General features: G+C 64.3%; 56 protein-coding genes, 1 tRNA gene, 1 other RNA gene, 1 pseudogene and 1 riboswitch (2 of these 60 running past the window's edge). Of the genes and pseudogenes, 26 read left to right on the top strand and 33 right to left on the bottom strand.

The window, feature by feature from the left end:
- The 6 genes from rho to argS all read right to left on the bottom strand — a co-directional run.
- A protein-coding gene (gene rho / locus QFZ30_RS06125) for a transcription termination factor Rho (RefSeq protein WP_307074439.1) crosses the window boundary here: on the bottom strand, positions 1-93 show its beginning. Its footprint begins 2,124 nt before the window's first position; 93 of the gene's 2,217 nt are visible here — the first part of the coding sequence; its start codon is at positions 91-93; the stop codon falls past the left edge of the window.
- 298 nt (positions 94-391) lie between these two features.
- Positions 392-1,366 carry a homoserine kinase gene (gene thrB, locus QFZ30_RS06120; RefSeq protein ID WP_307074437.1) on the bottom strand — a complete coding sequence of 325 codons (975 nt, stop codon included), beginning with the start codon at positions 1,364-1,366 and terminating at the stop codon, positions 392-394.
- Between the two features lie 5 nt (positions 1,367-1,371).
- Positions 1,372-2,475: a threonine synthase gene (gene thrC / locus QFZ30_RS06115; protein WP_307074435.1), complete on the bottom strand. Its 1,104-nt coding sequence runs from the start codon at positions 2,473-2,475 to the stop codon at positions 1,372-1,374.
- A complete protein-coding gene (locus QFZ30_RS06110; protein ID WP_307074432.1) occupies positions 2,476-3,792 on the bottom strand; it encodes a homoserine dehydrogenase in 1,317 nt (438 codons plus the stop codon).
- The gene (lysA, locus tag QFZ30_RS06105; protein WP_307074430.1) at positions 3,793-5,286 is read right to left on the bottom strand and encodes a diaminopimelate decarboxylase; all 1,494 of its coding nucleotides are present in this window, start codon (positions 5,284-5,286) and stop codon (positions 3,793-3,795) included.
- A gap of 5 nt (positions 5,287-5,291) precedes the next feature.
- Complete coding sequence (gene argS, locus QFZ30_RS06100) at positions 5,292-6,941, bottom strand: arginine--tRNA ligase (RefSeq protein ID WP_307074428.1); 1,650 nt, start codon at positions 6,939-6,941, stop codon at positions 5,292-5,294.
- Between the two features lie 170 nt (positions 6,942-7,111).
- Between argS and QFZ30_RS06095 the strand changes: the two genes are divergently transcribed.
- From QFZ30_RS06095 to QFZ30_RS06080, 4 genes are all read left to right on the top strand, one after another.
- On the top strand, positions 7,112-7,576 hold the full coding sequence (locus tag QFZ30_RS06095) for an FMN-binding protein (RefSeq protein WP_307074426.1): 465 nt from the start codon (positions 7,112-7,114) through the stop codon (positions 7,574-7,576).
- Between the two features lie 3 nt (positions 7,577-7,579).
- Positions 7,580-8,452 (top strand): FAD:protein FMN transferase, encoded by an 873-nt coding sequence (locus QFZ30_RS06090; protein WP_307074424.1) that lies wholly within the window; start codon positions 7,580-7,582, stop codon positions 8,450-8,452.
- Entirely contained in the window at positions 8,449-10,017 is a 1,569-nt protein-coding gene (locus QFZ30_RS06085; protein WP_307074423.1) for a ferredoxin--NADP reductase, read from the top strand. The genes QFZ30_RS06090 and QFZ30_RS06085 overlap by 4 nt, the downstream gene beginning before the upstream one ends.
- Positions 10,018-10,111: 94 nt before the next feature.
- Positions 10,112-10,184 (top strand) — tRNA-Arg (locus QFZ30_RS06080).
- Positions 10,185-10,325: 141 nt separating this feature from the next.
- Here the strand turns inward: QFZ30_RS06080 and QFZ30_RS06075 are convergent.
- From QFZ30_RS06075 to QFZ30_RS06065, 3 genes and pseudogenes are all read right to left on the bottom strand, one after another.
- A pseudogene (locus QFZ30_RS06075) lies at positions 10,326-11,474 on the bottom strand (DUF222 domain-containing protein); the annotation flags it as partial.
- A 45-nt stretch (positions 11,475-11,519) separates the two neighbouring features.
- Positions 11,520-12,827 (bottom strand): IS256 family transposase, encoded by a 1,308-nt coding sequence (locus QFZ30_RS06070; protein ID WP_307079951.1) that lies wholly within the window; start codon positions 12,825-12,827, stop codon positions 11,520-11,522.
- A 113-nt stretch (positions 12,828-12,940) separates the two neighbouring features.
- Positions 12,941-13,210, bottom strand: a complete 270-nt coding sequence (locus QFZ30_RS06065) for a hypothetical protein (RefSeq protein WP_307074421.1) — start codon at positions 13,208-13,210, stop codon at positions 12,941-12,943.
- 295 nt (positions 13,211-13,505) lie between these two features.
- On the opposite strand from QFZ30_RS06065, the gene QFZ30_RS06060 reads away from it, so the two are divergent.
- Together QFZ30_RS06060 and QFZ30_RS06055 are read left to right on the top strand one after the other, a co-directional pair.
- Positions 13,506-14,549: a M4 family metallopeptidase gene (locus QFZ30_RS06060; RefSeq protein WP_307074419.1), complete on the top strand. Its 1,044-nt coding sequence runs from the start codon at positions 13,506-13,508 to the stop codon at positions 14,547-14,549.
- Between the two features lie 61 nt (positions 14,550-14,610).
- Entirely contained in the window at positions 14,611-14,940 is a 330-nt protein-coding gene (locus QFZ30_RS06055; protein WP_307074417.1) for a protealysin inhibitor emfourin, read from the top strand.
- Here QFZ30_RS06055 and QFZ30_RS06050 read toward each other — a convergent pair.
- Positions 14,937-15,905 (bottom strand): GlxA family transcriptional regulator, encoded by a 969-nt coding sequence (locus QFZ30_RS06050; RefSeq protein WP_307074415.1) that lies wholly within the window; start codon positions 15,903-15,905, stop codon positions 14,937-14,939. The genes QFZ30_RS06055 and QFZ30_RS06050 overlap by 4 nt on opposite strands.
- 81 nt (positions 15,906-15,986) lie before the next feature.
- On the opposite strand from QFZ30_RS06050, the gene QFZ30_RS06045 reads away from it, so the two are divergent.
- Both QFZ30_RS06045 and hrpA read left to right on the top strand, forming a co-directional pair.
- Positions 15,987-16,154: a hypothetical protein gene (locus QFZ30_RS06045; protein WP_307074414.1), complete on the top strand. Its 168-nt coding sequence runs from the start codon at positions 15,987-15,989 to the stop codon at positions 16,152-16,154.
- A gap of 80 nt (positions 16,155-16,234) precedes the next feature.
- Positions 16,235-20,212 (top strand): ATP-dependent RNA helicase HrpA, encoded by a 3,978-nt coding sequence (hrpA, locus tag QFZ30_RS06040; RefSeq protein ID WP_307074412.1) that lies wholly within the window; start codon positions 16,235-16,237, stop codon positions 20,210-20,212.
- An 11-nt stretch (positions 20,213-20,223) separates the two neighbouring features.
- Here hrpA and QFZ30_RS06035 read toward each other — a convergent pair whose 3' ends face one another.
- Genes QFZ30_RS06035 through QFZ30_RS06025 form a run of 3 tightly spaced genes read right to left on the bottom strand, consistent with a single transcriptional unit; the run spans position 20,224 to position 22,736 of the window.
- Positions 20,224-20,652, bottom strand: coding sequence for an HIT family protein (locus QFZ30_RS06035; RefSeq protein ID WP_307074410.1), 429 nt, complete (start codon positions 20,650-20,652; stop codon positions 20,224-20,226).
- Complete coding sequence (locus QFZ30_RS06030) at positions 20,649-21,821, bottom strand: NAD(P)-dependent alcohol dehydrogenase (RefSeq protein ID WP_307074408.1); 1,173 nt, start codon at positions 21,819-21,821, stop codon at positions 20,649-20,651. Before QFZ30_RS06030 ends, QFZ30_RS06035 begins: the two co-directional genes overlap by 4 nt.
- Before the next feature lie 60 nt (positions 21,822-21,881).
- Entirely contained in the window at positions 21,882-22,736 is an 855-nt protein-coding gene (locus tag QFZ30_RS06025) for a sulfurtransferase (protein ID WP_307080081.1), read from the bottom strand.
- Between the two features lie 80 nt (positions 22,737-22,816).
- On the opposite strand from QFZ30_RS06025, the gene QFZ30_RS06020 reads away from it, so the two are divergent.
- On the top strand, positions 22,817-23,899 hold the full coding sequence (locus QFZ30_RS06020) for a PLP-dependent cysteine synthase family protein (protein WP_307074406.1): 1,083 nt from the start codon (positions 22,817-22,819) through the stop codon (positions 23,897-23,899).
- Between the two features lie 5 nt (positions 23,900-23,904).
- Here the strand turns inward: QFZ30_RS06020 and QFZ30_RS06015 are convergent, their stop codons facing one another.
- The gene (locus QFZ30_RS06015; protein WP_307074404.1) at positions 23,905-24,561 is read right to left on the bottom strand and encodes an MBL fold metallo-hydrolase; all 657 of its coding nucleotides are present in this window, start codon (positions 24,559-24,561) and stop codon (positions 23,905-23,907) included.
- 110 nt (positions 24,562-24,671) lie between these two features.
- Between QFZ30_RS06015 and QFZ30_RS06010 the strand changes: the two genes are divergently transcribed.
- Positions 24,672-25,139, top strand: a complete 468-nt coding sequence (locus QFZ30_RS06010) for a Fur family transcriptional regulator (RefSeq protein WP_307074402.1) — start codon at positions 24,672-24,674, stop codon at positions 25,137-25,139.
- A 33-nt stretch (positions 25,140-25,172) separates the two neighbouring features.
- On the opposite strand, the gene QFZ30_RS06005 is transcribed toward QFZ30_RS06010, so the two are convergent.
- From QFZ30_RS06005 to QFZ30_RS05985, 5 genes are all read right to left on the bottom strand, one after another.
- Positions 25,173-26,048 carry a metal ABC transporter permease gene (locus tag QFZ30_RS06005; protein WP_307074399.1) on the bottom strand — a complete coding sequence of 292 codons (876 nt, stop codon included), beginning with the start codon at positions 26,046-26,048 and terminating at the stop codon, positions 25,173-25,175.
- Entirely contained in the window at positions 26,048-26,863 is an 816-nt protein-coding gene (locus QFZ30_RS06000) for a metal ABC transporter ATP-binding protein (protein ID WP_307074397.1), read from the bottom strand. Before QFZ30_RS06000 ends, QFZ30_RS06005 begins: the two co-directional genes overlap by 1 nt.
- Positions 26,860-27,858 carry a metal ABC transporter solute-binding protein, Zn/Mn family gene (locus QFZ30_RS05995; RefSeq protein ID WP_307074395.1) on the bottom strand — a complete coding sequence of 333 codons (999 nt, stop codon included), beginning with the start codon at positions 27,856-27,858 and terminating at the stop codon, positions 26,860-26,862. The genes QFZ30_RS06000 and QFZ30_RS05995 overlap by 4 nt, the downstream gene beginning before the upstream one ends.
- Before the next feature lie 134 nt (positions 27,859-27,992).
- Positions 27,993-29,063, bottom strand: coding sequence for a hemolysin family protein (locus QFZ30_RS05990; RefSeq protein ID WP_307074393.1), 1,071 nt, complete (start codon positions 29,061-29,063; stop codon positions 27,993-27,995).
- Complete coding sequence (locus QFZ30_RS05985) at positions 29,060-30,394, bottom strand: hemolysin family protein (protein WP_307074391.1); 1,335 nt, start codon at positions 30,392-30,394, stop codon at positions 29,060-29,062. The genes QFZ30_RS05990 and QFZ30_RS05985 overlap by 4 nt, the downstream gene beginning before the upstream one ends.
- A 508-nt stretch (positions 30,395-30,902) precedes the next feature.
- Between QFZ30_RS05985 and QFZ30_RS05980 the strand changes: the two genes are divergently transcribed.
- The 5 genes from QFZ30_RS05980 (at position 30,903) to QFZ30_RS21955 (ending at position 37,267) form a co-directional block, all read left to right on the top strand.
- On the top strand, positions 30,903-34,712 hold the full coding sequence (locus tag QFZ30_RS05980; RefSeq protein WP_307074388.1) for a multifunctional oxoglutarate decarboxylase/oxoglutarate dehydrogenase thiamine pyrophosphate-binding subunit/dihydrolipoyllysine-residue succinyltransferase subunit: 3,810 nt from the start codon (positions 30,903-30,905) through the stop codon (positions 34,710-34,712).
- A 163-nt stretch (positions 34,713-34,875) separates the two neighbouring features.
- The gene (locus QFZ30_RS05975) at positions 34,876-35,475 is read left to right on the top strand and encodes a GDSL-type esterase/lipase family protein (RefSeq protein WP_307074386.1); all 600 of its coding nucleotides are present in this window, start codon (positions 34,876-34,878) and stop codon (positions 35,473-35,475) included.
- 98 nt (positions 35,476-35,573) lie between these two features.
- Positions 35,574-36,431: a DUF4097 family beta strand repeat-containing protein gene (locus tag QFZ30_RS05970; protein WP_307074384.1), complete on the top strand. Its 858-nt coding sequence runs from the start codon at positions 35,574-35,576 to the stop codon at positions 36,429-36,431.
- Positions 36,431-37,045 (top strand): PadR family transcriptional regulator, encoded by a 615-nt coding sequence (locus QFZ30_RS05965; protein ID WP_307080079.1) that lies wholly within the window; start codon positions 36,431-36,433, stop codon positions 37,043-37,045. The genes QFZ30_RS05970 and QFZ30_RS05965 overlap by 1 nt, the downstream gene beginning before the upstream one ends.
- Before the next feature lie 147 nt (positions 37,046-37,192).
- On the top strand, positions 37,193-37,267 hold the full coding sequence (locus QFZ30_RS21955) for a 50S ribosomal protein bL37 (RefSeq protein WP_369299106.1): 75 nt from the start codon (positions 37,193-37,195) through the stop codon (positions 37,265-37,267).
- A 135-nt stretch (positions 37,268-37,402) separates the two neighbouring features.
- On the opposite strand, the gene rsrA is transcribed toward QFZ30_RS21955, so the two are convergent.
- Positions 37,403-37,663, bottom strand: coding sequence for a mycothiol system anti-sigma-R factor (gene rsrA / locus QFZ30_RS05960; protein ID WP_307074382.1), 261 nt, complete (start codon positions 37,661-37,663; stop codon positions 37,403-37,405).
- Entirely contained in the window at positions 37,660-38,466 is an 807-nt protein-coding gene (locus tag QFZ30_RS05955; protein WP_307074380.1) for a sigma-70 family RNA polymerase sigma factor, read from the bottom strand. Before QFZ30_RS05955 ends, rsrA begins: the two co-directional genes overlap by 4 nt.
- A gap of 284 nt (positions 38,467-38,750) precedes the next feature.
- Here QFZ30_RS05955 and QFZ30_RS05950 point away from each other — a divergent pair, with 284 nt between their 5' ends.
- The 11 genes from QFZ30_RS05950 (at position 38,751) to QFZ30_RS05900 (ending at position 47,515) form a co-directional block, all read left to right on the top strand.
- Positions 38,751-39,299, top strand: a complete 549-nt coding sequence (locus QFZ30_RS05950; RefSeq protein ID WP_307074377.1) for a DoxX family protein — start codon at positions 38,751-38,753, stop codon at positions 39,297-39,299.
- Positions 39,300-39,305: 6 nt separating this feature from the next.
- Positions 39,306-40,700, top strand: coding sequence for a 3-phosphoshikimate 1-carboxyvinyltransferase (gene aroA / locus QFZ30_RS05945; protein ID WP_307074376.1), 1,395 nt, complete (start codon positions 39,306-39,308; stop codon positions 40,698-40,700).
- Positions 40,684-41,799, top strand: coding sequence for a ribosome small subunit-dependent GTPase A (gene rsgA / locus QFZ30_RS05940; protein WP_307074374.1), 1,116 nt, complete (start codon positions 40,684-40,686; stop codon positions 41,797-41,799). Before aroA ends, rsgA begins: the two co-directional genes overlap by 17 nt.
- Before the next feature lie 109 nt (positions 41,800-41,908).
- The gene (gene hisN / locus QFZ30_RS05935) at positions 41,909-42,721 is read left to right on the top strand and encodes a histidinol-phosphatase (RefSeq protein WP_307074372.1); all 813 of its coding nucleotides are present in this window, start codon (positions 41,909-41,911) and stop codon (positions 42,719-42,721) included.
- A gap of 157 nt (positions 42,722-42,878) precedes the next feature.
- Positions 42,879-42,992, top strand: a riboswitch (SAM riboswitch).
- Positions 42,993-43,027: 35 nt separating this feature from the next.
- Complete coding sequence (locus QFZ30_RS05930; protein ID WP_373462816.1) at positions 43,028-44,446, top strand: aminotransferase class V-fold PLP-dependent enzyme; 1,419 nt, start codon at positions 43,028-43,030, stop codon at positions 44,444-44,446.
- A gap of 85 nt (positions 44,447-44,531) precedes the next feature.
- A complete protein-coding gene (locus QFZ30_RS05925; RefSeq protein ID WP_307074370.1) occupies positions 44,532-45,290 on the top strand; it encodes a class I SAM-dependent methyltransferase in 759 nt (252 codons plus the stop codon).
- Between the two features lie 31 nt (positions 45,291-45,321).
- Entirely contained in the window at positions 45,322-46,035 is a 714-nt protein-coding gene (locus tag QFZ30_RS05920; protein ID WP_307074368.1) for a metal-dependent transcriptional regulator, read from the top strand.
- Positions 46,036-46,455, top strand: coding sequence for a fluoride efflux transporter FluC (locus QFZ30_RS05915; protein WP_307074366.1), 420 nt, complete (start codon positions 46,036-46,038; stop codon positions 46,453-46,455).
- Positions 46,455-46,850, top strand: coding sequence for a FluC/FEX family fluoride channel (locus tag QFZ30_RS05910; protein ID WP_307080075.1), 396 nt, complete (start codon positions 46,455-46,457; stop codon positions 46,848-46,850). Before QFZ30_RS05915 ends, QFZ30_RS05910 begins: the two co-directional genes overlap by 1 nt.
- Before the next feature lie 80 nt (positions 46,851-46,930).
- Complete coding sequence (locus QFZ30_RS05905; protein WP_307074363.1) at positions 46,931-47,299, top strand: hypothetical protein; 369 nt, start codon at positions 46,931-46,933, stop codon at positions 47,297-47,299.
- A gap of 81 nt (positions 47,300-47,380) precedes the next feature.
- Positions 47,381-47,515, top strand: coding sequence for a hypothetical protein (locus QFZ30_RS05900; RefSeq protein WP_307074362.1), 135 nt, complete (start codon positions 47,381-47,383; stop codon positions 47,513-47,515).
- 8 nt (positions 47,516-47,523) lie between these two features.
- Here QFZ30_RS05900 and QFZ30_RS05895 read toward each other — a convergent pair whose 3' ends face one another.
- The 12 genes from QFZ30_RS05895 to QFZ30_RS05840 form a co-directional block, all read right to left on the bottom strand.
- Complete coding sequence (locus QFZ30_RS05895; protein WP_307074360.1) at positions 47,524-48,504, bottom strand: S1C family serine protease; 981 nt, start codon at positions 48,502-48,504, stop codon at positions 47,524-47,526.
- A gap of 210 nt (positions 48,505-48,714) precedes the next feature.
- Positions 48,715-49,083, bottom strand: a transfer-messenger RNA (tmRNA) gene (gene ssrA, locus QFZ30_RS05890).
- 92 nt (positions 49,084-49,175) lie between these two features.
- Positions 49,176-49,646, bottom strand: coding sequence for an SsrA-binding protein SmpB (gene smpB / locus QFZ30_RS05885; RefSeq protein WP_267275605.1), 471 nt, complete (start codon positions 49,644-49,646; stop codon positions 49,176-49,178).
- A gap of 87 nt (positions 49,647-49,733) precedes the next feature.
- A complete protein-coding gene (locus QFZ30_RS05880) occupies positions 49,734-51,140 on the bottom strand; it encodes a M23 family metallopeptidase (RefSeq protein WP_307074357.1) in 1,407 nt (468 codons plus the stop codon).
- Positions 51,141-51,167: 27 nt separating this feature from the next.
- Positions 51,168-52,082, bottom strand: coding sequence for a permease-like cell division protein FtsX (gene ftsX, locus QFZ30_RS05875; RefSeq protein ID WP_307074355.1), 915 nt, complete (start codon positions 52,080-52,082; stop codon positions 51,168-51,170).
- The gene (gene ftsE / locus QFZ30_RS05870) at positions 52,079-52,873 is read right to left on the bottom strand and encodes a cell division ATP-binding protein FtsE (RefSeq protein ID WP_307074353.1); all 795 of its coding nucleotides are present in this window, start codon (positions 52,871-52,873) and stop codon (positions 52,079-52,081) included. Before ftsE ends, ftsX begins: the two co-directional genes overlap by 4 nt.
- Before the next feature lie 177 nt (positions 52,874-53,050).
- Positions 53,051-54,166, bottom strand: a complete 1,116-nt coding sequence (gene prfB, locus QFZ30_RS05865; RefSeq protein WP_307074351.1) for a peptide chain release factor 2 — start codon at positions 54,164-54,166, stop codon at positions 53,051-53,053.
- Positions 54,167-54,221: 55 nt separating this feature from the next.
- Positions 54,222-54,668, bottom strand: a complete 447-nt coding sequence (locus QFZ30_RS05860; RefSeq protein WP_307074348.1) for a pilus assembly protein TadG-related protein — start codon at positions 54,666-54,668, stop codon at positions 54,222-54,224.
- Positions 54,665-55,057: a hypothetical protein gene (locus QFZ30_RS05855; protein WP_307074346.1), complete on the bottom strand. Its 393-nt coding sequence runs from the start codon at positions 55,055-55,057 to the stop codon at positions 54,665-54,667. The genes QFZ30_RS05860 and QFZ30_RS05855 overlap by 4 nt, the downstream gene beginning before the upstream one ends.
- A gap of 118 nt (positions 55,058-55,175) precedes the next feature.
- Complete coding sequence (locus QFZ30_RS05850; protein ID WP_307074344.1) at positions 55,176-55,595, bottom strand: TadE family protein; 420 nt, start codon at positions 55,593-55,595, stop codon at positions 55,176-55,178.
- A gap of 3 nt (positions 55,596-55,598) precedes the next feature.
- Entirely contained in the window at positions 55,599-55,865 is a 267-nt protein-coding gene (locus tag QFZ30_RS05845) for a hypothetical protein (protein WP_307074342.1), read from the bottom strand.
- Positions 55,866-55,982: 117 nt separating this feature from the next.
- Positions 55,983-56,223, bottom strand: partial view of a type II secretion system F family protein gene (locus QFZ30_RS05840; RefSeq protein ID WP_307074340.1) — the end only. 629 nt of this gene lie beyond the right edge of the window; only the last 241 of its 870 coding nucleotides appear in the window; its start codon lies beyond the right edge, outside the window — the gene reads right to left on this strand; it ends in the stop codon at positions 55,983-55,985.

The following is a 56,223-nucleotide window of genomic DNA, read 5'->3' as shown; positions in this document are numbered from 1 at the left end:
AAGGCCGCTGCTCTTGGCGGGTGCGGCCGTTGACGATCCGGCAGCAGAAGATGATAGTTCCACAGCTGAAGACAGCTCAGTGGTTTCGGTCACGAAGGATCCTTCCCCCTCGACGGCGTCCAGACTGGGAGCTGGACGCGATGATTTGATCTGGGCTGCAGTTCAGATCTGCAGCCGGGATTTTTCGGCCTTGCCGGTTGGATTTCGGCCAGCAGGGCCGGATACTGATTCACCCACGCTCCGATAATGGCGGAGCGCCGGACTGACGGTTCAGGGGCAGATAGTGAATGCTGCAGATTCCTGCGACAGACCAAGCAGGTGGCACCGGAAAATATTGCGCAGTAGGAGATCAATTAACAACTGAATGCAGTTGCAGATCAGATAGGCGGGATTACCGCCGGTGCAACTCCACCTTAGCACCTTCGACGTCCACTGCCAGCTTCATCACACGCCAGTCGATATCAGGCGTGTTTGCCGCGGTGAACGCTTCGATGAAACCGACCACTTCGGCGGCTTCAGCTTCGCCGTTGGCCAATATCAGCACCGTGGGTCCGGCTCCGGAGACAACCGCAGCCAGTCCGGCCTTGCGCAGTGCCGCGATGAGGGCGGCACTGGGGCGCATGGCCTCGGCGCGGTAGCTCTGGTGGAGGTAGTCCTCAGTCCCCGCGTGCAGGAATTCCGGTTTTTGCGTCAGCGCGTGGATCAGCAGGGCAGCGCGGCCGGAGTTCATGGCCGCTGCATGGTGGCCCACCGATGCCGGGAGCAGAGCCCGGGCAGCCTCGGTGGACAGCTCGAAATCGGGAACCGCCACCACAGGGACCACCGACTCCGCCACGGTTGCACACGTACTGCTGTACCGGTCACTGTCCTGCCAGGACAGCGCCAGTCCGCCGAAAATCGCAGGTGCAACATTGTCCGGATGCCCTTCCAGCTCACTGGTGAGCTGAAGAATCCAGTCGCGGTCACGCCGGCCCTCCAGTGGCACCAGCGCATTGGCCGCGGAGACGGCAGCCACCACGGCGCAGGCGGAGGAGCCCAGCCCGCGGCCGTGGGGGTTGACGTTTTCCGCCGTTATTTTCAGGCCGCCGTGGCGGTAACCGAGCCGGTCGAAAGCGGCTTCCATCGCCTGGACCACCAAATGGCTGGCATCCTGCGGGAGTGTGTCCGCCCCCTCGCCGCTGAGCTCGAAAAGGAGTTGATCCGTCTCAAGGCTCTCCACGGTCAGGGTGTCATGCAGCGCCAGGGCCAGGCCCAGGCTGTCATATCCCGGGCCGAGGTTGGCGCTGGTTGCCGGAACCCGGACGGTGACTTGTTGTCCGGCCTCAATGAGCGGCAGCCCAACGGTGGTTTGCGGGGTGGTGTCCACGGTTATTATTCTTCCAGTCCCAATTCGGCCGCAACCGTCACAACGTCGTTGGAGACCTTGACCGGCTGCACCTCGCTGCCGTCTTCGGTGCGCAGGGCCCACTGTGGATCCTTGAGGCCGTGGCCGGTGACGGTGATGACGATCGTTTTGCCTGCGGGAACCTCTCCCGCGGCGTGCTTCTTGAGCAGACCGGCCACGCCGGCGGCGGACCCTGGCTCCACGAAGACACCTTCGCGGGCAGACAGCCAGCGGTGCGCGTCCAGGATTTCCTCATCCGTCACGGCGTCGATCAGGCCGCCGGATTCGTCGCGGGCAGCGATGGCACCGTCCCAGGACGCGGGGTTGCCGATCCGGATGGCGGTGGCGATGGTGTCCGGCTCGGTGATGGGGTGGCCCGCCACGAAGGGGGCCGCGCCGGCGGCCTGGAAGCCCCACATCACGGGGGTCTTAGTGGAAACGGCGGGCAACGTGCCGGCAGTCTCCGATTCGAACGGCGCCGAGTACTCCTTGTAGCCCTTCCAGTACGCGGTGATGTTGCCGGCATTGCCCACCGGGAGCACATGGATGTCCGGGGCGTCGCCCAGTGAATCCACTATCTCGAAGGCGCCGGTCTTCTGGCCCTGGATGCGTGCCGGGTTGACAGAGTTGACCAGGAAAACCGGGTAGGACTCCCCCAGCTTCCGTGCGATGTCCAGGCAGTTGTCGAAGTTGCCGTCCACCTGGAGCAGGGTGGCCCCGTGCGCGATCGCCTGGCTGAGCTTGCCCATGGAGATCTTGCCTTCGGGGACCAGGACCGCGCACTTTAGCCCGGCCGCCGTCGCGTAGGCTGCGGCGGAGGCTGACGTATTGCCGGTGGAGGCACACACTACGGCCTTGGCACCTGAGGCAACGGCGGCCGTCATGGCCATGGTCATCCCGCGGTCCTTGAACGAGCCCGTGGGGTTCATTCCCTCGACCTTCAGGTACACGGCGGAACCTGTCAGTTCGGAAAGCTTCTGCGCGTGGACCAGCGGCGTACCGCCCTCGCCCAAGGTGATGACCCTGGTGGATTCCGTCACGGGCAGACGGTCAGCGTATTCGCGGATGACGCCGCGCCATTGGTGAGCCACTTAGACTCCTTCTACCCGCAGAACGGATGTAACTGAATTGATGACGTCCAGGCCCTTGACGGCCTCGACGGTGGCCGCGAGCGCGGCCTCTGACGCACGGTGGGTGACGATCCGAAGTTCGGCCGATTCCACGTTGGACGCCGTATCCGTGTGAATGGTCTGGCGCATGATTTCAATGGACACGCCGTGCTCGGCAAAGAGCTGCGCGATCCGGGCCAGGACGCCGGGCTGGTCCGCAACATCGAGTCCGATGTAGTAGCTGGTGGTGGCGGCCTCGATGCCCAGCGCCGGAACGTGCCCGGTGGTGGTCTCGGTGCGTCCGGGACCACCCAGCACAATGCGGCGGGCTGCCGAGACGAGGTCGCCAAGGACGGCAGACGCCGTCGGGGTTCCTCCGGCGCCCTGGCCGTAGAACATGAGCTCTCCGGCGTTTTCCGCCTCGATGAAGACCGCGTTGAAGGCCCCGTGCACCGCGGCCAGCGGGTGTTCGCGGGGAAGCAGGGTGGGGTGCACACGCACTGACACGCCGTCGTTGCCGTCGGCGTCGGTGAGCTTCTCGGCGATGGCCAGCAGCTTGATGACAAATCCGGCGTCCTTGGCCGCGGCGATGTCCGCTGCGCTCACGGACGAGATGCCTTCGCAATACACGTTCTCCAGCGCAAAGCGGGTGTGGAAGGACAGCGAGGCGAGGATGGTGGCCTTGGCGGCGGCGTCATGGCCTTCGACGTCGGCGGTGGGGTCCGCTTCCGCGTAACCGAGCCGCTGGGCCTCGGCGAGGGCGTCGGCGAACTGCGCCCCCGTGGTGTCCATCTGGTCCAGGATGAAGTTGGTGGTCCCGTTCACGATGCCCAGGACCTTGGTGATGCGGTCGCCGGCGAGGCTGTCGCGGATGGGCCGCAGGATGGGGATGGCGCCCGCAACAGCTGCCTCGTAGGACAGCTGCACGCCGGCTTTGTCGGCCTCTTCATAGAGCGTGGGACCGTCCTGTGCCAGCAGCGCCTTGTTGCCGGTGACAACGCAGGCGCCGTTGCGGAGCGCGGTGACAATCAGGGAGCGGGCGGGCTCGATCCCGCCCATCAGCTCGATCACCAGGTCGGCGTCCTTGACCAGGGTGTCGGCGTCGGTGGTGAACAGTTCCTGGGGCAGGTCCACATCGCGGCGGGCGTTGACATTGCGGACGGCAATGCCGCTCAGCTGCAGCCGTGCGCCGGTCCTTGCGGCCAGGGCGTCGGCGTCCTCAATGAGAATCCGCGCAACCTGGGCCCCAACGTTGCCACAGCCCAGCAGGGCTACTTTCAGGGTTCGCATTTCCGTCATTCAGACTCCCATGTCGCGGTTGAGCAAATCTTCTTCGGTTTCCCCGCGGACAATCAGCCGGGCAGATCCGTCGCGCACCGCGACAATGCCCGGCCGGGCCAGATAGTTGTAGTTGCTCGACAGGGCCCAGCAGTAGGCGCCGGTACCCGGTACAGCAAGCAGATCACCGGCTGCCACGTCCTCGGGCAGATATACATCTCTAACAACTATGTCGCCGCTCTCGCAATGTTTGCCCACCACGCGGGACAGCTGCGGAGCCGCCGCCGAGGTCCGGGAGGCGAGAATGGCCGAATAATCCGCGTCGTAGAGCACCGGGCGGGCGTTATCGCTCATGCCGCCGTCCACCGACACATAGCGGCGAGGATGCGTAACGTTTTTTCCACCCTGATCCGGTGTTCCGGCCGTGTCTCCGGTTTCCGCGGCCGGCGCGTCAACCCGGACAGTCTTCAGGGTGCCCACTTCGTACAGGGTGAAAGTGGTGCTGCCCACAATGGCACGTCCCGGCTCAATGGAAATCCGGGGAGCCGTGATGCCCAGCTCGGCACACGTGGAACGCACGACGGCGGCCATCGCCTGCGCGATCTCTGCTGCGGGGCGGGGGGTGTCCACCGGGGTGTAGGCGATGCCGTAGCCGCCGCCCAGGTCCAGTTCGGGCATCACAATGGAGTACTTTTCCTGCATGGCAGCAAGGAAGCGAAGGAGCTTCTCAGCGGCAAGGGCAAAACCGTCCGGCTCGAAGATCTGGGAACCGATGTGGCAGTGCACTCCCAGCAGTTCGATGCTGGAATGGCTTGTGGCCGCCGCCACGGCCTCCTCGGCTGCGGAGAGACCGGCCTGGTCGGTGGAGTCCCCCGCCATGGAGAGGCCGAATTTCTGGTCCTCATGGGCGGTGGCGATGAACTCGTGGGTGTGGGCGTGGACGCCGGGGGTCAGCCGCAGCATGACCTTGGCTTTTTCGCCGCGGCCGGAGGCGATCTTGGCAACGCGCTCCAGTTCGTCCAAGCTGTCCACCACGATGCGGCCAAGCTCCATGTCCAGGGCACGGTTAATTTCTGCGTCCGACTTGTTGTTGCCGTGCAGCGCCACCCGTGAACCATCGATGCCCGCGCGCGCGGCCACGGCGAGTTCGCCGCCGGACGCGGTGTCCAGGCGCAGGCCTTCTTCCTTTACCCACTTCACCACCGCGGTGCACAGGAAGGATTTACCGGCGTAGTAGACGTCCACTCCCCCGCAGATATCAGCGAAAGCTGCATCAAAAGCGTCCTTGAAGGAACGCGCCCGTGCCCGGAAGTCGGCCTCGTCCATCACAAACAGCGGGGTGCCGAACTGTTCCTTCAACGCGCTGACGGTCAACCCGTTAACGGCGAGGACGCCGTCGATGTCCCGTTGAACGCCTTGGGCCCACATGGGCTCGTGGAGCGCGTTCAGGTCGTCGGGAACGGCGAGCCACCCGGGGGCAAGAGGGGAAGCGGTATCCGCGTCCTGTACTGACATCGGGTTCACATCCGTTCCGGCGCGGAAACGCCAAGGAGGTCCAGGCCGTTGGCCAGCACCTGGCTGGTGGCGTCGTTGAGCCACAGCCGCGTGCGGTTGACGTCGGTGACCGGCTCATCGCCCTGCGGGGCAACGCGGCAGGCGTCGTACCAGCGGTGGTAGGCGCCAGCGATCACCTCAAGGTGGCGGGCCACGCGGTGCGGTTCGCGCAGTTCCGCGGCTTTGGCCACAATCGACGGATAGCTTCCCAGATAGGAGAGCAGTTCGTTTTCCGTGGCGTGGTCGAGCAAGGAGGCATCAAAGGCGCTGCGGTCCACACCGGCAGCCACTGCGTTCCGGGCTGTGCCGCGGGACCTTGCATGGGCGTACTGGACGTAGAAAACGGGGTTCTCGTTGCTGTGCTTCTTGAGCAGGTCTGGATCGAGGGTCAGCGGGGAATCTGCCGGGAACCGGGCCAGGGAGTACCGGACGGCGTCCTTGCCCAGCCAGTCGATCAGGTCCTTGAGCTCGATGATGTTGCCTGCACGCTTGGACAGCTTTGCTCCGTTCACGGAGACCAACTGGCCGATCAGGACCTCGATGTTCACGTCGGGATCATCACCAGCGCAGGCCGCGATGGCCTTGAGACGGTTGATGTAGCCGTGGTGATCGGCGCCCAGGAGATAGATCTTCTCGGTGAAGCCGCGGTCCTTCTTGGACAGGTAGTAGGCGGCGTCAGCAGCGAAGTACGTAGGCTCGCCGTTGGCACGGATCATCACCCGGTCCTTGTCGTCCCCGAAGTCCGTGGTGCGCAGCCAGACAGCACCGCCGTCGTCGAACACGTGGCCCTGCTCGCGAAGGCGGGAAACGGCATTTTCGATCGCGCCGGCGTCGTGCAGTTCCTGTTCGGAGAAGTACACGTCAAACTCAACGCCGAAGTCGGCGAGGGTGGACTTGATGTCCTTCATCTGAGCCTTGTAGGCGGCGGCGCGGATGACGGGAATGGCGGCCACCTCGGTGAGTTCACGGATGTCCGGGTGCTCGGTGAGGACCTCGTGGCCCAGGTCCGCAATGTACTGGCCCGGGTAACCGCCGTCAGGTACCGCCCGGCCGTGGAGCCTGGAGTACACAGAGTTGGCAAAGACATTCATCTGCGAACCGGCGTCGTTGATGTAGTACTCGGCGGTGACCTTCGCGCCGGAAGCGCGCAGTACGCGGGCGATCGCATCTCCCAGGGCAGCCCAGCGGGTATGGCCGATATGCAGCGGGCCGGTGGGGTTGGCTGAGACAAACTCCATATTGACCACATGGCCTGCAAGCACGGAGGTGGTGCCATACTCCGGTCCCGCTTCCACGATGGCTTTTGCCAGTGCACCGGCCGCCGCGGCGTCCACGGAGATGTTGAGGAAGCCGGGACCGGCAATGTCCACGGCAGAAACGCCGTCGATGGACTTCAGCCGTGCGCTCAGGATCGTGGCGAATTCACGGGGGTTGGTGCCGGCCTGTTTGGCGAGCTGGAGGGCAATGTTGGTGGCCCAGTCGCCGTGGTCCCTGTTCTTTGGCCGCTCCACGCGCACCTCATCAGGCAGGGCTGATGCTGAGAGGGCGATTTCGCCTGCGGCAACGGCCTCTTTCAGGCAGGCGGATATGGCGAGGGAGAGTTCTTCGGGAGTCACGCCTCTAGCCTACCGGCGCCCGCCACATGGAGGAATTTGGGCTCGATCCGTGGATATTCCGGCCGCTTCCCATCACAGGAATTGCTGGGCCTCGGCACAGAATGAACCATTAGTCTGATTCCAACGTTGAGAACAGCGTATGCACCCCCGCCAACGAAACGAGCCCCTATATGAGACCGTCAGTCCGCAAGAGTGTTTTCGCCGGGATCGCCGGCATGTCCCTGATAGGCACCGTGGCCGGCTGCGCGCCGTCTGCCACGCAGAGCACACCAACAGCATCAACTGGCAGCAGCTCCGTCACGCCGACCGGCACTGCGTCCTCCCTGGCCAGCAGTGGTTCCGGCTACAAGGACGGCACCTACAGCGCCGATGGCACCTATGTTTCGCCCAACGGGACGGAAACTGTGGGTGTCGAACTGACGCTCGCCTCGGGCACGGTCAGCGCTGTCAAGATCACCGAGCACCCGTCCAATCCGAACACGCGCAAATTCCAGGGTGAATTCTCCGGCGGCATCGCTGCCCAGGTTGTCGGTAAGAGCATCGACGAACTTAAGGTGTCCAAGGTTGCAGGGTCATCCCTCACCAGCGGCGGATTCAACCAGGCAGTGGAAAAGATCAAGTCGGAGGCCAAGTAGGCAGTGCCGCACACGCAGTGGGAGGATTTCAGTTTTGACGGCATCGGCACGCATTGGGTCGTCTCCACGCCCGGGCCGCTGGATGCTTCCTTGCGTGTGCGGCTACTGGCCGTCGTGGAGCGGTACGACGGCGACTGGTCACGCTTCCGGAACGACTCCACGGTCAGTGCCATGTCCCGGAAGCCCGGGCGCTATGAGCTGCCCGTCGAGGCCGTAGCCCTCGGCGACCTCTACCGTTCGCTCTACGGGATCACTAAGGGTGCCATGACCCCGTTGATCGGGGGCAGCCTTGAACGGCTGGGCTACGACGCAGCGTATTCCCTGCGGCCGGCCGGCGAGGCACTGCCGGCACCGCGCTGGGAGGACGTCCTGTCATGGGATGGCAGTGTGCTGACTACGTCCGCTCCGCTGGTCCTGGACATCGGCGCGGCCGGCAAGGGCCTGCTGGTGGACCTCTTGGCCGCGGAGCTCAGGTCCTGTGGCGTGGACACATTCCTCATCGATGCCAGCGGAGATCTGCTGAACAACGGTCCGGAACCGGTCATCGTGGCCCTGGAGCATCCTTACGACCCCGCCAAGGCCATCGGCACGGTGCCGCTGACTGCCGGCGCCTTGTGCGCGTCAGCATCAAACCGGCGGGCCTGGGGTGACGGCCTGCACCATGTGCTGGACGGCACCACGGGGCGCCCGGTCAGGACAGCGGTGGCCACATGGGCCATGGCAGACAGCACGCTGCTGGCCGATGCCCTGGCCACCGCACTGTTTTTTGTCCCGGGCATGGACCTGGAACAGACCTTCGACTTTTCCTGGCTGACGGTCTTTTCCGACGGAAGTGCTGCCTATTCCGCAGGATTTGAAGGGACACTGTTCACATGAACCCCGTTGATGCACCGAAAACCCGTGCTTCCCTGACCCCCGCCGCGCGGCTGGACACCGTGCTCGGCCGGTTCACGATGTACCGTCTCATCCTCCTGGTGCTGGCCACGCTGGCTGCCTACAGCATCCTGCTCAATGCTCTCGGCTGGCTGACGTTCGGTATTCCGCAGATGCTGGTCCATCTGCTGCTGTGCCTGGGCCTGACGTATGCCTCCAACCGGGCCTTGGCGGCCGTGTTTCGCGTCCGCCCGCACTCCGAATCGTCGCTGATTACCGGCCTGCTCCTGTATTTCCTGTTCTGGCCGACGTTTGTTGATCTGGAGATGTGGGGTGTGGCGTTGGCGTGCGTGCTGGCCTCGGCGTCCAAATACGCTCTTGCTTGGCGCGGGCGCCACATCTTCAACCCTGCCGCCGCGGGCGCCTTTGTGACCGGCCTGACGGGGCTTAATATCGCTACGTGGTGGGCAGCCACTCCTGCCATGCTCTGGCTGCTGGTCCCCGGTGTCCTCGTGGTTCTCTACCGCACTCGGAAATTTCTGATGGCAGCCGCTTTCACGGTGGTGGCCACGGCGATTGTCTTCGTCGAACTGCTGCAGGCCGGCATGACGCCGGGTATGGGCCTGTGGCAGCCGCTGGCGCAGCGCCCCCTACTGTTTTTTGTTGGGTTTATGCTGACCGAACCGCTCACGCTGCCGCCGCGCCGGTGGCAGCAGCTGGTATTCGCAGCAGTGGTCGGGGTGCTGTTCGCCGTCCCGTATAACTTCGGGTTTGTGGCCAACTCGCCCGAACTGGCCCTGCTGGTGGGCAATCTGCTGGCGTTCCTGGTGGGCCAGCGTGGCGGATTGAGGCTGCGATTCACAGGTACCCGTGCGTTGACCCCCACCACCACCGAGTTCGCTTTCGAGCCTTCCCGGCGTGTGCGCTTTGTGCCAGGGCAGTACATGGAACTGGATCTTCCGCACGCCAAGTCCGATGGCAAGGGCCGGCGCCGGGTGTTCAGTCTGACCAGCGCCCCGGATTCCGGCACTGTCAAGTTCGGAGTACGGACTGCTGAGCCGCTGTCCGCGGCCAAGAAGGTCCTGCTGGCTTTAGAACCGGGCGACCAGGTGACAGCCACGTCCGTGGGCGGCGATTTTGTCCTTCCCCGTGATCCCAGCACTCCGGTCTTGCTGATTGCAGCCGGCATTGGAATCACACCGTATCTGGCGCACCTTGCCTCAGGTGCAACACAGGAACGTGACACGGTGCTCCTGCTCCTGGCCAGGAATGCCGAAGAGATTGGCTACGCAGAGGAACTGAGGACTTCCGGGGCGCGGATCCTGGCCCGGCTCGCGGACGGTTCGGAGCCGCCGTCGTTCATCACCAACGCCGGAACCGCGTCACCAGATGGCTCCCCTGCGTCCAGTGTCCGGCTGGACGGTGCGTCCCTCAAGGCCTTGGTCCCGGACATCGGCGAACGCGAGGTGTATGTTTCCGGTTCGCCGGCCAGCGTTGCCTCGTTGCGGCGCGCAGCAAGGAAGGCAGGCGCACGGCGGGTGCATGTGGACTCGTTTGCGGGCTACTGACTTCGCGGGGCACTGACGCGGCGATTTTCCATTGCAGGCCACCTTCCTGCTAAGCTCTAGGACGTCCCGCCGGCAACGGTAGGATCCCTGGATTGCCCTCGTAGCTCAGGGGATAGAGCGTCTGCCTCCGGAGCAGAAGGTCGTAGGTTCGAATCCTATCGAGGGCACAGACAAAACCCCGCCGCTTGGGAAAGCGGCGGGGTTTTCTGCATCCCCACCCCATCGCGAACGAACAGTCGCAACCCGGGGATCCGGCGTCACCCGTGCGAACGAACACTTGCAGTCTCCCCAGCGTCTAGATTGTGGATGTCATCAGGCCAGGGTGTCGGTTCCCAGCTCTGTTGTTCGCTGTGGTAGTGGCGGCCCGATGGTGATATCCAGCCGGGTGGTTCGTTTTTGCTGGCTGGGGTGGGTCCCCAGCGGGTGGTGTGTTTGAGTCTGTGGTGTTTGGGGCAGGGTTGGCCGAGGTTGTTGATGCCGGTGGTGCCACCGTCGTTCCAGGCGAGGAGGTGGTCTGCTTCGTTGTCGAGGGAGTGGTTGTTGCAGCCGGGGAACGGGCACTTGCCGTCACGCAGGCGCAGCCACTGGCGCATGGCTTTGGGTATGCGGTAGCTGGTTCGCCCGATCTCCAACGGTGCTCCGGTGCGGGGGTCGGTCAGGACCCGGTGGAACGAATCGGCGCCGTCGGCGACGAGCCGGGCTGCCATGGTTGCCGGGATGGGTCCGTAGCCGTCCAGCACTGCCGGTTCGTCGGTGAGACCCAGCAGCGAGAACACCGGAACCGTTATGAGGACCTGCGCGGCCGGTGACGGCACCCCGCCAGTGCCGACCCCGCCAATGGTGCTGTTCTCCGCCGTTGGGTGAGCCGTGCTTAGGCCGGAAGCGGATTCGCCGCCGGCGCCGAGCAGCCAGGTCGCGGCGGTGTCGGCGCGGAGCTGGGTGAGGGTCCTCGGCTCGGTGGGTCCCTGCAACGCCCGTGCGGCGGCTGTGGCCCGGTTCCAGATCCCGGCGGCGGCGTCGGCGGGCAAGTAGGCGGAGAGCCAGGCCATGCCGTCCCGGTCCGGGGCGTACTCGAGCCTCCGGTCCTTGGCGCTCCTGGCGTGCCGTTTTTCGATGCTGTCCGGGTGGTGGCGTTCCCGCCAGGTCCTGGCCTTGTGCCGGAACCGGGACGGGACGAGCTCCCCGGCCGGGCAGCTCCGTGCCGGGTTCCCCGCATCCGGGTCCAGGAAATGGGCCTCCAGCGCCTGGGCGCCGGCGGGGTCGAGGGTGGTCGTTTCATCGACCATTGCCCGGGCGTGCTGCCACGAAATCGACCCTGCCTGCAACGCGGCGAGAGTCAAGGGCAGCGAGGCTGTCAGTTCACAGGCTTCGGACAGGAGTGCCCCGGCGGTGCGTTCACTGACGGTCATAACGCACGCGACCTCGGCGACGATGGCCATCTCCTGCGCGGTCCGCTCTGCGGCAAGAGCCTGTCAAGTTATTTGTGTAAGTGAGGTGCTGCCTCATCGGTTCAGGTAGGGTCCGATTCGGTCGGGATAGTTCAGGACGAGGATGCCAAGGGCTTCACTCCATCCCTGCGTGAAGGTGCCCTCAACGAGTTTGTCCACGGTCTTGGAACGGTTGCTGCGAGTCTTGGAGTCCAGTTTTGACCGTTCCTTGGCGCGTTTGTCTTCGATGTTGCAGATGGCCAGCCAGAGCAGCTTCACTGCGGCCTGGTCGTTAGGGAAATGCCCGCGGTTCTTGATGATCTTGCGCAGCTGGTAATTCAGGGACTCGATCGCATTGGTCGTGTAGATGATGCGTCTGACCGGCGGCGGGAACGCCAGGAACGGGGTGAACTTCTCCCAGCCGTTGCGCCAGGTCCGAACCGTTGCGGGGTACTTCCGTCCCAGATCGGAGGCCTCGAAGCCATCGAGCGCCTCCTGCGCGGCGTCGGCCGTCGGGGCGGTGTAGACCGGTCTCAGGGCCGCAGCGACTTTTTTCCGGTCCTGATAGCCGATGAACCGCATCGAGGCGCGGATCAGGTGCACCACGCACGTCTGGATCGTCGCGGCCGGCCAGGTCGCGGCGACCGCTTCGGGGAAGCCGGTCAGCCCGTCGCAGCAGACAATGAGCACGTCCCTGACACCGCGGTTGGCCAGTTCAGCACAGACGCCTGCCCAGAATTTCGCGCCTTCGCTGGCCTCGACCCAGATGCCCAGGACGTGCTTGATGCCCTCCATGTCCACGCCCACGGCGATGTGCGCGGCACGGTTCTGGACCTGGTGCCCGTCACGGACCTTGATGACGATCGCGTCCAGATAGAGGATCGGATACAGCGGATCCAGCGGGCGCTTCTGCCACTCCAGCACCTCGTCGAGGACCTCGTCGGTGATCTTCGAGATGGTCTCCTGGGAGAGCTCGGTTCCAAGCGTGGACTCCAGATGATGGGCGATATCCCGGACCGTCATCCCGCCGGCGTAAAGACTGATGATCATGTCATCCAGGCCGGCAGTCCGGCGCGCTCCCTTGGGAACCAGATGCGGGATAAACGACCCGTCACGGTCCCGCGGAACAGCCAGATCCACGTCCCCGGCAGAGGTTCCCAACGTCTTCGGATAGGACCCGTTGCGCGAATTGGGCAGGAACCGCCCGACCGGATCGCCCTTGTCATAGCCCAAGTGCCCGGACAGCTCGGCCTGCAGCCCTCGTTCGAGCGAGGCCTTGATTAGCTGCTGTATGAAACCGTCCTTGCCATCGAGCTCCAGCCGGCCGGAATCGATCTGTGCCATCAGCTCATCAAACACGCCGGAGGCCTTCAAAGCATCCATGCTGCCCGCAGCAGCAGCCCTGCGTGCCAACTCCTCCGGAAGAACTTCACGGGGTTCAGTCATAGCCACAATGATTCTCCAATCACCCCAGCGACTACATCCCTCCTACACAATCAATCTGACACCCTCTGCGGCAACGCCTCCGGGGACGCCATAGCCCGTGTGGTGTCGGCGAACCCGGCAGCAGCGCGGACTATCAGGGCTGCCGACTTTGCCTGCAGCCGGGCACCCTCCGCCAGGATCTCCAGCCAGTCATCAGCCTGTTGCCGCAGCAGATCAATACCAGACCCGCCCCCGGGCCCCTTCCGGCGCACAATCACAGCCACAGCAGCAACGGAAGCCTCGACGGCCTCCAGCACCTCTACTGCTGCCGTGTTCTCCATACCCACAGCATCCCAGCAGCCTCCGACAATAACAGCGCAGCAGATGGCCTATGTGGATATCCTCCGACCAACCGCGCGTTCAGTAAAGCGATCCTGGCTTCCACCCAGGCGACCTGGACGAGCCCGGCCAAGAACGCGCCCCTTCGGGCCAACGCATCGACATCCGCCCTATGGCGAAGCCGACAACCAGTCCGGCCCAACGCCCCCAGCGTCCCTTCGCGCCGCCCGCGTGCGCCTTCCTCGGATTGTCAGCGCCCCCTCGTAGGCTGTTTCAACCAACGTCAGGGGGTACGCCATGCACTGTTCGATCATTCCGCCCTACCTGCTGAGGCGGTTGGCCCGCCAGGACGCGCCACAGTTTTCCGCCGCGGCACGGGCCGCCAAGGAAGCGCTGATCCATGTCAGGTCTGTCCAGGCCGCCAGGGCCCAGCCGGCCCCGGCCGCTGCCTCCGGACCGCGGCAGGTCCAGCCAGGCCCGCCCAACAGGACTATTTACGACGCCGGCGGCAGCGAAACCCTCCCCGGCAAACTTGTTCGGAAAGAAGGGGAAAAGGCTTCGGGCGATCCCTCCGCGGACGAAGCCTACGACGGACTGGGCCATACCCACCGCCTGTATGCCGACGTTTTCGGCCGGAATTCCATCGATGGCGAAGGGCTCCCGCTCGATGCCACCGTGCACTTCGGCAAGCTCTATGACAACGCCTTCTGGGACGGTCGGCAGATGGTGTTCGGCGACGGCGACGGGGAGGTTTTTGAGCGCTTCACACGTTCGCTGAGCGTCATCGGCCACGAACTTGCCCATGGTGTCACCCAGTACTCGGCGGGACTGGCATACCGCAACCAGGCGGGGGCCATCAATGAATCGATGTCGGATGTCTTCGGGGTGCTCGTGGAACAGTACCTGAACAAGCAATCCGTCAAAGAAGCCAGCTGGCTGATCGGCGAAGGACTCTTTACGTCCCAGGTGGAGGGTTCCGCCCTGCGCTCCATGAAGGCCCCAGGCACTGCCTATGACGACGACGTACTGGGCAAGGATCCGCAACCCGATTCCATGGACTCCTATGTGCGGACCAGCGCGGACAACGGCGGGGTGCACATCAATTCCGGCATTCCCAACCGGGCCTTCTACCTAGTGGCCGAAGCCGTCGGCTCTAACGCATGGGAGGCTCCCGGCCGGATCTGGTACGACGCCCTGACTGCAGGATCCCTGCCGGCCGGGGCAACCTTCAGCGTCTTTGCCAGGGCAACAGCGGCCTCTGCCGTTGATCTCTTCGGTTCCGGCTCCGCAGAGCATGACGCCGTGCGGCAGGCGTGGGAAACTGTGAAGGTCAAGCTTTAGTTGAATGTCCGGCCGCTGGCCAGCCAGCGGCCGGGCTGCAGGAAAGCCCAGGAACCAGGCCATGAAGATCAGCGTGGAGCGTAGCGGCGGCATCGCCGCACTGACCCGGGTGTGGACAGTGCACGCCCAGACGCAGAGTGCCAAGAGCCAATGGCAGCCGATCGTCGAAGCGTGCCCCTGGGACGCCGTACCCAAGACCGTCAGGGCAGCGTCGGCAGCAGCTTCGGGGAATCAGCCGGACCGTTTTATCTATTCCATCCGGGCCGGGCAGCGGCGTGCGGCACTGCCTGAGCAGGCCGTCACGGGGCCGTGGCGCGTCCTGGTGGACAGCACCCGCGCAGCGTCCGAGGATGCCCGCGCCAAGCCGGAGCGGGGACAGGAAACGGGCTAGACCGCTTCGACCAACTGGCCCCGGAAGGCGCGGCGGTAGGACTGGGGGCTGGTGTCCAGCACCTTGGCGAAGTGGTGTCGCAGGAGCACCGATTGCCCGAAGCCGGATTCGCGGGCTACTTCATCGATGTTGAGGTCGGTGGATTCCAACAGCTCCTGTGCCCGCAGGACACGCTGCGAGTTGAGCCATGCGGCGGGTGTCGCCCCCGTCTCCGACCGGAACCGGCGGGCGAAGGTCCTCGCCGACATATGCACGCGAGCCGCGAGTTCGCCCACGGTGTGCTCGCGCTCCAGGTTCTGGACCATCCACCGCAACAGTTCCTCCATCGGCGCCGAGCCGCAGGTGGGCATTGGCCGTTCGATGAACTGGGCCTGGCCACCGTCACGGTGCGGCGGCACCACCATGTCGCGCGCAATGGCGGCGGCCACATTGGCGCCGAGCTCCACCCGCACCAGGTGAAGGCACGCGTCAATCCCCGCAGCCGTGCCGGCACTTGAGATCACGTTGCCGTCCTGGACATAAAGGACGTTCTCATCCACCTGCACTTCCGGGTAGCGGCTGGCCAGCTCAGCCGAATAATGCCAGTGCGTGGTGCACCGCCGGCCGTTCAGCAGCCCGGCACGAGCCAAGGCGAACGCTGCGGAGCAGATGGACATCACCCACGCGCCCCTGGCATCCGCGGCGCGCAGCGCCTCGAGCACAGATTCGGGAACGTCCTCGTCCCGCCCGTAGGGCGCCATAATCACCAGATCGGCATCCGCAGCGGCTTCCAGGCCAAGGCTGACGTGCATGGAGAGGCCCGATTTCATCCTGACGTTTCCGGGCTCGGGCGTGCAGACCCGGAAGTCGAAGGCCGGGACGCTGCTGCCGCGGGCCGATCTGTCGATCCCGAACACCTCGTACGCCGTGCCAAATTCGAAGATCGAGAAGTGCGGAACAACGATCACTGCTACTTTTTTCAGCATGCTTCCATTGTGGCAGAAATTATAGCTTTTTGGGCATTTCTGCCACTGTTTCTGAAGTCGCCGTCGGAGAACGATGGAGCTATGGAAATCTTCGGAATAATCATCGCCATCCTGTTCCTCGTCATCGTCGCAGCCACCGTCGCAGCACTCCTGCGCGATGGCCGCGGACACACCCCTCCCGTCCATTCGGACCAGGCCTGGTCGGCCTTGGACCTACCCAGCAGCAGCTACACCATGCGGATCTTCTGACCTGCAAGCCGACTAGGCGCCAGCACCGGCAGCGGCAGTACAGGGAGCGTTTCCAACTTCCCAGTAGACTGTCTGCAGCCATGACATTTCATATCTCCTATCCTGCTGAGCTGCCGGTCTCCGAGCGCCGCGAGGACCTGATGGCGGCCATCGCCGCCAATCAGGTGACCATCATCGCCGGGGAGACCGGCTCCGGGAAGACCACCCAGATCCCAAAGATGTGCCTTGAACTTGGGCTGGGCGAGAACGGACTGATCGGACACACCCAGCCACGGCGGCTGGCTGCCCGCACCGTGGCCGAACGCATCGCTGAGGAAATGGGCGTGGAAATCGGCCAGGAGGTCGGCTTTCAGGTGCGTTTCACCGGTGAGGTCAGCCGCGCCACCAAGGTCAAGCTCATGACCGACGGCATCCTTCTGGCGGAAATCCAGCGCGACAAGTTGTTGCGCAAGTACAACGCCATCATCATCGATGAGGCCCACGAGCGCAGCCTCAACATTGACTTCATCCTCGGCTACCTCAAGCGGATCCTGCCGCAGCGGCCGGATTTGAAGATCATCATCACCTCAGCCACGATCGATCCCGAACGCTTCGCCAAGCACTTCGGCGGCGAGGAGGATCCCTCCCCCATCGTTGAGGTTTCCGGCCGGACGTTCCCCGTGGAGGTCCGGTACCGGCCGCTGTCCCAACCTGCCGGCGGAGCGGCCGCAGGTGATGAGAACGCCTCCGACGACGAACTCGAGGAAGACCGCGACCCCCTCGACGCCGTCTGCGATGCCGTCGATGAACTCGCGCTGGAAGCCCCTGGCGACATACTGGTTTTCTTCTCGGGCGAGCGTGAAATCCGGGACGCGGCCGAAGCCCTCAACGCGAGGATCCAGGGCAACCGGCGGCTCGCCGGAACCGAGGTACTTCCCCTCTTTGCCCGCCTGAGCCTGCAAGAACAGCACAAGGTCTTCCACCCGGGCAACAAGCGCCGGATCGTGCTGGCCACCAACGTCGCCGAAACCTCCCTGACCGTCCCGGGCATCAAATACGTCATCGACACCGGCACCGCGCGGATCTCGCGTTATTCGCACCGCACCAAGGTCCAGCGCCTGCCCATCGAACGGGTGTCACAGGCCTCCGCCAACCAGCGTTCCGGGCGGTGCGGCCGGGTGTCGGACGGAATCGCGATCCGCCTGTATTCAGAAGAGGACTTCGACTCCAGGCCGCTGTTCACTGACCCAGAGATCCTCCGCACCAACCTTGCAGCGGTCATTCTGCAGATGACCGCCATGGGCGTGGCCCGCGGGCCCAAGGACATCGAGAACTTTCCCTTTGTGGAGCCGCCGGATTCACGGGCAATCAACGACGGCGTCACCCTCCTCCGCGAACTCGGAGCGTTGAGTGCCGCGCGCGGCCAGGACGTGGCCGGCAACGGCAAGGGCGACGGCGGCCCTGCCGGAAGAAGCAGCGGCGGACTCACCGCCGTCGGGCAGAAACTTGCCCAGCTCCCGGTGGATCCGCGGCTGGGCCGCATGATTGTTGAGGCCGGAAAACGCGGCTGCGTCCGCGAAGTCATGATCCTTGCCGCAGCACTGACCATCCAGGACCCGCGCGAGCGGCCGACAGACAAGCAGCAGCTCGCAGCCGAAAAGCATGCGCGCTTCCGCGACGAAAACTCCGACTTCACCGGCTTCCTGAACCTGTGGAACTACCTGCAGGAGAAGCAGCAGGAACTGTCCTCCACCCAGTTCCGCCGGCTTTGCCGCACGGAATTCATCAATTACCTGCGGGTGCGCGAATGGCAGGATCTTTTTGCCCAGCTCCGGCAGCTGGCCAGGCCGCTGGGCATCAGCCTGGACAATAGGCGCGACGCCGATCCCGTGGGGAACAATGATGCAATCCACATCAGCCTGCTCTCCGGGCTGCTCAGCCACATCGGTATCCTGGACGAGCGCAAACGCGAGTACGCCGGGGCACGGGGCAGCCGGTTCGCCATTTTCCCGGGCTCTGCCCTGTTCAAGAAGTCCCCCACCTTTGTGATGGCCGCCGAGCTGGTGGAGACCAGCCGCCTGTGGGCACGTGTGGCGGCAAAGTTCGATCCCGCGTGGGCCGAACAGGTGGCTCCGGACCTGGTCAAGCGCAGCTACAGCGAACCCCACTGGTCCACCAAAATGGGCGCCGTGATGGCGTATGAGAAAGTCACGCTGTACGGCGTGCCGATCATCCCCCAACGCAGGGTCAACTACAGCCGTGTGGATCCCCTGCTGGCCCGCGAGCTCTTCATCCGGCATGCCCTGGTGGAAGGCGACTGGAAGACGCATCACAAGTTCTTCCACCGCAACCGCGCCCTGTTGCTTGAGGTGGAAGAACTGGAGGCCAGGATGCGCCGCCGCGGCCTCCTGGTGGATGACGAGACGCTTTTCGAGTTCTACGACGCGCGGATCGGTTCCGACGTCGTATCGGAGCGGCATTTCGACAAATGGTGGAAGGAAGCCCGGCAGAAAAATCCGGACCTCCTGGACTACGACAAATCGCTGCTGCTCGGTGGGGACGCCGATGAACTGGACGATTCGGCCTACCCGAAAACCTGGCTCCACAAGGGATTTGAGCTGCCGCTGAGCTACGAGTTCCATCCGGTGGCGCCCGGCTCGCCGCCCAATCCGTCCGACGGCGTCACGGCAGAGGTGCCGGTGCTTTTCCTCAACCAGCTCGATGATGCCCCGTTCCGTTGGCTGATTCCCGGGCAGCGGGTTGAGCTGGTGGCCGCACTCATCAAGTCGCTGCCCAAGCAGATCCGCAAGAACTTCGTGCCCGCACCGGATGTGGCCCGGCAGGCGGTGGCCGCCCTCGAAGCGGATTTTGATCCCTCGGTGGACGAGCTCGAAGCCTCCCTGGAACTTGCCCTGCGGCGGATCCGCGGGCATATCATCCCGCCGGGCTCCTGGAACTGGGACGCCGTACCGCCCCATCTGCGCGTCAGTTTCAAGGTGGTGGACAGCAAGGGAAAAGTCCTGGATGAGGGCAAGGACCTGGCCGAGCTGCGGGAGCGGCTGGCACCGGCTACCCGGCGCGCCATCGCCGAGTCGCTGGGCGCGACTCCCGGCACCACGGCTCCGCGGTCGCTGGGCAAGAGTGCCGGCCCGCCCGCGGCCGGTGCGCCGACAGGCCCTATGGACGGTCCCACCTCTGGAACCGGCTTCACGGAGCAAAGCGGCCTGACTGCCTGGACCTTCGGCACCGTCCAGCGGCAGGTGAGCAACACTGTTAAGGGGCACACCATTACCGGCTACCCTGCCTTGGTGGACCAAGGAACCTCCGTGGCGCTCCGCGTTTTCCAGACGCCATCGGAACAGCTGGAATCCATGCGCGGCGGCGTGATCCGGCTCCTCGCCCTCAGGGTTCCTGCGCCGGACCGGTACGTGCTGGAGCATCTGAACAACACCGAGAAACTGACCTTCAGCCAGAACCCGCACGGCTCCGTATCTGCCCTCATCGCTGACTGCGCCCTCGCAGCGATAGACAAGCTGACTCCCGCAGAACTGCCGTGGGACCGCCGATCCTTCGATGAGCTGTACGAGCAGGTCCGCGCCGAACTCATCGATACCGTGTTCAGCGTGACGGCCGTGGTGGAGCGCATCCTCGCGAGCACCCGGCGCATCGAGAAGCAGCTCAAGGGGACCACCAGCCTGGCGTTGATCAGTGCCCTCAATGACGTGAAGAGCCAGCTCGAGCAGCTGGTGTTCCCCGGGTTTGTGGCACGGACAGGATACGCCCAGCTGAGCCAGCTGCCGCGCTACCTGGCCGCCATCGAGAAACGACTGGACAAGCTGCCGGGCAACGTCCAGCGCGATGCCCTTCACATGGCCGCGGTCCAACGGCTGGAGGACGACTTCGACGACGCCGTCTCGGCCCTGCTCCCGGGACGGCGGGCCGGCTCCGAGCTGGGCCAGGTGCGCTGGATGATCGAAGAGCTCCGGGTGAGCCTCTTCGCCGTCGAACTCGGCACACCGTACTCGGTCTCCGAGAAGCGGATCCGGGCTGTGCTGAACAAGGCGCTGGCGCCGGTTTAGGTAGTGACCGGTCAGGCGTCCGGAACGAATTCGGAGTAGCCAGCGGCCCGAAGCCCCGCACGCAGCTTTTCCGCGTTCGCGTCCAGCACGTCCGGGTCCGGATTCTGCTCCGCCGAGGCGAAATCGAAGTCGGCCATGCTGTTGGACGGCCAGACGTGTACGTGGAAGTGGTTGATTTCGTAGCCGGCGACGATCAGTCCGGCACGCTCGGCGTTAAAGATCTCCACCTGCACGGCGCCGATCCGCCGGGCCACTTCCATCACTTTCGCCAGCGTTTCCGGAGACGCATCCGTCCAGCGGTCCACCTCTTCAGTGGGGACAACCAGGGTGTGCCCGTCGGCCAGGGGGCCCATGGTCAGGAAGGCAGCAACGTCGTCCTCCCGCCAGACAAAGCGTCCGGGGATTTCGCCGTTCAGGATCTTGGTGAACAGGGTGCTCATGCGTCTGCCTCCTCGGCCGGGGCCTGCAAGGTGCTGGTGTCCAGCACAAACCGGTATTTCACGTCGCCTGCCACCATGCGGTCGTAGGCCATATTCAGCTGGTCTGCGCGCACCAGCTCGATGTCCGCAACAACGCCGTGCTCGGAGCAGAAATCAAGCATGTCCTGCGTCTCGGCGATGCCGCCGATCAGCGAGCCGGCATAGGCGATCCGCCGCCGGACCAGGGCCCCGGGGTTCACCGGCGGCATCGCTTCCGACGGCAGACCCAACTGGAACAGCGCGCCATCCCGGCGGAGGGTGCGGAAGAAGGGATTCAGGTCATGCGGTGCGGACACCGTATCAATAATGACGTCGATGCTGCGGTTTGCGGCAGCCATGGCGTCCTTGTCGCCGGACAGGATCACCTCGTCCGCGCCCAGTTCCAGTGCTGCGGGAACTTTTGATTCTGAAGTGGTGAAAACCTTGACTACGGCGCCCATGGCCTTGGCCAGCTTCACGGCCATGTGTCCGAGGCCCCCGAGCCCCACAACGCCCACCACGTCGCCTTCCTCCACGTCGAAGTGCCGCAGCGGGGAAAAGGTGGTGACGCCCGCACAGAGCAGCGGGGCGACGGCGGCCGGGTCCAGGTTACGTGGCACCCGGACCACATAGCGGCGGTCAACCACCACCGACGACGAATAGCCGCCCTGCGTGATGGAGTTGCCGTTGCGTGCATCCTTGGCACCGTAGGTACCTGTCATGCCGTTTTCGCAGTATTGTTCCAGGCCGTCCAGGCAGCTGTCGCATTCCCGGCACGAATCCACCATGCAGCCCACACCCACAAGGTCACCCGGGGAGAAGTCCTCCACGGCGGAGCCGACCCGGCTGACTGTTCCGACGATTTCGTGGCCCGGGACGAGGGGATAGTTCTGGGAGCCCCATTCACCGCGCGTGGCGTGGACATCCGAGTGGCACAGCCCGCAGAATGCGATGGCAATCTCCACGTCGTCGTCTTTGGGGGCGCGCCGGGCCAGCGTCAGGGGAACCAGTCCGCTGTCACCGGACACCGCGCCATAGGCTGCCGCTAGCCGGCCGGCACCAGCGGTACCCGGGGAACCGTGGAGGTCATCAGCGTCAGCCGGCAAGATGGGGCGGGCAAGGGGCGGCGGTACGGGTCGTCCAGGGGTCATACAGCGACGCTACCCCCGCCGGCTGCGGAATATCCACTCGAAGGGGTGCTGTGGGCGCTCTCAGGAGCGGCCATCGCCGTCGGGCCGGTCCCCGGTCACCACAGGCAACGAGGGGTTGTTGGACCATTCAGAGAAGGAACCGGGATAGAGCGCTGCACGGATCCCCGCGATTTCGAGTGCGGCAACCTCGTGGGCTGCTGTCACGCCGGAGCCGCAATACACCGCCACCGGTGCGTCGTCGGTGATTCCAAGCCCTTCGAAGCGGCGACGGAGGTCGCCCGCCGGGAGGAAGCCCCCGGACCCATCCACGTTCTCCAACGTCGGCGCGCTGAGGGCGCCGGGAATGTGGCCGGCGCGCGGATCAACAGGTTCAAACTCGCCCCGGTATCTTTCGCCGGCGCGGGCGTCCAGGAGGATGCCGGTGTCCGCCCAGCTTCCCGCCGCGGCCGCGTCGATCGCCGGCATCTTCCCGTCCTGAAGGGACACATTGCCGGGGACCGCTTCCACGGGTTCCTCCTCCAGCGGCTGTCCGGCACCCAGCCAGGCGGCCAGGCCGCCGTCGAGCAGGTAAACCTCCTGGAATCCGGCGTTGCGGAGCATCCACCAGAGCCGTGCCGCCGCCAGGTTGCCGCTGTTGTCATAGGCAACCACAACATCACCGTTGCTGATCCCCCATGCCCTGGCTGTGTCCTCAAACTCCCGCCTGGACGGGAGGGGGTGCCTCCCGCGGGCAGCCACCGCGGGCGCTGCGAGCTCTGTGGCGAGGTCCACGAAGACTGCACCGGGGAGGTGCCCCTTCAGGTAGTGCTCCCGGCCGTGCGGATCACCCAGCGCCCAGCGCACGTCCAGCATCACAGTCCGCTCGCCGGCGGCACGGCGGGCTGCCAGGGTGTCGACATCCATAAGGGGGCCCATCATTCTCCTTGGGTGGGGTCGGGCAACGGATCTGACCACTCTAACCCCGGCCCCGTGACCGCCGCGGGTAGGCTGGTGCGGTGAAGAACGGACGCAGCACGGACCGGGCCTGGGCAGACCAGGCCATCCGCAAAATCGCCGCGGAAAACAACCGCTCCGCGGACACCCACCTCTACTCGGTGCCGCTGCCCGAGCACTGGGGTGTCCAGCTGTATCTCAAGGACGAATCGACCCACCGCTCCGGCAGCCTCAAGCACCGGCTGGCGCGCTCGCTCTTCCTGTTCGGGCTGGTGAACGGCTGGATCCGGGAAGGCACCACCATCGTGGAAGCCTCCAGCGGAAGCACGGCGGTCTCCGAGGCGTACTTTGCACAGCTCCTGGGGCTGCCGTTCGTGGCGGTGATGACGCGCACCACCAGCCCGGAGAAAATCTCCCTGATCGAACAGTTCGGCGGCTCGTGCCTGCTGGTGGACCACGCTTCGGAGGTTTACGCCGCAGCAGAGGAAGTGGCGGCAACCAGCAACGGCCACTACATGGACCAGTTCACCTACGCGGAACGTGCCACGGACTGGCGGGGAAACAACAACATCGCCGAGTCGATCTTCCAACAACTGGCCCTGGAGGAGCATCCCGTCCCCCGCTGGATAGTGGTCGGTGCAGGAACCGGCGGAACCAGCGCGACCATCGGCCGCTACCTCCGCTACCACAGCCACGACACGGAGCTGGCGGTCGTTGACCCTGAAAATTCCGCGTTCTATCCCGGTTGGCGTGACGGCGTTCCCGGCTTCAGTACAGGGCTGCCGTCACGGATCGAAGGCATCGGGCGGCCCAGGATGGAGCCCAGCTTTATCCCCTCCGTCATCGACCGGATGGTCCAGGTTCCCGACGCCGCATCCGTTGCCGCCATGCGGCACCTGCACACGGTTGCGGACCTGCACGCCGGGCCGTCGACGGGCACCAACCTGTGGGGCGTGTGGCAGCTGGCGGCCGAAATGATCGCGGAAGGGCGGCGCGGCAGCATTGTGTCGCTGATGTGCGACGGCGGCGACCGCTACACGGGGAGCTACTACAACCCCGAGTGGCTGGCCAGGCAAGGGCTGGACCCGGAGCCGCATGAGGCAGTCATCAACCGCTTCTTCGAATCGGGCCTCTGGAGCGCGTAGCCCCGCTATACCTCCACTGTGTCGCCAGTGGACAGGTGCGTGAACCCGACGCCGTACTTGCCACCGAGGCGGGTCACGTGGGATTCAACCATCTTCAGTCCCATCTCGTTCAACAGCCCGTCATGGATCTGGAAAGCCCGCGGAGCCCGGACGCCGATCACAAAGTCCACCACCTCGCTGGCCTTGTTCCACGGGGCGTGGATAGGAACCAGCAAGGTCCGGACGCTGATACCGTCCGGGATAATAAACGAGTCTCCCGGGTGGTAGACGTTCTCGTCCACCAGGTAGCCAATGTTCGCGACCACGGGGACCTGCGGGTGGATAAGGGCGTGCTGTCCGCCGAAGCTGCGGACACTGAACCCGGCTGCCTCAAAGGAGGTGCCCGGCTCAACGCTGTGGATCCTGGCTGCCGCCTCCGGTGCCTCCCCGCGCAGGTGTCCGGCCACCCCGGCGGGCGCGAACACCGCCAGGCCGTCCATCTCGCGCAAGGCATTCACCATGGCGGGAACGTCTATGTGGTCACCGTGCTCGTGAGTGATGAGCACGGCCTGCGCGCCGTTCAGCGCTTCCTTCGTCTCAGAGAACGTTCCAGGGTCCAGCACCAGGATCCGGCCTTCCTTCTCGAGCCGGACGCAGGCGTGCGTGTACTTTGTCAGCTTCATAGCGCCAGCCTAGGGTCCGGCCGGGACCGTGTCCACGACGCTGAAGTCCCCGAAGCCGGGGCTGGTAATCTTGATAGTTGCCACCATCCCTCAGGGAAGCGAGTCCATTTATGCCGTACGGCACCAAGGCTGACGAAACCACGCCGTCCACCCCCGCAGCGGGCGGAGGCAAGGAACAGCGCGTCACCAAGCAGCGCCTGGCCGTCAGTGCTGCCCTGGACGAACTGGATGACTTCGTCAGCACCCAGGAGCTCTACCGCATCCTTCAGAACCAGGGCGTTTCGGTATCCCTCGCGACGGCGTACCGGATCCTGCAGTCCCTCGCGGACGACGGACTGGTGGATGTACTCCGCAACGGCGAAGGCGAAGCTGTGTACCGCCGCTGCGCGGTGACCGGCCACCATCACCATCTCCTGTGCCGGAACTGCGGGAAGGCCGTGGAGGTTGAGGCTCCCGCGGTGGAAACGTGGGCAGCACGGACCGCCGTGGAACACGGCTACACCGATGTGGCGCACACGGTGGAGATCTTCGGCCTGTGCCCGGACTGCACCGCCCGCAAAGCAGCGGGGAACCTCTGACCGCACTTGCGGTGGCACCACTGCTGCCAAACCTCAGTGCGCGTGCAGGACGCGCCCGTTGAGCCCCTTGTTGGCGCGGACAGTCCCGATGATCCGGCAGACCACATAGATCAGGAATGACAGGGTGGTGACGTAGGGGCTGATCGGAATGCGTCCGCCCAGGGCGAGGAGGATCCCGCCCACTGTGGCTGTCATGGCAAAAGCGACACTCAGCACCACCACCGCCACCGGCGAGGACGTGACGCGCAGGGCAGCGGCCGCCGGGGTGATCAGCAGTGCCAGCACCAGGAGTGCTCCCACCACCTGGATGGACAGCGCCACGCTGACCCCCAGCAGCACCATAAACACGAGGGCGAGCGTTCTGACGGGGACACCGCGGGCTTCGGCCAGTTCCGGATCAACGCTGGCAAAGTTCAATGGCCGCCAGATGACCACCAGCGCCGCCATCACTACCACGGCTGTCCCGGCGAGTGCCTGGAGCTGGACCGTGTCAACCGAGACGATCTGCCCGGTCAGGAGGCCGAACTTGTTGGCGGCCCTGCCCTCATACAGGGACAGGAACAGGATGCCCAGCCCCAGCCCGAACGGCATGATCACGCCGATGATTGAATTCTTGTCGCGCGCCCTGACGCCCATCAGGCCCAGCAGCAACGCGGCCGCCACCGAACCAACGAGCGAGCCGAAGACAATGTCAGCCCCGACCAGCAGGGCAAAGGCCGCTCCGGCAAACGAGAGCTCCGAGATGCCGTGGACGGCAAACGCCAGGTCGCGCTTCATGACGAAAGTCCCCACGAGACCACCCAGCAGGCCCAAAACCGCGCCGGCCCAGATGGAGTTCTGCACCAGGACCAGCAGTTCGCCGTAGTTTTCGAAGCTGAAGATCGATCCGATGATGCTGTCGGCATCCATCAGGCCACCTCTCCAGCTGTCACGTGGGCATCCGCATGATGATGCGTGGTCGCGTCAGGAAGCCCGACGACGATGATGCGTCCGTTCGCATGGATGACCTCAACGTGGCTGCCGTAGAGATCTGAGAGGACTTCTGTGGTCATGACCTCTTGTGGCGTTCCCACCCTGAACCGGCCTCCGGCCAGATACAGCACCCGGTCCACGTAGTCGATGACGGGGTTGATCTCGTGCGTGACAAAGACCACGGCGCTGTTCTGCTCATGGCACTGTTTATTGATGAGGGCGCTGACGGCTTGCTGGTGGTGCAGATCCAGGGACAACAGGGGTTCGTCGCAGAGGAGAACCTTTGGATCGGTGGCGAGGGCCTGTGCAACACGGAGCCGCTGCTGTTCGCCACCGGAGAGCTGACCCACCGGTACCTTGGCGTAGTCACTGGCTCCCACGAGTTCCAGGAGCTCATCGATCCTCCTGTTTGCCTTGGAAATGCCGAGGCGCATGCCCCAGCGGTGGCCATCCACGCCCAGTCCCACCAGGTCCCGGGCGCGCATCGGTGTATCCGGAGCAAATGACTTCTGCTGGGGAATGTAGCCGATCAGCCGGCTCCCCCGTTCCACTGGCTGGTCGCCCAGGGTGGCCCGGCCTGAGTGCAGGTCCTGCAGGCCAAGCAGCACCTTAAGGAAACTGGTCTTTCCACTCCCATTGGGGCCAAGAACGGCGAAGAATTCGCCTGGCCTGATGTCCAGGTCGAGATCCTCCCAGAGCGCCCGCCTGCCGAACTGCAGGGACGCCCCGCGGAGGCTCACCACCGGTCTCAACTATTTTTCTCCAAAGCTTTGCTGATGTTGTCCACATTGTCCGTCATCCACTGCAGGTACGTCTTGCCTTCGGGTAGTGTTTCGCTGAAATCGACCACGGGAACGCCCGCAGTTTCCGCTGCTTTTTTAAGCGCTTCCGTCTGGGGGCCCTCGGTTTGCTCGTTGTAGGCAAGGAACCTGAGGTCCTTGGATCCGGCCAGATCCGTTGCGGCCTTCAGCACCGCAGGCGGGACATCGGTGCCTTCCTCAATCGCGGCGCTGTAATCCGCGGGGGTCTTGTTCTCCAGCCCGGCCGCCTCAAGCAGGTAGAGCGGCACGGGTTCCGTGACGGCCACCGGAGATCCGCCCGCGCTTGCCTTGAGGGCAGCAAGCTTGCCGGTCAGGCCCTCCAGCCCGGACTTGAAGGTTTTGGCATTCGACGTGAATGTCTGTGCGGATCCAGGCTCGAGCTCACCGAGTTTGGCGGCCAGATCGTCTGCCAGCCGGCCCATTGCATCAAAGCTGTACCACACGTGCTCGTTGAAGGCGCCGTGCTCGTGTGCGTGACCGTGCTCATCAGCCGGTTCGGTGGCCGCCGCCGTGGAACCTGCAGGTTCTTCCTCCGGCGCCAGGCCGGACACTTCCACGGCGCTGAGAATGTTGTTGTGGGGGATGCCGCTGTCATCGGCCATCGTGTGGATGAACCCGTCATAGCCGCCCCCGTTCTCGATCACCACGTCGGCCTTGGAGATGACCAGCCGGTCCTGGGACGTGGCCTCGTAGGAGTGCGGGTCCTGGCTGGTCTTGTTGATGATGGCCGTGACGTTGACGCTGTCCCCGCCGACGGCGCGGGCGATGTCGCCATAAACGTTGGTGGAAGCCACGACGTCGAGCTTTCCCTCAGAAGAAGGTGACGACGGGGACGAAGCGTTTCCTGCCGGACCGCAGGCGGTCAGCAGCAGGCTCAGGCCCGCGAGGGCGGCCAAGGATGTACGGACGGCGGCAGGACGGCGCACGGAAACCTCAAATCAGTTCAGGGGAATGGACTTCTACGTTCCCAGCAGTCTACCTCTAAATAGGAATGATTCCTATTTAGGAAAGGCCGGCCGGGCCGAAGATTCACGGCCCGGCCCAGGATCAGCTGCACCGGCTATTCACCGTTCGGCTGGCCGAGCCTCCGGATGCCGGTGGCCTGGGTGGCGTCCCGGATCTCGCCCACCAGCAGCTCGATCACGTCTTCCAGGAACAGCACCCCTTGGGTCTGACCATCAGGGCCGATGACCCGGGCCAGGTGTGAGCCTGTGCGCTGCATAACTGACATCGCCGTTTCGATCTCGTCATCCAAGGCGAGGTTCGCCAACGAACGGATCCGGCTCTCAGCGATGGGGTGCTGATAGTCCGTCTCAGGGATTGACAGCACGTCCTTCACATGGAGGTAGCCCGAGAGCATGCTGTCGTCATCCAACATGGGAAACCTGGAGAATCCGGTTCTGCTGACGGCTTTCTCGAATTCCACAGGCGTAGTGGCCGCTTTCAGCATGACGAGCTTGTCCAACGGCACCATGATGTGCGATGCCGTGTGCTCGGAGAATTCCAACGCACCCGTGATCAGCCCGGCATCGTCGTCCACCAGCCCGTGGCGGGTGGACTCCTGAACGATCGACTGCACTTCCTCGAGCGTGAAGGACGAATTCACTTCGTCCTTGGGCTCAATCCGCAGGAGCTTGAGGATGTGGTTGGCGGACCAGTTCAGCGCCACGATGACAGGGTTGACCAGCCGGGCAACGAACATCAGCGGCGGTGCGAGGAGCAGGGCGGCCTTGTCTGCCACCGAAACCGAGATGTTCTTGGGCACCATCTCCCCGAAGGTCACGTGCAGGAAGGTCACCAGCATCAGGGCGATTCCGAACGCCAGGACGTCGGCGATCTCCATCGGCAGCCCCACCGCCTCCAGCGGCGCTCCCATCAGATGATGGATGGCAGGCTCGGCAACCTGCAGGATCAGCAGGGAGCAGACGGTAATACCCAGCTGGGCGCAGGCCAGCATGAGCGAGACATTTTCCATGGCACGCAGGGTTGTCTGGGCCGCTTTGGACCCGGCGTCGGCCAGGGGTTCAATCTGGCTGCGCCTGGCTGACATCACCGCGAACTCTGCAGCAACAAAAAACGCGTTGCCCAGAAGGAGCACAATCAGCCAGAGTATTCCGGCCCAGTCGCTCACGGTGCGGTCCTGTCGTCAGAAGCCTGCTCCGCGTCACGCGCAGCCGGCTGGAAGCAGATCCTGTCGATCCTTCGTCCGTCCATCCTGGTCACGCTCAGCGTCCCGCCGCCCACCGCAACAGTGTCTCCGACGGCGGCGATGCGGCCCAGTTCACTCATGACGTAACCGCCCACAGTCTCGTAGGCAGCTTCGTCCGGAACTGTCAGCCCAGGAATCTGTTCGGACAGTTCATCCGGTCGCAAAAGGCCCGGGAAGTACCAGTCACCGGAGGCACTCTGGAGAAGGCCAGGCCGGACTTTGTCGTGTTCGTCCGCAACTTCGCCCACGATTTCCTCCACGAGGTCTTCGAGGGTGGCAATGCCGGCGGTTCCGCCGTATTCATCCAGCACTATAGCTAGCTGCAGGTTTCCTTCGCGCAGTTCCGCCAGGAGGGCATCCAGATGGATGGTCTCCGGCACCCTGAGAACGTCTGTCATGATGGCGCCGGCCTCCAGGTTGGGGCGCCGGTCCCACGGCACGGCCACGGCTTTCTTCACGTGGACCAGTCCCCTGATGTCGTCGGCAGACTCGCCAATGACCGGGAATCGCGAGTATCCGGTGCGCCGCGCGGCGTCCAGGATGTCCGAGACCGGCTGGTCGGCGTCGATGGTCTCCACGCGGATCCGGGGCGTCATCACGTCGGCCGCCGTTCGGGCGGAGAAGCTCAAAGTCCTCGCCACAAAGTTGGCAGTGCCGGCGTCGAGCGTTCCCATGGCAGCAGAACGCCGCACCAGGGACGCCAGCTCAGCCGGGGTCCTGGCCCCTGAAATCTCTTCCTTGGCTTCAAGGCCGAACACGTTGAGCACCTTGTTGGAGAAGCCATTGAGCACCACGATGGCAGGCTTGAAAACCGCCGTGAAAACGAGCTGTGGCCGGGCCAATGCCTTACCGATCGGAAAGGACAGGGCAATTGCCATGTTTTTGGGTACCAGCTCGCCCAACAGCATGGACAGCAAAGTTGCGAGCGCCATCGCGATGACCAAGGACAAGGATGCCGCCGCCACTTCGGGAACGCCGACGGCGGCCAGCGGGCCTTCCAGCAGTTGGCCCACAGACGGTTCCATCACGTAGCCGGTCAGCAACGTGGTCATCGTAATGCCAAGCTGGCAGCTGGAGAGCTGGGTTGAGAGGGACTTCAGGCACTTGAGCAGCGGAACAGCCCCTGCGTCACCGTTGTCGATGGCCCGCTGGACCGTGGCCTGGTCCAAGGCAATAAGGGAAAATTCGACGGCGACAAAAAAACCGGTGCCGGCGATCAGCAGGAATCCTGCCGCAAGGAGCAACCACTCCATTCAGCATCCCGCCCTGGGATACACGGGCGGACTGTGTAGCTGGTTCCGGGGGAAACTGCCCGGTGGAGGATGGTCAGACGAAGCCGACTCTGTTTCCATAGATGCTCCGCCGGGATGGACCGTCGGAGAGTGATGGGCTCGTGTTCGGGGTTTGCCGGCTCTGCGGGTGGGCTGTGCGTCGCTGTTCATTGTGCTCCGCTGACAGCCCCCAGGCCGGCACCTAGATTTACTGTCCATAAGAAGTTCAGTCTACAGGAGCAGATCCCGGCGCCCGCCTGGACGCTGCTGCACCCCGTTTTGGCTATCGCCGGCAGGGGCCACGAGCGCCACATTCGGCGTTCTCCGCGTCACTTCATGATTTGGGTCACGCTTATTGGCAGTTAACACGCGATGCTCATTAGACTGGCAAAGGTCTGGGTTCAGAGGACGCAGAGACTGGTTCGAATGTTGTGCTGCGGCACCGTGGCGGCCAGAGAGAAATCAAACTCATGGAAGAGGCGTATTTCAAGTGCCAGAGCAGCCTAGCCACCGTCTACCAGAGGAATTTGGCGGAAACGAGTGGCTCGTTGACGAACTGTACGAGCAGTATCAAAAGGACAAGAACGCGGTGGATGCCAAATGGTGGCCCCTGTTCGAATCCTTCGACTCGGGCAGCGGTTCATCTTCCAACGGAAATTCGGCCCTCGCCGTAGCCCACCCCGCAACCCGTGAAATGCCTGCCGTAGCCCCTCAGGCTCCGGCCCCTGCTGCTCCGGCAACGTCGCCGGCAGCCCAGCCCGCGGCCCCCGCCGCTTCGGCACCCGCCCCGGCGCCGGCGCCGGCAAAGAAGGCTCCGGCAACGATCGCCCGCGACGGTGCGAAGAAGCCCGACTCCGGCACCGGATCGCAGCCTATCCCCGCGCAGCTCCCCAAGAACGTTAAGGCACCGACGGCGCCAGAAGAGGACGTCGTCTCGGTACTGCGCGGTCCGGCCAAGGCCATTGCGTCGAACATGGTCACCAGCCTTGAGGTCCCCACGGCCACCAGCGTCCGGGCCATTCCGGCCAAGCTGCTGATCGACAACCGCGTTGTCATCAACTCCAACCTGGCCCGTGCACGCGGCGGCAAGGTTTCCTTCACCCACCTGATCGGCTACGCCGTCATCCGGGCCTTGTCGCAGTTCCCCTCCATGAACGTCTACTACGACGAAGTGGACGGAAAGCCTGTTGCAGTCCAGCCGGCCCACGTCAACTTCGGCATCGCCATCGACATGCCCAAGCCTGACGGCACCCGTTTGCTCATGGTGCCGAACATCAAGAAGGCGGAGACCCTCAACTTCTCCGAGTTCTGGCACACGTATGAAGACCTCATCAAGCGTGCCCGTGCCGGTAAGCTCACAGCCGATGACCACTCCGGTACCACGGTTTCCCTGACCAACCCCGGCGGAATCGGCACCGTGCACTCCGTGCCGCGTCTGTCGAAGGGGCAGGCTGCCATCATCGGCGTCGGCGCACTGGACTACCCGGCCGAGTTCCAGGGTGCCAGCGAAAAGATCATCGCGCACAACGCCATCAGCAAGGTGCTTACGCTGACCTCCACGTATGACCACCGCGTCATCCAGGGCGCAGGCAGTGGCGAGTTCCTGAAGCTGGTCCACCAGTTGCTTCTCGGCGCGCAGAACTTCTACGACGAGATCTTCGAGGCCCTGCGTATCCCGTACGAGCCCGTTCGCTGGAGCCCGGACCTGCAGGTTGACCCGGCAGACCAGATCAACAAGGTTGCGCGGATCCAGCAGCTGATCCACTCCTACCGTGTCCGCGGCCACCTGATGGCGGACACCGACCCGCTGGAGTACGTCCAGCGCAAGCACCCGGATCTCGATGTCCTGACCTATGGGCTCACCCTGTGGGACCTGGACCGCGAATGGCCCACCGGCGGTTTCGGCGGCAAGCCGATGCTGAAGTTCCGCGACATCCTGGGCGTGCTCCGTGACGCCTACTGCCGCACCACCGGCATCGAGTACATGCACATCCAGGAGCCGGAGGAACGCAAGTGGTTCCAGGACCAGCTGGAGCACGCGTACTCGAAGCCAAGCCGCGAAGAGCAGCTGCGCATCGTGTCCAAGCTCAATGCAGCCGAAGCATTTGAAACCTTCCTGCAGACCAAGTTCGTCGGTCAGAAGCGTTTCTCCCTGGAGGGCGGGGAGTCCCTGATCCCCCTCCTGGATGCGATCATCTCCGACGCCGCGGACGACGGACTGGACGAGGTAGCCATCGGCATGGCCCACCGTGGCCGCCTGAACGTGCTGACCAACATCGCCGGCAAGACCTACGCCCAGGTCTTCCGTGAGTTCGAAGGCACCCAGGATCCCCGTTCCGTACAGGGGTCCGGCGACGTCAAGTACCACCTCGGCACCGAAGGCACCTTCACCTCGGACAACGGCAAGGAAACCAAGGTCTACCTGGCCGCCAACCCGTCCCACCTCGAGGCCGTGGACTCCGTACTGGAAGGCATCGTCCGCGCCAAGCAGGACCGGCTGGACCAGGGCGAAGCCTTCCCAGTCCTGCCCATCATGGTCCATGGTGACGCGGCCTTTGCCGGCCAGGGCGTGGTTGCCGAGACACTGAACCTCTCCCAGCTCCGTGGCTACCGCACGGGCGGCACCATCCACGTGGTGGTCAACAACCAGGTGGGCTTCACCACTGCCCCGTCGTCGTCGCGGTCCTCCACGTACTCCACGGACGTCGCCAAGATGATCCAGGCTCCCGTGTTCCATGTGAACGGTGACGACCCGGAGGCCGTGGTCCGCATTGGCCAACTCGCCTACGAGTTCCGCCAGCGCTTCCACAAGGACGTTGTGATCGACATGGTGTGCTACCGCCGCCGTGGCCACAACGAGGGTGATGACCCGTCGATGACCCAGCCCCTCATGTACAACCTGATCGAAGCCAAGCGCTCCGTCCGCAAGCTGTACACCGAGTCGCTGATCGGCCGTGGGGATATCACCGAGGATGAAGCCGAGCAGCTGCTCCGCGACTACCAGGAGCGGCTGGAACGGGTCTTCGCCGAGACCCATGCTGCCCAGACCTCGCCCATTCCGATCGTCACCGCAGACTCCGCCGCGGTATCCGACATCGAGCGTCCCATCGCCCAGCAGTCTGACTCCGGCACCAACGCTCCGGCGTCCACCGCTATCTCCCCTGAGACCCTGGCCAGGATTGGCAAGGCGCACGTTGAAATTCCCGAGGGCTTCACCGTCCACGCCAAGCTCAAGCAGCTGCTCGAGAAGCGCGAACAGATGTCACGCGAAGGCGGCATTGACTGGGGCTTCGGCGAGATCGCGGCCTTTGGCTCGCTCATCATGGAAGGTGTTCCTGTCCGCCTGGCAGGCCAGGACTCCCGCCGCGGGACGTTCGTTCAGCGCCACGCGGTGTTCCACGACCGCGCCAACGGTAATGAGTGGCTGCCGCTGGGGCATCTCTCAGACAACCAGGCCAAGCTGTGGATCTACGATTCCCTGCTGTCGGAATATGCGGCCATGGGTTTCGAATACGGCTACTCCGTGGAGCGCCCGGATGCACTGGTGTTGTGGGAAGCGCAGTTCGGTGACTTCGTCAACGGCGCTCAGACGATCATCGATGAGTTCATCTCCTCGGCCGAGCAGAAGTGGGGCCAGCGGTCCTCGCTGGTGCTGATGCTGCCACACGGCTACGAGGGCCAGGGTCCGGACCACTCCTCTGCCAGGATCGAACGGTTCCTGCAGATGTGCGCTGAAGAAAACATGATCGTCGCCAACCCCACCACGGCGGCCTCGCACTTCCACCTGCTCCGCCGCCAGGCGTACAGCCGTCCGCGCAAGCCGCTGATCATCTTCACCCCCAAGCAGCTGCTGCGCCTCAAGGGAGCCGCGTCCTCCGTCGAGGACTTCACCACCGGCAGCTTCCGCACCGTCATCGGGGACCATGAGCAGCTGGCGGCGGACGCCGTCGAACGCGTACTGCTGGTGTCCGGCCGTCTCTATTACGATCTTCTGTCCACCCGGCAGAAGACCGATGATAAGACCACGGCGATCGTCCGCGTGGAGCAGCTCTACCCGCTCCCGCACGCGGAGATCGCAGCGGAGCTGGCCAAGTACCCGAACGCCGAAGTTGTGTGGGCCCAGGATGAGCCTGCCAACCAGGGACCGTGGCCATTTATGGGCCTGAACCTTCCGGGCGCGCTTGACCGTGCTGTCCGTCTGGTATCGCGTCCCGCATCGGCCTCCACGGCTGCCGGCTCCATGAAGCGGCACGCTGCCGAGCAGGATTCCCTCCTGAAGCAGGCATTTGCACGCAAGTAACAACGGTTGCTGCCCGGCCGGACGTCGAAATACCAGACTCCGGCCGGGCAGTTCTGTTTAATGGGATGGACGGCCATCCAATCAGGCAGAATGGCCAGGCCAAGCGTTGATGCCCACAGGGGCAGAATCGAACGCCGTTCAGCACGGAAGTAAAGAGGAACTTGTGGAAGACAGGAAGCTGCGCATCGCAGCTGTTGGAGATGAACTGCTGGCCGGGCTGGGAGATCCCAGGGCGCTCGGCTGGCTGGGCCGCGTACTGGCCCGCACTCCGCAGGACGGCATGGCCATGGAAAGTTATGCCCTCCCCTGTCCGCAGGAAGGAACAGAAGGGTTGGCCGCGCGCTGGCTGGAGGAAGCAAGCAGACGGTTCAGCGACCAACACGAAAACCGCCTCGTGATCGGCCTCTCCGGCCGGGATATCGAATTCGGGCTCTCCACGGCACGCAGCCGCCTGAACCTGGCCAATATTCTCGATTCCGCTTCGCAGAACAGGATCGAAGTGTTTGTCGTGGGCCCGCCGCCCACGCTCGACCCCGCCCAGAACCGCCGGCTCGGAGAGCTGAACACCGCTTTTGCGGACGTCACGACGCGGCGTAAACACCTCTACGTGGACACGTTCTCCCCCCTCCTGAACCACGAGCAGTGGCGGCAGGACCTGGCCGCCAACAGCGGAACCCCTGGGCAGTCCGGTTATGGCCTGATGGCCTGGCTGGTCCTTCACCGGGGCTGGTTCCAGTGGCTGGGGATGGATTCACCCGAGTAGGCTCCGCAGCCCTTCGGATTTCGCGATATATCTTGACCTGCCGCCCGGCTGGGTTATATCTTGGTATGGATCACGATATATCGCGACTTGGAGGAGTCATGGCAGAGAACGGCTGGACCGTCACCGGTCCCCAGACCATCGACGTTGACGACGTCACATCGTTGAAACTGGGCATGGTACGCGGAAGGTTCGACGTCGTGACCCACTCGGACGCGGTAGCGCGAGTGGAGATCACAGAGGTCCAAGGCGACCCGGTGTCCGTCACGGTGGTCGACGGCAGGCTCGAGGTCCGCCATCAGCTGCATGGGCCGCAGGGCTGGTTCAAGAACCTCATGGGCACGGTCAACCACAAGAGCAACAATTCTGCGGTCATCAGCATTGCCCTGCCGGCGGGCGTGACGGTGGAGGCCGGTACCGTCAGCGGTGACGGCCTGGTGTCCGGGATCAGCGGACACACCCGGCTCAATACCGTCTCCGGCTCGGTGATGGCCGACGGTACCGAGGGTAACCTTCATGTCAACACCGTCAGCGGCGAAGTGATTGCGCGCAACCACGACGGCGTCCTGACCGCCAAGAGTATCTCCGGCGAGGTCACAGCGTCCGGCCGGTTCAGCCACATCCGCGCCAACACCGTCAGCGGCCACATGAGTTTTGACCTGTGGGGGTTCACTCATGATTTCGGTGCCAATTCGGTCTCGGGGGACCTCACCATCCGGTTGCCTCACGACGTCGGTGTCGACATAGTGGCAAAGTCCGTTACCGGGACAGTGGTCATCGATGATCAGCGATACTCCCAGCCGGGAGGCAGGGTGGAAACCATCGCTGGTCCGGACGGCAAGCTCATGCTGGTCCGGACCAACTCCGTTTCAGGCACGACCTCGATCTTCCACAGCCCAGCGCCGGGAAACCCGGAATCAACGAACGTGGATGCAAGGCACCCGGAAGCAGGGCAGTGATGCCTCCTGTCTTCGCCCACGGCGCCCTGCGGCTGTATCTCCTGGCCCTGCTGGAGACCGGCCCCAAACACGGTTACGAACTCATCAAGGCCCTTAACGAACGGTTCGGAGGCACGTACTCCCCCAGCGCCGGCACGATATATCCGCGCCTGGGCAAGCTGGAGGAAGAGGGCCTGGTGGCCACGGAGTCGGCAGGCCGACGCACCAACTACCACATCACTGCGGCGGGACTCGCGGAACTGAACAGCCGCCGGGACGAGCTTGCCGGCGTCGAGAACGACATCTCAGCGTCGGTCCGCCGCCTGGCGGACAACCTCCGCGAGGATATCCGCAGCAACATGCGCGGCCTGCGGGCGGACCTTGCGGCGACGGCCGAGGCCGCGCGTTCCACAGCACGTGCCGCCGATTTCAGGACCGCTGGCAGCCGGCGCTCCTCCGAGGGGCACCGGATGCTTAAGGAAGCCGAGATGCTGCTCCAGGCGTTCCGTGACGATCTGCGCGTGGAGTTGCGCCTGCAGGCAGGCAGGCAGCCAATCAGCCCGGTGGCACTTGAAACCGTCAAAACCGTCCTGGACCAGGCGCGGATCTCCATCCGGAACTCACTGCACAGTTGAACAGTAGGGGTGGCTGCCCACCTGAGAGGCAGGCTTGCGCCGTCGGTCGAGCCGCAGGCCATGGGCCCGTTTCGGGTTCGCAGCCAGTCCCATCATGTGGGAGACTTGAGGGCAGCTCTTTTGAGTACAACATTAAGGAGGCCAGCTATGAGCAAGCGTGCACGTAAACGTCGTGACCGTAAGCGTGGCGGCGCGAACCACGGGAAGCGCCCCAACACCTGAGCAAAAGCTTGGAATGACGGTTTAAGCGAAGGACCCCGGAAGCCACACGGCTTCCGGGGTCCTTCGTGTTTCTGGCAATCCACGCTCACGGCGCGTGCGACCGCCCGGGCTGCTGCTCCCGGGGCGAGGGGCGTATTAGGCGTCGACCGGACGGATCGAGTGGATCCTGTCCAGGATGGCGTTCTTCAGGTTCTCCGGCGCGGCTTCGGTGCAGGAGCGTTTCACCATGGTGCGGATAACGCACTCAAGGTCATACTGGTGCGTGCATTCAGGGCAATCATCAAGATGGTTCTTGATCTCCGTAATGTCCGCACGGGTCAATGCCCCGTCAAGATACTCATAAATGCGTTGCATCCGGGCGTCATCGCAGTCGCCCAATCCCTGGCAGTCGCTCATTTCCTGTTCTCCTGTTGTGTGCTTGCGGCCGCGTCCTGGGGTTCGACGGCGGCTTTGAATCCCCGCTCGGCGGCATAGTCCGCCAGCATGTCCCGCAACATTTTCCGGCCGCGGTGGAGCCGGGACATCACTGTGCCGATCGGCGTGTTCATGATGTCCGAAATTTCCTTGTACGCGAAGCCTTCGACGTCGGCAAAGTACACCGCCAGACGGAACTCTTCAGGAATGGCCTGGAGCGCGCGCTTCACATCGGAATCGGGCAGATGATCCAGGGCCTCGGTCTCCGCGGACCGCAGGCCGCTGGACGTGTGCGACTCTGCCCTGGCCAGCTGCCAGTCTTCAATGCTGTCCGAGTTCGACTGCAGTGGCTCGCGCTGCCGCTTGCGGTAAAGGTTGATGTACGTGTTTGTCAGGATCCGGTACAGCCACGCTTTGAGGTTGGTACCCGGCTTGTACTGATGGAACGCCGAAAAGGCCTTGGTGTAGGCCTCCTGGACGAGGTCCTCGGCATCGGCAGGGTTCCTTGCCATGCGCATGGCCGCGGAGTAGAGCTGGTCCACGTACTGCATGGCGTCCCGCTCAAACCGAATGCGGCGCTCCTCCGTCGTTTCGGTGGCCACATCCACTGGCTGCTCTGCATTTTCGGACTGAGCAGTTCCGGGCTCCGCAGTTTCAGGCCCGGGGCTCTGGGCTCCAACCTCGACGGACTCCCCGGCGGAGCCGGGCTGCGCGCCGTTGCTGCTCTTGGCTTCGCTTCCGGAGGCCTTATACATGGCCTCAACGGCCGGATCCAGGGTGCTCATTGCCTTCAAGTCTACTGTGACGCTCTGCGCACGCGCCGACCCATACTCCGGAGGATCGGATTCCAGAGTCTCCAAACCCACGGGGCCCGCCACTTCCGTCCCGTACTTCACCAACGCCAAGGGCCCACTCCACTCATTTGTCACTGCAGTTTTTTCGTGATGAGCCCGGCATTCCCGGACCCGCAATCGATAACCCCTGGCTGCGGGCAAATATTCCCCAAAAGTGCAAGACTAGAACGGACTCCGCCGCATTCGACGCGGTTCGTCCATCCAGGAGGAAATCCATGTCCTTTGTCCGCACTCTCGCCCGGCCCATGCTGGCCTCCAGTTTCGTTCTCGCGGGGCTGGACAAGCTCAAGAACGCCGATGACACCGCCCAGCAACTGTCGCCCCTCCTGCGTAAAGCAACATCGTCGCTGCCTTTCCGCACCGATGAGAAGACACTGGCCCGGGTCATTGGCGGAACACAGGTGGGCGCCGGCGTACTGTTCGGCCTGGGCAAGTTCAGCCGCCTCTCGGCGACACTGCTCACTGTCATCTCAGCCCTCAACACTTTTGTGGAATGGCGCAGCGCGGACATCAGCACGAAGGAAGGCCGCGAAGCCCGGCGCAACCAGCTCCTCAAGAATGTTTCCCTGAGCGGGGGGGCCCTGCTGGCGTCTGTGGACACCGCGGGGAAGCCGGGCCTGGCCTGGCGCGCGGAGCACCTTGCCGCCGACGCGAAGAAGGGTGCCTCGCACCTTGCTGCCGATGCGAAAAAGACCACCGGCAAGAATCTCCACAAGGCGGATAAAGCTGTGCGGCGCGCCGTGGAGCAGGCAACGGGGGCATAAGGACGCATGACCGGATCCACCGCAGCCGTTTCCCAGGACTCCCCCGAAGCTGCCCCTCACTGGCCCGCCCCGTTTGCCACCAGGCCGGTCAACGCCACTGTCACCGTGCCGGGTTCGAAGTCGCTGACCAACAGGTTTCTCGTTCTCGCCGCCCTGGCTGACGGTCCGTCCCGGCTGCGGGCTCCCCTGCACTCCAGGGATTCCGCCCTGATGATCGAGGCCCTCCGCAAGCTGGGGGCCACCATCACGGAGGTGCCGGGAGACGGCGCATTCGGGCCGGACCTTGAGGTAATCCCCTTGAGCCAGGAGGTTCCCTCTCCCCGGACGCGCATCGATTGCGGCCTCGCCGGGACTGTGATGCGGTTCGTTCCGCCGCTCGCGGCACTGCGGAACGGCGTAAGCGTCTTTGACGGCGACCCGCACGCCCGGGAGCGTCCGATGGGAACCATCATCGAGGCCCTGAAGGCGCTTGGCGTGCCCGTGGCCGGCGAGGACGGCGGCACCCCTGCCTCACTGCCCTTCGCCGTTGAGGGTACAGGTGAAGTCCAGGGCGGCCACCTGGTGATTGATGCCAGTGCGTCGTCCCAGTTCGTGTCCGCCCTGCTGTTGGTGGGCGCCAGGTTCACCGAGGGGCTCCATCTGGAGCATGTGGGCAAGCCGGTGCCAAGCCTGGACCACATCAACATGACGGTGGCTGTGCTGCGGGGTGCAGGGGTATCAGTGGACGATTCCGTCCCGAATCACTGGGTAGTGGCGCCGGGCCCCATCCGCGCCTTTGACCAGCGCATCGAACAGGACCTGTCCAATGCCGGCCCGTTCCTTGCCGCTGCGTTGGCGTCGGGCGGAACGGTACGTATCCCCGGCTGGCCCGCCGATACCACCCAGGTGGGGGATCTCTGGCGCAGCATCCTTGCGGATATGGGCGCGGAGGTCAGCCTGGTTGACGGCGTCCTGACCGTCACCGGCGGGTCCGAGATCAAAGGCGCCGACTTCGCTGAAACCAGCGAGCTGGCCCCCACCGTTGCGGCCCTTTGCGCCCTGGCCACCGGGCCATCCCGGCTGAGCGGCATCGCGCACCTGCGCGGCCATGAGACAGACCGGCTGGCGGCCCTTGTCACTGAAATCAACCGGCTGGGCGGCGATGCGGAGGAGACGAGCGACGGGTTGGTGATCCGGCCCGCAAAGCTGCACGCCGGCGTCGTGCATAGTTACGCAGACCACCGCATGGCCACCGCAGGTGCAATCCTCGGCCTGGCGGTGGAAGGCATCCAGGTACAGAACATCGCCACCACGGCAAAGACCATGCCGGACTTCCCCCGGCTGTGGGCGGACATGCTCGCACAGGGCCAGCCGCCCCAGTCCCCGGGGCGGGAAGGTTCCGACGGTGGCACGCAGCACTGATTCCTGGGACGAGTCCGATGTCCGGATCCGCCCCAGCAAAAAGGGCTCACGCCCTCGCACCAAGGACCGTCCAAGCCACGACGACGCGGTGACGGGGCGAATCATTACCGTTGACCGCGGTCGGTATACGGCAGTGGTCGGCGAAGATTCCGGCGAGGAACGCATCATCATCGCCGCAAGGGCACGTGAACTGCGCCGCTCGCCGGTCGTGGCAGGCGATTTTGTCTCGCTGGTGGGCGATGTCTCAGGTGAACCGGACACCCTGGCCCGCCTGGTCAGGATCCAGGACCGCAAAACGCTCCTGCGCCGCAGTGCCGATGACACGGATCCGATCGAACGTGCAGTGGTAGCCAATGCCGATCAGCTCGTGGTGGTGGTGGCTGCCGCCAATCCGGAGCCGCGCACGGGTTTTATCGACCGTGCCCTGGTGGCCGCCTACGACGCCGGCATTGAGCCGCTGCTGCTGGTCACCAAGGCGGACGTCAAGGATCCCGCTGAACTATTGTCGAACTACGAGCACCTTGACTTTCCGGTGATCATCAGCCGGACGGCTGATTCCGCCGCCTCGGGCATCGATGCCCGCTCCGACGACGGGCTCTCCGCCCGCCTCGACAGCGACGCCGTCTCCCAGCTCCGCGCATACCTCGACGGCAAGGTCACGGTGATGCTGGGACACTCCGGGGTGGGCAAGTCCACCATGGTCAACGCGCTGACCGGAGCTGAACGGGCCACCGGCGGCGTGAATGCCGTCACCGGGCGGGGTCGCCACACCTCGTCGTCGGCCCTGGCCCTCAAGCTGACCGACGCCCCCTCCGGCAGTTGGATCATCGACACCCCGGGCATCCGTTCCTTCGGACTGGCCCATGTGGACCCGGACCGGATCCTCCGGTCCTTCCCCGACTTGGAGCCAGGCACGGATGCCTGCGAGCGCGGCTGCAAGCACAATGCCTCCGCGGTGAACTGCGGTCTGGATGCCTGGGTGTCCGAAGGCCACGCCGGCCCGACCGGCGCGGCCCGTCTCGCTTCCCTGCGGCGCCTCCTTGGCACTGACCCCCGGATGGAAGGTCAGGAGACCAAAGAATTGGGCAGCATCAGCTAGCGCAAAAACCCCGGTTCCCTATGGGCTACCCCGCTCTCCGGGGCACTTCGGGACGCTTTCCGAATCAGATGTCCCCGACCTGGCGGCGCTTTGACGGTAGTTTGGAACCATGATCCAACCCGCTTCGAGCTACAACGATGACCTGCGCCTGGCCCATGTGCTGGCCGATTCCGTGGATGACCAGACCATGAGCCGCTTCAAGGCCCTGGATCTCCACGTCGAAACCAAGCCGGACCTGACGCCGGTCACGGATGCGGACAAGGCTGCTGAGGAAGCCATCCGCGGCCAACTGTCCCGCTCCCGCCCCCGTGACGCCGTTTTGGGCGAGGAATTCGGCAGTTCCGGCCACGGTTCCCGCCGGTGGATCATCGACCCGATCGATGGCACCAAGAACTTCGTCCGCGGCGTTCCGGTATGGGCCACGCTCATTGCCCTCGTTGATGAGGGCGAACCCGTGGTTGGCGTAGTCAGTGCCCCGGCGCTGGGCAAGCGCTGGTGGGCGGCCAAGGGCGCGGGAGCCTACATGGGCAAGTCGCTTGCCGCCGCCACCAGGCTGCGCGTCTCGGATGTTTCGCAGCTCTCGGATGCATCCCTCTCCTACTCGAGCCTTGGCGGTTGGCAGGAACGTGGGAACTTTCACGACTTCCTGGGCCTGACCGAGGATGTCTGGCGGACGCGTGCCTACGGCGATTTCTGGTCCTACTGCATGGTGGCAGAAGGTTCGGTGGACATCGCCTGCGAACCGGAGCTGAACCTCTATGACATGGCGGCCCTGGTCCCCATCGTGGTTGAGGCCGGCGGCCGCTTCACCTCGCTCGACGGCGAAGACGGACCCTTCGGCGGCAACGCCCTGGCCACCAACTCGATCCTGCACTCGGAGGTCCTGAAGAGGCTCAATCCTGACCTGGACGACCTCCTCTAGCCCGCTAACCCGAATTATCCACGGCGGACGCTTCCAAACGGAGGCGTCCGCCGTCGTATCTTCGCAAAAAGTCCGATCTTCCAACGCGCGCGTAACAAAACCCTTAACATTCCGCCTGGCTTCTTCCCGGCCCCACGCATGTTCTACGCTCTTAACAGGTCACGAGTGCCAGCGCGAAACCCCGGTTTGCTGGCCGGCAACCCTCCATTCGCGGTGGGGTGCCCCGGGTGACGACCAGGCCGGTCCGGAACGGACCCGGCAAGCGCGGATTCCCGGCACGGGGGTCCTTCTTAGAGTGAGGTCTCTGTGACAACTGCCACCGTCTCCCCCAACGCTGCCATCCACAATGCAGCCCTGTTCAGCGAACGCAGCGCCATCGCCGGCCGCCCCCTGTCTGCCGTTACCGGCGCGGAGATCCAGGCTCCCCTGATCCAGGGCGGACACGTCAGATACGCCAACCTGGACTACGGCGCTTCAGCGCCCGCCCTCTCGGTCGTGTCGGCCTACCTCAACGAAATCCTTCCCTTCTACGCCAGCGTCCACCGCGGTGCCGGCTATGCGTCCCAGATCAGCACCTCCGTCTACGAGAACGCCAGGAACATCGTCCGGGACTTTGTCGGTGGCCGGGCCGGGGACTCCGTCATCTTCACCCGGAACACCACGGATTCGCTGAACCTGCTGGCGGGCTGCCTTCCTGCCACGGACGGCCGTCCCCAAGGCGACGTCCTCTATCTCGATATCGAACACCACGCCAATCTCCTGCCATGGCAGGGAGTTCCGCACCGCAGCGTCGTGGCCGCCGACACCATCTCCGGCACCATCGAGGCACTCCGCGCCGAACTGGAACAGGGCGGCGTCAGCCTGCTGGCTGTCACCGGCGCGTCCAACGTCACCGGCGAAATCCTGCCTATTAGGGCCCTGGCCGCATTGGCTCACGAACATGGTGCGCGGATCGTGGTGGACGCTGCGCAGCTGGCGCCCCACCGGCGCATCAACATCAGCGCCGACGACGTCGACTACCTCGCCTTCTCCGGCCACAAGCTGTATGCGCCCTTCGGCGCCGGCGTCCTGGTGGGACGGCCGGACTGGCTCGACGCCGGCACCCCTCACCTTGCCGGCGGCGGAGCCGTACGCGAAGCCCGGCTGGACGGCGTCAGCTGGGCCGACGGGCCTGCACGGCATGAGGGCGGCTCGCCCAACGTCCTTGGCGCAGCCACCCTGGCCCGTGCCACCCAGGTCATCTCAGCTCTGGACCAGGATCGTTGGCACGCCCACGAGTCAGCCATCAGGTCCTTCCTGGTGGAAGGACTGCAGAAGATCGACGGCGTCACCGTGCACCAGATCTTCAAGGACACCGACCCCGATACCGACACCATCGGCGTCGTGAACTTCTCTGTGGCGGGTTACGACGCCGGCCTGGTGGCCGCTTACCTGTCCGCGGAACACGGAGTGGGCCTCCGGGACGGCCGCTTCTGCGCCCACCCGCTGCTCAAACGCCTGGGCCTTCCCTCAGGTTCGCTGCGGGCCAGCTTCGGACTGGGTTCTCGGCTTGAAGACGCCCAGCGGCTACTGGCCGGCATCGAGGAACTGCGCCGCACGGGCCTGGGATGGGACTACGTGGTGGATTCGGGCCGCTGGGTTCCGGCCAACGACACCCGGGTCTACCCGGAGTGGGCGCCGAACACACCCGGCACTGCCGGCGCTGCACCCTGCATCGAAGACTAACCAGCACCTGCGTCAGATTCAGCAGGTGCGGCATGTGCGGTAAATTCGAAGGATACCCAAGGGCATCAGGCGAAGGAGGCCGCACGTGGCACGGGGTGGCCCCAAACTTGACCACGGGCGCCGTCGGGAACTCGGACAGAGCTTCCAGGACGGCGGCGAGCACTACCAGCGCGTAAGGCCCGGTTACCCCGCAGAGTCAGCGGACTGGCTGGTTCCCGCCGGAGCCGTGGACGCTGTGGACGTGGGTGCCGGCACTGGAAAGTTCACTGCCCTTCTGCTGGAGCGGGGGCTGTCAGTATCAGCTGTCGACCCGTCCGCGGACATGCTCGAGCAACTGCAAATCCACTGTCCCGGCGTGGCAGCGACGCAAGGCACAGCAGAGGCGACCGGGCTGGCTGACGCCTCCTTCGACCTCGTCAGCGTTGCCCAGGCCTGGCACTGGTGCGATCCGCTGGCGGCAAGCACTGAACTGTCAAGGATCCTTCGTGCCCGGGGAACACTGGGACTCATCTGGAACCAGCTGGACACCTCGGTCCCGTGGGTCCACCGCCTCTCGCGCATCATGCACGCCGGCGATGTGTACAAGCCGGACTTCCGTCCGGTCGTGGGGCCGGAGTTCGAGGGACTCGAAAGCCACGTGACACGTTGGGAAGACGTCGTCACCACCGCGGACATCATTGAACTGGCCAAGTCGCGGAGCTATTTCCTGCGCGCCGGTGAAGCCACCCGGGGCAAGGTGCTTGCCAACCTGGACTGGTACCTGCACCACCACCTGGGACATGCCGGGGAGGAAGACCTTGGGTTGCCGTATTTGACCCTCACATGGCGGGCCGTGAAGGCATGACGGCGGCCGAGCACCCGGTAGGCTTGATGTCGTGAAGACCAGCGCGCCCTCCTCCTCGATCGAGGACTACGTCAAGGTCATATACTCCTTCACGGAGTGGCAGGACAAGCCCATCACGTCCTCGCAGCTTGCCCAGCGCCTGGGGGTGGCCAACTCATCCGTCTCCGAAATGGTCCGTAAGCTCAAGGACCAGGGCCTTGTGGACCACCAGCCCTACAGTGCCATCACGCTCACGGAGGATGGAGTGCGGCTGGCGCTGTCCATGGTGAGGCGGCACCGGCTGATCGAAACGTACTTGGTCCAGCAGCTCGGATACAGCTGGGATGAAGTCCATGACGAAGCCGAGCTGCTGGAGCATGCGGTCTCTGACACGTTCATCGAGCGGATGGCGGCAAAACTGGGAAACCCCGAAAGGGATCCGCACGGGGACCCGATCCCCCGGGCGGATGGCTCGGTTCTGATGCCCGACGCATATCTGATGAGTGAACTGGACCAGGGCCACACCGGCAGGATTACCCGGATCAGTGATGAGAACCCCGATTTGCTCCGCTACCTCTCCGCAGAGGAAATCGGCCTGGACGCCGAGGTGGAGGTCATTGGCCGTAAGCCCTTTGGCGGGGCGCTGGTGGTTCGGATCCGGCAGGCCGGCAGCACGCATGACTACGATCTGGCAGATAAAGTGACGTCAGCCCTTTGGGTCCATAGCGACCACCCACACGCCGGCTGCCTCCTTGGGGACCGCTGAATGACGGATTCCGGCGTACCGGGATGGCGCGCCTGGCTGGCGGTAAGCACCGGTGCCCTTGTCGGAACTGAGCTGCGCTACGGCCTTGGCCTTGCCTTCCCGGACGCCGCAGGCGGGTTTCCCTGGCCGACACTGTGCATCAACGTTTCCGGAAGCTTTGTCCTTGCTGCCCTGACCACTTTCTGGATCGCCCGGCCGCACACAGCGTTCTGGCTCCGCGCAGGACTCGGCCCGGGACTCCTGGGATCCTTCACCACATTCTCCGCGGTGGTGTTCTCCGTGGACCAGCTAGCCCGGGGCGGCTTCCATCCGGTGTGGACCGCCTACCTCGCCCTGTCCCTCCTGCTCGGGCTCGGCGCGGCGGCCGCCGGCTGGCGGACGGGCAAAGTGATAGCCGACCGCTTCGGGGCTCCGGCGTGATGGCCGCCGCCCTGGTGGGGGTATTTGGCGCGGCAGGTACCCTCTTGCGGTTCGCCGTCGACACCTGGTTCGCGCACCGCGCCGCCCGGTCAGCCGCCGTCGGCCCAGGCGGCACGCTGCGGCACTGGCCGTGGGCAACCCTGACAGTCAACGTCTCCGGGTGCCTCATCATCGGGCTGTCCATCGGGATCACCGGACGCCTCGGCCTCGCGGCCGAGTGGCACACCGCTGTTGCCACGGGTCTGGCCGGTGGCCTCACCACGTTCAGTTCGTGGACCACCGCCACCGTCCGGCTGCTGACTGAATCCCGGTTCGCCGCTGCAGCCCTGAACCTTGTCGCCAACCTTCTCCTCGGCTTTGCGGCGGCTGCGGTCGGCATTGCTCTGGCGTCGTAGCTTAGGCGGCGTCCGGCCGGGACGTCCCACCGAATTGGTCCCGCCCACCGTTTTGGCAGCGTCACGTATCGTGGACTGTGATGATTAGCAGACGCGACGCGGCAATTGCCCTTGATGTACCGATGGAAATGGCGCAGCGCCATGGCATTCCCAAGCGGCTGACCGAAGCCGAGCTCGGGGAGATCCTAGACAATCCGCCGCCGTGGCTCGTCCAGTCACGGGCCAACCGGACAGGGAAGCGGCCGGTGTGGGTCCATCTGGAATGCGCGGTCTGCGGCTATGAGGAAGCGGCGCGCCCCAAGAAATGGTGGCCCGAATTCACCTACGTTAGCTGCGGGCACCACGCTCCCGGCGAGCTGCCGCCGCCCCGGCCCGGCTTTGTGCGGAGCGAGTTCGACGGTGTGGGATCCCGCTTTGTGGGCATCGCGGACGTCTCGGTTCCGGACTGACTGCGGGCATTTCTTTCGCGGCTAAACAGGCGTATTTTACGAAGAGGGGCGCAAGCCGTCCCACATCGTAAGGAGCAAGCCATGCCTGACAAATCACCGCACCAGCACCAGGCGAAGAAGCCGGTGAAGACCATCAAGGAGAAGCGCGCCGAGAAGAAGGCCAAGGGACCGGTTGACGGCGCTCCGGATCCGGTGGCGCACCTGAAGAAGCGCTGACCGCCGTATTACCCGTTGCCGGCCATTTCTTCGGGCACGGCCACGAGATCCACTTCGTTGCCGTCCCTCAGCACGGCGATCTGCAGCGGCTGGCCGATCGCGTCGGCAAAAAGCAGCTTCTGCAGGCTTTCGGCATTGCTGACGGGACGGTTTCCTGCTGTAAGGATGATGTCACCGGCAAGCATGCCCGCGGCGTCCGCGGGGGAACCAGCCAGCACTTCCACCACACGGAGTCCGTCGCGTTGTCCCGTCCTGACGACGGCACTTGCGTTCAACCGGATCGGAGTGCTGACCACACCGAGGTAGGCCCTCCTGACGCGCCCGTCGGTGAGCAGAGCGGAGATGATCCGCCGGGTGGTTGCATTGATGGGAACGGCCAGGCCCAGGCCAGCACCGGCGACCGCGGTGTTGATGCCGACGATGCGGCTGTGTGTGTCCGCCAAGGCGCCTCCCGAACTCCCCGAGTTGAGGGCCGCATCTGTCTGAATGACGTCCTCAATCACCCGCCGGTTACCGCTGGCCCAGACGGGGATGGCACGCCCAAGGCCGCTGACAACACCGGCGGTCACGGAGCCGGCGAGGCCGAGTGGATTCCCTACCGCGATGACCAGCTGCCCCACCCTTAAGGACTCGGCGTCTCCGAACTCCGCAGGTGGAACCCTTGGTGCCCGGCCACGGACCACGGCGAGGTCGGACAAGGCATCGGCCCCTACTAGCTCCAGCTCGGTCCTGCTGCCGTCAGCAAAGACGGCATGCCCCTGATGGGTTCCGGCCACCACATGGGAATTCGTCAACAGGTAGCCGTCTTCGGTGAAGAGCACAGCGGATCCTGCACCGAACCGGAACCGGCCGTTGCGCCGGTTGCCGGTCATTTCAATGGCCGCAACATGCGGCGTGACTGTCTCGGCCACGCGCATGACGGTCTCCGAGTACGAGTCCAGAGGACCGTCGTCGGACGCTGGTGGACGGGGCTCCTTCGCCTGGTCCATGGCGCACCTCCTAGCCGCCGTTGCTGCCTCCCGGCTTCCAGATGCTGAGCTGCGCCGGGTCCTATCTGGCACAACCATGGAGGGGGCTTCCGTAGTCCCGGGCCTGCTACGCCGTCGGTGAACGCAACCGAAGGGCTGTTAACGCCTGTTAACGCAGAACGGCCCGGACATGATGTCCGGGCCGTTGCGCATGTCTTGCGACACACCAAAATGTGGAGATGGGGGGAATTGAACCCCCGTCCGATGTCGTGTTGTCAGGGCTTCTCCGGGCGCAGTTTGCGTCGGATTTTCTCGGCCCCAGCTATCTTGCAAACAAGTAGCTGATCCGGGCCCAGTCATCTAAGAGTCCCGTTTACCCCGATGACGGAGGTAAACAGCAGTGGCTATCTAAATGACGCCAGGATCCGGGGCAATAGCAACCTCGGGCTGACGGACTGTCTTACTGCTTAGGCAGCAAGAGCGAAGTCAGTGCGCTTGTTTTCGGCACTTATTGGTTTGCAGACAGCGTTTACGAGATAATTCTGCATCCTCGGCCCGCTTCACCTGTCGCGACTAACATCGTCGAAACCGATCATCCCCGTATTTTGTTATCAAACCGGCAACAGAAGTTGAAACACTCATCGATTGCTGCCGGATTATCAAGCATAACGCATGTCCGTTGGAAATGATTCCTACCGGCGGTTGCGCTCCCGGATCTCCCTCAGGGCTTCGCGGTTGTCCTGCTGCTCACGAAGGCTCTGGCGTTTGTCGTATTCCTTCTTGCCCCTTGCGACGCCGATCTCCACCTTGGCCCTGCCGTCCAGGAAGTAGAGCTGGAGCGGCACGATGGTGAAGCCCGATTCCCGGATCTTATGGGAGATCTTGATGAGCTCCTCCCGATGCAGCAGCAGCTTGCGCCGCCGGCGGGCCGAGTGGTTGGTCCAGCTGCCTTGGTTGTATTCCGGAATATGGATGCCCTCCATCCACAACTCGTCGTTGTAGAAGGTGCAGAAGCCATCCACCATGGACGCATGGCCCTCCCGCAGGGACTTCACTTCTGTTCCCATCAGGGCAATGCCGGCCTCATACGTGTCCAGCACGTGGTAGTCATGCCGGGCCTTACGGTTGGTGGCCACTACTTTACGGCCACTTTCTTTGGGCACGGTGGAACTCCTCAGTTCTTGAATCCTTGATGACTCCGGCCGATCGGGCACGGAGTCATCCCAGTCTACGGCAGGAGCGGAACGCCCCTACAGCAGGCGCATCGGATCAACGGCGGCGCCGTTGAGCCAGGATTCAAAGTGCGCATGGCATCCGGTGGAGTTTCCGGTGTTTCCGGAGTACGCGATCAGCTGTCCCTGGGAAACCTGCTGGCCGTTGGCGACCACTATGCTGCTGTTGTGGTAATAGACAGTGGTCAGGGAGTTGCCCTCCACCACACCGTGGGAGAGCTTGACCCGCCATCCGCCCCCGTCACCGGAGTTCCATCCTGAGGAAAACACCTCACCGGCTGCCGCCGCATACACGGGGGTGCCGCAGGATGCACCAAAGTCGATGCCGGTGTGCAGGTAACCGCCCGTGCCGTAGAAATCGATAGTGCCCGGAGGCGTGGCGCGCCAGCCGAAGCCGGAGGTGATGGGCACGTTGCTGTCGAACGGGTGCCGCAGCCCAAAGGCAGACGGCGATCCGGTCACCGGAGCATACGGCTGCACGGCCTGGCCCCGGGCGCGGGCGGCAGCCGCGGCAGCCTCCGCGAGGCGCCGCTGCTCAGCTTCCCAAGCTTCGCGCAGTCTGCGGTCGCGTTCGACGATTTCCCCGGCTACCGCGTCCTGGCTTGCCTTGACAGCGGCCAGTTGGCTCTGGATGCCCGGCTTGGCCGCCTGGAGTTCATCGTTGAGGCGGGTGGTGTCGGCAATCAGCCGATCCACTTCCGCCTTTTTGGCCTCGGCCTCGTCGCGGGCTGCCTTTTCCCTGGCCAGCGCGGCCTCGGCCTTGGCCTTCAGGTCCTGGATCTCCGCCTCTACAGCCTCAAGCCTGGCCTGGGAGTTCACGTTGGTGGCATTCTGCTGCGAGAGCTTGTCCATGGCGGAGTTCTGGCTGCGCATGGCCTGATCGGCCAGATCCATGGTGTCTGTCAGGCTACCGCCGCCGTTCGACCCGAAGAAGAGGGTGAGATTGGAGGGGACTCCACCAGCCTTGTACGCCTGCGTGGCAATCTGGCCGATCAGCTTCTTGGTAGACGCGATCTTCTGCTTGTCTGTCTCAAGCTGCTGGGTGATCTTGGCTTTGTTCTGCTGCGCCAGATCAACCCTGGCGGCGAGCGCCTCGACTTCCTTCACCGCACTGGCCACCCTGCCCTGGGCTTCCATCAACGCCTGCTGCGCACCGGGGAGTTGGCCCTGGTAGATCACCAGGTCACCCGCTGCCTTGGCGATCCGCGAGTCCACAAATTCCAGGGACTGCTGGACACGGGCCGCCTCTGCTTCGAGGGCAGCCTGCTTGTCTTCCAGCTCATCCGCGAGCGCCATCGGGGCTGCGGCGCCAAGGCTGGCGGCGAGGACCAGCGCCAGGACACTTCCGATGATGCCGGTCCGGCGGGCGGAGCGGCGGCGGCCGTCCTGACGGTGCCGGGGCGGGGTTCCGTGCATTGCAGTCATAAGCATTCCTTGGTCGGTTTGCACAGCCTAGACCCTCAAATATCTGCGTAGGGTCAAGAGAGACGAAATTCCTGCCAAGGATCCGCCAAGGATTAGCAACGCAGGCGCAAGGATGAGCGTCTGTCCTGGCGAGATGAATGCCGTGTCCGGATATTGCTTGGACAGGTACTCGCCCAGGAAGAAGTGGGCAACAGCCCAAAGCGTACCGGATGCCAATGCCGCGCCGATCACGGCCGCGATAACGCCTTCAAGGATGAACGGAAGCTGGATCACCGTCTTGGAGGCTCCCACCAGGCGCATGATCCCGGTCTCGCGGCGGCGGCTAAAGGCCGAAAGCCTGATGGTTGTGGCGATGAGGAGGATGGCACAGACAATCATCACGCCAGCGATGCTCACGGCCACGAGGGACGCGGCGTTCATGGCCGAAAAGAGCCGCTCCAGCAGCTGGCGCTGGTCAATCACAGTTTCCACCCCGGGCTGGGAGGAAAACGTCTCACTGATGATCTGGTACTTTTCCGGGTCCTTCATGTTGATCCGGAAGGAGGCGGGGAGCTGATCCGGCGTGACTGAATCCACGATCGGCGAGTTGGAGAACTGGTCCTTGAAGTGCTTGTAGGCCTCTTCCTTGGACTCGAACTGGAAGTCGTTGACGTACTGGGCCACTGCGGGCGATTCGAGGAGCGTCTGAAGGTTCTCCTGCTGCTCCGGGGTGACCGGGCCGGTGGCGCAACCCGCCGCCGTCGAGCCGTCACCGCAGAGGAAGATGGCCACCTGGACTTTGTCGTACCAGTAGCCCTTCATCTGGTTGATCTGAAGCTGGAGCATACCTGCGGCACCGACGAATGTCAGGGAAACGAACGTGACCAGGATGACCGAGACCACCATGGACACATTGCGCCGGAGTCCGCTGCCGATCTCGCCGAGGATAAAAGCGAGCCTCATCGCTGCTCCTCCCCTGCGTCGGGCAGGTTGTCCGCGGGGCTGGCGGGCAGCGGTTCTTCCCGGCCGCTGGCATCCTTAATCCGCCGCGACTGGCCCACAACAGGAATCATGGATGTGTAGAGCGCCCTGGCTTCGTCACGAATGACCTGGCCGTTCTTCAGCTCCACCACGCGCTTGCGCATTTCGTTGACGATGTCGTCGTCGTGGGTGGCCATGACCACAGTGGTGCCGTTCTGGTTGATTTTGTCCAGCACACCCATGATGCCCATCGACGTGGTGGGGTCCAGGTTTCCGGTGGGTTCGTCGGCGAGGAGGATGCCTGGCCTGTTCACGACAGCACGGGCGATGGCCACGCGCTGCTGCTCACCGCCAGAGAGTTCGTGCGGCATGCGGTGCTCTTTGCCTTCGAGTCCCACTGTCTTGAGCACCTCCGGGACGGTGTCCCGGATGACGCTGCGGCTCTTGCCGATGACCTGCATGGCAAAGGCAACGTTGGCAAAGACGTTTTTCTGTGGAAGGAGCCGGAAGTCCTGGAAGACCACGCCGATTCCGCGGCGAAGCTTGGGCACGCGCCAGCTGGAGATCTTGGCTACATTCTGACCGGCGACATACACGGCTCCTGATGATGCCCGGTCCTCCTTGAGTACCAGCCGCAGGAAGGTCGACTTGCCGGACCCTGAAGCACCCACGAGGAAGGCGAATTCACCACGGTCAATTTCTAGGGTGACGTCGTCGAGCGCAGGCCGGACCTTCTGGTCGTAGACCTTGGTGACATTTTCGAATCGGATCATGGCCCTAAGTACCCTGCAGGGCATGGCTGGTGCAGCCCAGATCTGCAGCCGGTGCGCGGGCTTTCTTTTGGGGGAAGTAGAGCTCCGGCTCCTCGACTATACGCAGTCTTTTGGCTGGATTTCGGGGGTTTCCGTGGCGTGTCGCAGGATCCGGCCTACCTGGTAGGCATCCCCAGGCTATTTCTCGGCGTTGCGGTTGTCGGTGCGCCAGCGGATGCCGGCGTCGATGAAGTCGTCAATCTCGCCGTCGAATACGGCCGAGGTGTTGCCCACTTCGTGTTCCGTCCTGAGGTCCTTGACCATCTGGTACGGGTTGAGGACGTAGGACCGCATCTGGTCGCCCCAGGACGCCTTCACGTCCCCGGCGAATGCCTTCTTTTCGGCGTCCTCCTGTTCCTTCTTAAGGAGGAGCAGACGGGACTGCAGCACGCGCATTGCGGCCGCACGGTTCTGCAGCTGAGACTTTTCGTTCTGCATGGACACCACGGTGCCGGTCGGGATGTGGGTGAGGCGCACCGCGGAGTCAGTGGTGTTGACAGACTGACCACCCGGTCCCGATGACCTGAAGACATCTACGCGGATCTCGTTGTCCGGGATGTCGATGGAGTCCGTCTGTTCGATCAGCGGGATCACCTCAACGGCCGCAAACGAGGTCTGACGCCTGCCCTGGTTATCAAAGGGGCTGATCCTCACCAGCCGGTGGGTTCCGGCTTCAACGCTCAGCGTGCCGAAGGCGTAGGGCGCCTTGACTTCGAAGGTGGCCGACTTGAGGCCTGCCTCTTCGGCGTAGGAGGTGTCCATCACGGTGGTGGGGTAACCATGGCGTTCAGCCCAGCGCAGGTACATGCGCATCAGCATCTCGGCAAAGTCTGCGGCGTCGACGCCGCCCGCCCCTGCGCGGATGGAGACCACGGCCTCACGTTCGTCGTATTCACCGGACAGCAGCGTCACGACTTCCAGTTCCTTCAGCGATTTCCAGATGGACTCGAGTTCGGTGGCCGCTTCGCCCATGGAATCGGCGTCGTGCTCGTCCTGGCCGAGCTCCACCAGGACCTCCAGGTCATCGATCCGTGATACGAGGGTGTTGAGTCGCTCCAACTCTGTCTGGCGGTGGGACAGCCGGGACGTGATTTTCTGGGCCGCAGCGGGGTCGTCCCACAGATCGGGTTGGCCCGCCCGCTCGCTCAGCTCCGCGATGTCTTCCTTCAGAGCCTCAACATCGGTGACTCGTTCGATGGAGGTGTAGGTGGAGCGAAGAGCGCGGATTTCTGCGGAAAAATCAATATTGGCCATGGTTGTTTAAGCCTACGCTATCCTGCCGGGACCCCCGACCCTCGAGGCTTCCCCGTCACCGGGCAAGCCTCGAACGCGCGGTGGAGGTAGCTTCGATCCTGATCCCGTCCGGCACCAGGAAGTTCACCACCGGCGGGCGGACCGTTGCGCTGAGGACCACAACGGCGGTGGATCCGTCCGGGCTGCCGGTCGCCGAAGTGACCGCCAGTTTGTCGAACCGCTGTGAAGCAGGCGTCCTGATGACGAAGTCTCTGGCAACATTCGTGACGCGGGCGGAACTCAGGACCGCAGAGGGGCTGCCTCCTTCCGTCCCGACCTCGCCCAGGGTGAAGCTGCCGGCGGCCGCGAGCGAGGCGCCGTCGGCCAATGACAGCAACCTCTTGTGCTCGAGGTAAACGCTGGAGATGCCGATAACCACAGTGGTCACCAGGAGCGCCAGCAGGACGTAACCGATGATAAGTACAATGACCTGGCCATCCTCGTCGGCTCCTTTAACCCTCATCGGAACCTTCCCACGAGCTGCGTTGACGAAGCCTCGACTTCGCTGGCGTTGAGCCTGAGCGCCTCGCTGAACGGGACAAAGGGCAAAGGCACGATGAGATTTACGGTCACCGTAACGGCTGTCCCCGCAGCCTGGCAGTCGGTGGGATCGCAACTGGTTGAGACACGTGCGTCCTCGGCAGCGTGGCCGTAATCCGCCAGGGCGATGAGCGCTGCCTGCTCCGCCGCGGTTTGGGCTGACTGTGGGTCCGGCTGAGCCACGTAAACTTTCGCGGCCTGGTCGGCAGCGCCGACCACGGCAAAGGATCCGCCCTGGATTTGCCCCATGCTGATGACGAAGTAGACCAGAGGGACCATGAGAAGCAAAGCCAGGAAAGTGAACTCGACCACTGCGCTCCCCCGTTCGCACGGCTCAGGAATCCGCCCGGCCTTGGCAGGAACACGGCACAGGGCCTGGCTGATCCTGCCCTCTATGCGTGCTTGCCATGGTGCCGGGCCGGAAGGCGCTTTAGGGCTGGATCGCGGCATGGCCCTTGACCTCCAGCATCGCCCGCGGGCCGATGAGACCGATCACGGGCATGGGCGCCTTGATGGTAACTTCCAGCGTCCGGAGGCCCTGAAACGTCACTTCCGAGGTGCTGATGTCCTGGGCGAAGTCAGCGTTTAGGGCCGTTCCAATCAAGTCCCCTGCGCGTTCCGCCGCGTCGGCTGCCCCACGGTCCGCCAATGTTCCGTAGCGCGCTCCCGAAGCAGCCGCGTCGATGAGCGTGTTCCGCACGTGGAGGACGAGTGTGAGCTGGATGATGGCCAGAAAGAACATCGTGAGCAGGCTGCCCACCATCACGAAGTCCACCACCGCAGAGCCGCGTTCTTCCGGGCCGCCCTTGCCTGAGTCGCCGCCGCTTCCCCGCGGGCGGTGCTCCGGCATGGCCTACTTTCCGACCTTGTCCATAGCCTGGTTGAACATCGTTTCGAGCGCCGGGCCTGCGAGCGCCAGCAAACCCGCCACCAGAACCGCCGACATCAGTGTGATCAAGACCCACCCCGGGACGTCCCCCCGCTCCGGGTGGTCTCCGTACGGCACGTCATGGTGTCCCTGCACTTTGGCCTTCCCTGGCGCGTTGGTTACCCACGCCGTGCAGGGTCCAGCCATAAGCGTCAGGAGCAGCAGTGCGCTGCGGATTCCCAAGTATTTCATTTTCAGTCCCATTCTTCGAGTACTACGTGATGTCAAGGCCGGCTGTCCGGCAGGTTCTTGTCTGGTTCTGGACTGTGCTGGGGTTCGTAACCTCCATTAGCTGACATCCGTGGCCGCCTAGAAGCCCAGGCTGATCGCTGCAATGCCAGGAAAGACCGCGAAGACCACCGTCAGCGGAAGGACTCCGAATACCAGCGGCACCATCATGCCAATCTCCTTTTTGCCCGCTGATTCCATGAGTTCCCGCTTCGCAGTGTCCCGGACGTCCTGGGCTTGTGCCCGGAGCACGTCCGCCAAAGGTGTGCCCCGCTCGACTGCAACAATGATGCCGTCAACAAACCTGACCAGCGGGCTCAGG

The organism is Arthrobacter pascens (assembly GCF_030815585.1).
Taxonomy (GTDB): Bacteria; Actinomycetota; Actinomycetes; order Actinomycetales; family Micrococcaceae; genus Arthrobacter; species Arthrobacter pascens_A.
The sequence above is the reverse complement of the archived record's forward strand: the minus strand, read 5'-3'. Positions and strand labels throughout refer to the sequence as shown.

What these genes read in the sequence shown, in the direction of transcription:
- QFZ30_RS06110 (WP_307074432.1), bottom strand. Translation starts at nt 3,792, where the DNA reads ATGACGGAAATGCGAACCCTGAAAGTAGCCCTGCTGGGCTGTGGCAAC.
- lysA (WP_307074430.1), bottom strand. Translation starts at nt 5,286, where the DNA reads ATGTCAGTACAGGACGCGGATACCGCTTCCCCTCTTGCCCCCGGGTGG.
- QFZ30_RS06095 (WP_307074426.1), top strand. Translation starts at nt 7,112, where the DNA reads ATGAGACCGTCAGTCCGCAAGAGTGTTTTCGCCGGGATCGCCGGCATG.
- QFZ30_RS06085 (WP_307074423.1), top strand. Translation starts at nt 8,449, where the DNA reads ATGAACCCCGTTGATGCACCGAAAACCCGTGCTTCCCTGACCCCCGCC.
- QFZ30_RS06070 (WP_307079951.1), bottom strand. Translation starts at nt 12,827, where the DNA reads ATGGATGCTTTGAAGGCCTCCGGCGTGTTTGATGAGCTGATGGCACAG.
- QFZ30_RS06065 (WP_307074421.1), bottom strand. Translation starts at nt 13,210, where the DNA reads ATGGAGAACACGGCAGCAGTAGAGGTGCTGGAGGCCGTCGAGGCTTCC.
- QFZ30_RS06060 (WP_307074419.1), top strand. Translation starts at nt 13,506, where the DNA reads ATGCACTGTTCGATCATTCCGCCCTACCTGCTGAGGCGGTTGGCCCGC.
- QFZ30_RS06055 (WP_307074417.1), top strand. Translation starts at nt 14,611, where the DNA reads ATGAAGATCAGCGTGGAGCGTAGCGGCGGCATCGCCGCACTGACCCGG.
- QFZ30_RS06050 (WP_307074415.1), bottom strand. Translation starts at nt 15,905, where the DNA reads ATGCTGAAAAAAGTAGCAGTGATCGTTGTTCCGCACTTCTCGATCTTC.
- QFZ30_RS06045 (WP_307074414.1), top strand. Translation starts at nt 15,987, where the DNA reads ATGGAAATCTTCGGAATAATCATCGCCATCCTGTTCCTCGTCATCGTC.
- hrpA (WP_307074412.1), top strand. Translation starts at nt 16,235, where the DNA reads ATGACATTTCATATCTCCTATCCTGCTGAGCTGCCGGTCTCCGAGCGC.
- QFZ30_RS06035 (WP_307074410.1), bottom strand. Translation starts at nt 20,652, where the DNA reads ATGAGCACCCTGTTCACCAAGATCCTGAACGGCGAAATCCCCGGACGC.
- QFZ30_RS06030 (WP_307074408.1), bottom strand. Translation starts at nt 21,821, where the DNA reads ATGACCCCTGGACGACCCGTACCGCCGCCCCTTGCCCGCCCCATCTTG.
- QFZ30_RS06025 (WP_307080081.1), bottom strand. Translation starts at nt 22,736, where the DNA reads ATGGGCCCCCTTATGGATGTCGACACCCTGGCAGCCCGCCGTGCCGCC.
- QFZ30_RS06015 (WP_307074404.1), bottom strand. Translation starts at nt 24,561, where the DNA reads ATGAAGCTGACAAAGTACACGCACGCCTGCGTCCGGCTCGAGAAGGAA.
- QFZ30_RS06010 (WP_307074402.1), top strand. Translation starts at nt 24,672, where the DNA reads ATGCCGTACGGCACCAAGGCTGACGAAACCACGCCGTCCACCCCCGCA.
- QFZ30_RS06005 (WP_307074399.1), bottom strand. Translation starts at nt 26,048, where the DNA reads ATGGATGCCGACAGCATCATCGGATCGATCTTCAGCTTCGAAAACTAC.
- QFZ30_RS05985 (WP_307074391.1), bottom strand. Translation starts at nt 30,394, where the DNA reads ATGGAGTGGTTGCTCCTTGCGGCAGGATTCCTGCTGATCGCCGGCACC.
- QFZ30_RS05970 (WP_307074384.1), top strand. Translation starts at nt 35,574, where the DNA reads ATGGCAGAGAACGGCTGGACCGTCACCGGTCCCCAGACCATCGACGTT.
- QFZ30_RS05965 (WP_307080079.1), top strand. Translation starts at nt 36,431, where the DNA reads ATGCCTCCTGTCTTCGCCCACGGCGCCCTGCGGCTGTATCTCCTGGCC.
- rsrA (WP_307074382.1), bottom strand. Translation starts at nt 37,663, where the DNA reads ATGAGCGACTGCCAGGGATTGGGCGACTGCGATGACGCCCGGATGCAA.
- QFZ30_RS05955 (WP_307074380.1), bottom strand. Translation starts at nt 38,466, where the DNA reads ATGAGCACCCTGGATCCGGCCGTTGAGGCCATGTATAAGGCCTCCGGA.
- QFZ30_RS05950 (WP_307074377.1), top strand. Translation starts at nt 38,751, where the DNA reads ATGTCCTTTGTCCGCACTCTCGCCCGGCCCATGCTGGCCTCCAGTTTC.
- aroA (WP_307074376.1), top strand. Translation starts at nt 39,306, where the DNA reads ATGACCGGATCCACCGCAGCCGTTTCCCAGGACTCCCCCGAAGCTGCC.
- hisN (WP_307074372.1), top strand. Translation starts at nt 41,909, where the DNA reads ATGATCCAACCCGCTTCGAGCTACAACGATGACCTGCGCCTGGCCCAT.
- QFZ30_RS05915 (WP_307074366.1), top strand. Translation starts at nt 46,036, where the DNA reads ATGACGGATTCCGGCGTACCGGGATGGCGCGCCTGGCTGGCGGTAAGC.
- QFZ30_RS05910 (WP_307080075.1), top strand. Translation starts at nt 46,455, where the DNA reads ATGGCCGCCGCCCTGGTGGGGGTATTTGGCGCGGCAGGTACCCTCTTG.
- QFZ30_RS05905 (WP_307074363.1), top strand. Translation starts at nt 46,931, where the DNA reads ATGATTAGCAGACGCGACGCGGCAATTGCCCTTGATGTACCGATGGAA.
- QFZ30_RS05900 (WP_307074362.1), top strand. Translation starts at nt 47,381, where the DNA reads ATGCCTGACAAATCACCGCACCAGCACCAGGCGAAGAAGCCGGTGAAG.
- QFZ30_RS05895 (WP_307074360.1), bottom strand. Translation starts at nt 48,504, where the DNA reads ATGGACCAGGCGAAGGAGCCCCGTCCACCAGCGTCCGACGACGGTCCT.
- QFZ30_RS05880 (WP_307074357.1), bottom strand. Translation starts at nt 51,140, where the DNA reads ATGACTGCAATGCACGGAACCCCGCCCCGGCACCGTCAGGACGGCCGC.
- ftsX (WP_307074355.1), bottom strand. Translation starts at nt 52,082, where the DNA reads ATGAGGCTCGCTTTTATCCTCGGCGAGATCGGCAGCGGACTCCGGCGC.
- ftsE (WP_307074353.1), bottom strand. Translation starts at nt 52,873, where the DNA reads ATGATCCGATTCGAAAATGTCACCAAGGTCTACGACCAGAAGGTCCGG.
- prfB (WP_307074351.1), bottom strand. Translation starts at nt 54,166, where the DNA reads ATGGCCAATATTGATTTTTCCGCAGAAATCCGCGCTCTTCGCTCCACC.
- QFZ30_RS05860 (WP_307074348.1), bottom strand. Translation starts at nt 54,668, where the DNA reads ATGAGGGTTAAAGGAGCCGACGAGGATGGCCAGGTCATTGTACTTATC.
- QFZ30_RS05850 (WP_307074344.1), bottom strand. Translation starts at nt 55,595, where the DNA reads ATGCCGGAGCACCGCCCGCGGGGAAGCGGCGGCGACTCAGGCAAGGGC.
- QFZ30_RS05845 (WP_307074342.1), bottom strand. Translation starts at nt 55,865, where the DNA reads ATGAAATACTTGGGAATCCGCAGCGCACTGCTGCTCCTGACGCTTATG.